General features: G+C 55.3%; 52 protein-coding genes and 4 tRNA genes (2 of these 56 running past the window's edge). 42 read left to right on the top strand and 14 right to left on the bottom strand.

Going from position 1 to position 56,587, the window contains the following annotated elements; translation table 11 throughout:
• Window positions 1–788, bottom strand: partial view of a ShlB/FhaC/HecB family hemolysin secretion/activation protein gene (locus MID00_RS13710; RefSeq protein ID WP_254498951.1) — the 5' end (the start) only. Its footprint begins 964 nt before the window's first position; the window shows 788 of its 1,752 coding nt (coding positions 1–788); the start codon lies at window positions 786–788; the stop codon falls past the left edge of the window.
• 683 nt (window positions 789–1,471) lie between these two features.
• On the opposite strand from MID00_RS13710, the gene MID00_RS13715 reads away from it, so the two are divergent.
• The 15 genes from MID00_RS13715 (at window position 1,472) to MID00_RS13785 (ending at window position 16,000) form a co-directional block, all read left to right on the top strand.
• Window positions 1,472–1,657 carry a Flp family type IVb pilin gene (locus MID00_RS13715; RefSeq protein WP_254498952.1) on the top strand — a complete coding sequence of 62 codons (186 nt, stop codon included), beginning with the start codon at window positions 1,472–1,474 and terminating at the stop codon, window positions 1,655–1,657.
• Window positions 1,658–1,723: 66 nt separating this feature from the next.
• The gene (locus MID00_RS13720) at window positions 1,724–2,227 is read left to right on the top strand and encodes a prepilin peptidase (protein ID WP_250755939.1); all 504 of its coding nucleotides are present in this window, start codon (window positions 1,724–1,726) and stop codon (window positions 2,225–2,227) included.
• Window positions 2,228–2,310: 83 nt separating this feature from the next.
• Window positions 2,311–2,748: a TadE family protein gene (locus MID00_RS13725; RefSeq protein ID WP_009459521.1), complete on the top strand. Its 438-nt coding sequence runs from the start codon at window positions 2,311–2,313 to the stop codon at window positions 2,746–2,748.
• Window positions 2,745–3,233: a TadE/TadG family type IV pilus assembly protein gene (locus MID00_RS13730; RefSeq protein WP_009459519.1), complete on the top strand. Its 489-nt coding sequence runs from the start codon at window positions 2,745–2,747 to the stop codon at window positions 3,231–3,233. The genes MID00_RS13725 and MID00_RS13730 overlap by 4 nt, the downstream gene beginning before the upstream one ends.
• Complete coding sequence (gene cpaB, locus MID00_RS13735) at window positions 3,233–4,186, top strand: Flp pilus assembly protein CpaB (RefSeq protein ID WP_239054522.1); 954 nt, start codon at window positions 3,233–3,235, stop codon at window positions 4,184–4,186. The genes MID00_RS13730 and cpaB overlap by 1 nt, the downstream gene beginning before the upstream one ends.
• A gap of 84 nt (window positions 4,187–4,270) precedes the next feature.
• On the top strand, window positions 4,271–5,605 hold the full coding sequence (locus MID00_RS13740; RefSeq protein ID WP_009459514.1) for a type II and III secretion system protein family protein: 1,335 nt from the start codon (window positions 4,271–4,273) through the stop codon (window positions 5,603–5,605).
• Window positions 5,606–5,622: 17 nt separating this feature from the next.
• Window positions 5,623–6,900: a pilus assembly protein CpaF gene (locus MID00_RS13745; RefSeq protein ID WP_254498953.1), complete on the top strand. Its 1,278-nt coding sequence runs from the start codon at window positions 5,623–5,625 to the stop codon at window positions 6,898–6,900.
• Between the two features lie 27 nt (window positions 6,901–6,927).
• Window positions 6,928–8,262: a CpaF family protein gene (locus MID00_RS13750; RefSeq protein WP_051316243.1), complete on the top strand. Its 1,335-nt coding sequence runs from the start codon at window positions 6,928–6,930 to the stop codon at window positions 8,260–8,262.
• Window positions 8,263–9,186: a type II secretion system F family protein gene (locus MID00_RS13755; protein WP_026483228.1), complete on the top strand. Its 924-nt coding sequence runs from the start codon at window positions 8,263–8,265 to the stop codon at window positions 9,184–9,186.
• A 9-nt stretch (window positions 9,187–9,195) separates the two neighbouring features.
• Window positions 9,196–10,176, top strand: a complete 981-nt coding sequence (locus tag MID00_RS13760) for a type II secretion system F family protein (protein ID WP_026483227.1) — start codon at window positions 9,196–9,198, stop codon at window positions 10,174–10,176.
• A gap of 5 nt (window positions 10,177–10,181) precedes the next feature.
• On the top strand, window positions 10,182–11,180 hold the full coding sequence (locus MID00_RS13765) for a tetratricopeptide repeat protein (protein WP_250755937.1): 999 nt from the start codon (window positions 10,182–10,184) through the stop codon (window positions 11,178–11,180).
• A 25-nt stretch (window positions 11,181–11,205) separates the two neighbouring features.
• Window positions 11,206–11,694, top strand: coding sequence for a DUF3613 domain-containing protein (locus tag MID00_RS13770; RefSeq protein ID WP_254498954.1), 489 nt, complete (start codon window positions 11,206–11,208; stop codon window positions 11,692–11,694).
• Window positions 11,695–11,728: 34 nt separating this feature from the next.
• On the top strand, window positions 11,729–13,801 hold the full coding sequence (locus tag MID00_RS13775) for a pilus assembly protein TadG-related protein (protein ID WP_254498955.1): 2,073 nt from the start codon (window positions 11,729–11,731) through the stop codon (window positions 13,799–13,801).
• A 20-nt stretch (window positions 13,802–13,821) separates the two neighbouring features.
• The gene (locus tag MID00_RS13780) at window positions 13,822–15,225 is read left to right on the top strand and encodes a sigma 54-interacting transcriptional regulator (RefSeq protein WP_009456771.1); all 1,404 of its coding nucleotides are present in this window, start codon (window positions 13,822–13,824) and stop codon (window positions 15,223–15,225) included.
• Between the two features lie 61 nt (window positions 15,226–15,286).
• On the top strand, window positions 15,287–16,000 hold the full coding sequence (locus MID00_RS13785) for a DUF2968 domain-containing protein (protein ID WP_031232639.1): 714 nt from the start codon (window positions 15,287–15,289) through the stop codon (window positions 15,998–16,000).
• 125 nt (window positions 16,001–16,125) lie between these two features.
• Here MID00_RS13785 and MID00_RS13790 read toward each other — a convergent pair whose 3' ends face one another.
• From MID00_RS13790 to MID00_RS13800, 3 genes are read right to left on the bottom strand one after another with little or no spacing between them, the layout of a single operon-like run.
• Window positions 16,126–17,298 (bottom strand): VWA domain-containing protein, encoded by a 1,173-nt coding sequence (locus MID00_RS13790; protein WP_009456769.1) that lies wholly within the window; start codon window positions 17,296–17,298, stop codon window positions 16,126–16,128.
• Window positions 17,288–17,908, bottom strand: coding sequence for a GNAT family N-acetyltransferase (locus tag MID00_RS13795; protein WP_009456768.1), 621 nt, complete (start codon window positions 17,906–17,908; stop codon window positions 17,288–17,290). Before MID00_RS13795 ends, MID00_RS13790 begins: the two co-directional genes overlap by 11 nt.
• A 1-nt stretch (window position 17,909) precedes the next feature.
• Window positions 17,910–18,767, bottom strand: a complete 858-nt coding sequence (locus MID00_RS13800) for a MoxR family ATPase (protein ID WP_009456767.1) — start codon at window positions 18,765–18,767, stop codon at window positions 17,910–17,912.
• Between the two features lie 231 nt (window positions 18,768–18,998).
• Between MID00_RS13800 and MID00_RS13805 the strand changes: the two genes are divergently transcribed.
• Window positions 18,999–19,340, top strand: coding sequence for a c-type cytochrome (locus MID00_RS13805; RefSeq protein WP_031232637.1), 342 nt, complete (start codon window positions 18,999–19,001; stop codon window positions 19,338–19,340).
• 16 nt (window positions 19,341–19,356) lie between these two features.
• Window positions 19,357–19,725, top strand: coding sequence for a c-type cytochrome (locus MID00_RS13810; RefSeq protein ID WP_254498956.1), 369 nt, complete (start codon window positions 19,357–19,359; stop codon window positions 19,723–19,725).
• Window positions 19,726–19,739: 14 nt separating this feature from the next.
• Here the strand turns inward: MID00_RS13810 and MID00_RS13815 are convergent, their stop codons facing one another.
• Entirely contained in the window at window positions 19,740–20,168 is a 429-nt protein-coding gene (locus MID00_RS13815; RefSeq protein WP_009456762.1) for a DUF1841 family protein, read from the bottom strand.
• A 267-nt stretch (window positions 20,169–20,435) separates the two neighbouring features.
• Here MID00_RS13815 and icd point away from each other — a divergent pair, with 267 nt between their 5' ends.
• From icd to MID00_RS13830, 3 genes are all read left to right on the top strand, one after another.
• Window positions 20,436–21,692 (top strand): NADP-dependent isocitrate dehydrogenase, encoded by a 1,257-nt coding sequence (gene icd / locus MID00_RS13820; protein ID WP_026483219.1) that lies wholly within the window; start codon window positions 20,436–20,438, stop codon window positions 21,690–21,692.
• Window positions 21,693–22,000: 308 nt separating this feature from the next.
• Window positions 22,001–23,236, top strand: a complete 1,236-nt coding sequence (locus tag MID00_RS13825) for an acyl-CoA dehydrogenase (RefSeq protein WP_035274528.1) — start codon at window positions 22,001–22,003, stop codon at window positions 23,234–23,236.
• A 3-nt stretch (window positions 23,237–23,239) separates the two neighbouring features.
• Window positions 23,240–24,574, top strand: coding sequence for a carboxylesterase family protein (locus MID00_RS13830; protein WP_254498957.1), 1,335 nt, complete (start codon window positions 23,240–23,242; stop codon window positions 24,572–24,574).
• Window positions 24,575–24,588: 14 nt separating this feature from the next.
• On the opposite strand, the gene MID00_RS13835 is transcribed toward MID00_RS13830, so the two are convergent.
• Entirely contained in the window at window positions 24,589–25,485 is an 897-nt protein-coding gene (locus tag MID00_RS13835) for a PaaX family transcriptional regulator C-terminal domain-containing protein (protein WP_250755934.1), read from the bottom strand.
• A gap of 147 nt (window positions 25,486–25,632) precedes the next feature.
• Window positions 25,633–25,938, bottom strand: coding sequence for a Dabb family protein (locus MID00_RS13840; protein ID WP_250755933.1), 306 nt, complete (start codon window positions 25,936–25,938; stop codon window positions 25,633–25,635).
• Window positions 25,939–26,229: 291 nt separating this feature from the next.
• On the opposite strand from MID00_RS13840, the gene MID00_RS13845 reads away from it, so the two are divergent.
• From MID00_RS13845 to MID00_RS13860, 4 genes are all read left to right on the top strand, one after another.
• Window positions 26,230–26,727: a flavin reductase family protein gene (locus MID00_RS13845; protein ID WP_009456753.1), complete on the top strand. Its 498-nt coding sequence runs from the start codon at window positions 26,230–26,232 to the stop codon at window positions 26,725–26,727.
• 59 nt (window positions 26,728–26,786) lie between these two features.
• Entirely contained in the window at window positions 26,787–28,118 is a 1,332-nt protein-coding gene (locus tag MID00_RS13850; RefSeq protein ID WP_235484276.1) for an MFS transporter, read from the top strand.
• Between the two features lie 68 nt (window positions 28,119–28,186).
• The gene (locus MID00_RS13855) at window positions 28,187–29,233 is read left to right on the top strand and encodes a hypothetical protein (protein WP_009456751.1); all 1,047 of its coding nucleotides are present in this window, start codon (window positions 28,187–28,189) and stop codon (window positions 29,231–29,233) included.
• A 215-nt stretch (window positions 29,234–29,448) separates the two neighbouring features.
• Entirely contained in the window at window positions 29,449–29,775 is a 327-nt protein-coding gene (locus MID00_RS13860) for a tetratricopeptide repeat protein (RefSeq protein WP_009456744.1), read from the top strand.
• Between the two features lie 249 nt (window positions 29,776–30,024).
• On the opposite strand, the gene MID00_RS13865 is transcribed toward MID00_RS13860, so the two are convergent.
• Together MID00_RS13865 and trxB are read right to left on the bottom strand one after the other, a co-directional pair.
• Window positions 30,025–30,792, bottom strand: a complete 768-nt coding sequence (locus MID00_RS13865; RefSeq protein ID WP_009456743.1) for a Smr/MutS family protein — start codon at window positions 30,790–30,792, stop codon at window positions 30,025–30,027.
• Entirely contained in the window at window positions 30,779–31,735 is a 957-nt protein-coding gene (gene trxB, locus MID00_RS13870) for a thioredoxin-disulfide reductase (RefSeq protein ID WP_009456742.1), read from the bottom strand. Before trxB ends, MID00_RS13865 begins: the two co-directional genes overlap by 14 nt.
• Before the next feature lie 43 nt (window positions 31,736–31,778).
• Between trxB and MID00_RS13875 the strand changes: the two genes are divergently transcribed.
• The 4 genes from MID00_RS13875 (at window position 31,779) to serS (ending at window position 37,697) form a co-directional block, all read left to right on the top strand.
• Window positions 31,779–34,154 (top strand): DNA translocase FtsK, encoded by a 2,376-nt coding sequence (locus MID00_RS13875; RefSeq protein ID WP_031232634.1) that lies wholly within the window; start codon window positions 31,779–31,781, stop codon window positions 34,152–34,154.
• Entirely contained in the window at window positions 34,144–34,770 is a 627-nt protein-coding gene (gene lolA, locus MID00_RS13880; RefSeq protein WP_009456740.1) for an outer membrane lipoprotein chaperone LolA, read from the top strand. The genes MID00_RS13875 and lolA overlap by 11 nt, the downstream gene beginning before the upstream one ends.
• A 124-nt stretch (window positions 34,771–34,894) precedes the next feature.
• A complete protein-coding gene (locus tag MID00_RS13885; RefSeq protein ID WP_254498958.1) occupies window positions 34,895–36,208 on the top strand; it encodes a replication-associated recombination protein A in 1,314 nt (437 codons plus the stop codon).
• Window positions 36,209–36,350: 142 nt separating this feature from the next.
• Entirely contained in the window at window positions 36,351–37,697 is a 1,347-nt protein-coding gene (gene serS, locus MID00_RS13890) for a serine--tRNA ligase (protein WP_021446897.1), read from the top strand.
• Window positions 37,698–37,777: 80 nt separating this feature from the next.
• Here serS and MID00_RS13895 read toward each other — a convergent pair whose 3' ends face one another.
• Window positions 37,778–38,086 (bottom strand): hypothetical protein, encoded by a 309-nt coding sequence (locus MID00_RS13895; protein WP_026483206.1) that lies wholly within the window; start codon window positions 38,084–38,086, stop codon window positions 37,778–37,780.
• A 176-nt stretch (window positions 38,087–38,262) separates the two neighbouring features.
• Window positions 38,263–38,673 (bottom strand): hypothetical protein, encoded by a 411-nt coding sequence (locus tag MID00_RS13900; RefSeq protein ID WP_009456725.1) that lies wholly within the window; start codon window positions 38,671–38,673, stop codon window positions 38,263–38,265.
• 299 nt (window positions 38,674–38,972) lie between these two features.
• Here MID00_RS13900 and MID00_RS13905 point away from each other — a divergent pair.
• The 3 genes from MID00_RS13905 to yaaA all read left to right on the top strand — a co-directional run bounded on the left by MID00_RS13905 (window position 38,973) and on the right by yaaA (window position 41,070).
• Window positions 38,973–39,062, top strand: a tRNA-Ser gene (locus tag MID00_RS13905).
• A 360-nt stretch (window positions 39,063–39,422) separates the two neighbouring features.
• A complete protein-coding gene (locus MID00_RS13910; RefSeq protein WP_254498959.1) occupies window positions 39,423–40,205 on the top strand; it encodes a 3-hydroxybutyrate dehydrogenase in 783 nt (260 codons plus the stop codon).
• 79 nt (window positions 40,206–40,284) lie between these two features.
• Window positions 40,285–41,070 (top strand): peroxide stress protein YaaA, encoded by a 786-nt coding sequence (gene yaaA / locus MID00_RS13915; RefSeq protein WP_254498960.1) that lies wholly within the window; start codon window positions 40,285–40,287, stop codon window positions 41,068–41,070.
• 242 nt (window positions 41,071–41,312) lie between these two features.
• On the opposite strand, the gene MID00_RS13920 is transcribed toward yaaA, so the two are convergent.
• Window positions 41,313–43,598: an FUSC family membrane protein gene (locus MID00_RS13920; RefSeq protein WP_254498961.1), complete on the bottom strand. Its 2,286-nt coding sequence runs from the start codon at window positions 43,596–43,598 to the stop codon at window positions 41,313–41,315.
• Window positions 43,599–44,038: 440 nt separating this feature from the next.
• Between MID00_RS13920 and ilvB the strand changes: the two genes are divergently transcribed.
• The 6 genes from ilvB to pnp all read left to right on the top strand — a co-directional run bounded on the left by ilvB (window position 44,039) and on the right by pnp (window position 51,334).
• Window positions 44,039–45,760 (top strand): biosynthetic-type acetolactate synthase large subunit, encoded by a 1,722-nt coding sequence (gene ilvB, locus MID00_RS13925; protein WP_021446893.1) that lies wholly within the window; start codon window positions 44,039–44,041, stop codon window positions 45,758–45,760.
• Between the two features lie 10 nt (window positions 45,761–45,770).
• Window positions 45,771–46,262, top strand: coding sequence for an acetolactate synthase small subunit (ilvN, locus tag MID00_RS13930; RefSeq protein WP_003801075.1), 492 nt, complete (start codon window positions 45,771–45,773; stop codon window positions 46,260–46,262).
• A gap of 215 nt (window positions 46,263–46,477) precedes the next feature.
• Window positions 46,478–47,494: a ketol-acid reductoisomerase gene (ilvC, locus tag MID00_RS13935; protein ID WP_009456705.1), complete on the top strand. Its 1,017-nt coding sequence runs from the start codon at window positions 46,478–46,480 to the stop codon at window positions 47,492–47,494.
• A gap of 408 nt (window positions 47,495–47,902) precedes the next feature.
• Window positions 47,903–48,670, top strand: a complete 768-nt coding sequence (gene pssA / locus MID00_RS13940; RefSeq protein ID WP_021446892.1) for a CDP-diacylglycerol--serine O-phosphatidyltransferase — start codon at window positions 47,903–47,905, stop codon at window positions 48,668–48,670.
• Window positions 48,671–48,836: 166 nt separating this feature from the next.
• A complete protein-coding gene (rpsO, locus tag MID00_RS13945; RefSeq protein ID WP_003801068.1) occupies window positions 48,837–49,106 on the top strand; it encodes a 30S ribosomal protein S15 in 270 nt (89 codons plus the stop codon).
• 89 nt (window positions 49,107–49,195) lie between these two features.
• Entirely contained in the window at window positions 49,196–51,334 is a 2,139-nt protein-coding gene (gene pnp, locus MID00_RS13950; protein WP_009456700.1) for a polyribonucleotide nucleotidyltransferase, read from the top strand.
• 525 nt (window positions 51,335–51,859) lie between these two features.
• On the opposite strand, the gene MID00_RS13955 is transcribed toward pnp, so the two are convergent.
• Both MID00_RS13955 and MID00_RS13960 read right to left on the bottom strand, forming a co-directional pair.
• Window positions 51,860–51,945: transfer RNA gene (locus MID00_RS13955), tRNA-Leu, on the bottom strand.
• Between the two features lie 12 nt (window positions 51,946–51,957).
• Window positions 51,958–52,047 (bottom strand) — tRNA-Ser (locus tag MID00_RS13960).
• Window positions 52,048–52,280: 233 nt separating this feature from the next.
• On the opposite strand from MID00_RS13960, the gene MID00_RS13965 reads away from it, so the two are divergent.
• The 5 genes from MID00_RS13965 to MID00_RS13985 form a co-directional block, all read left to right on the top strand.
• Window positions 52,281–53,255, top strand: coding sequence for an NAD(P)H-quinone oxidoreductase (locus MID00_RS13965; protein WP_250755927.1), 975 nt, complete (start codon window positions 52,281–52,283; stop codon window positions 53,253–53,255).
• Window positions 53,256–53,413: 158 nt separating this feature from the next.
• On the top strand, window positions 53,414–54,154 hold the full coding sequence (tpiA, locus tag MID00_RS13970; protein ID WP_254498962.1) for a triose-phosphate isomerase: 741 nt from the start codon (window positions 53,414–53,416) through the stop codon (window positions 54,152–54,154).
• A gap of 18 nt (window positions 54,155–54,172) precedes the next feature.
• Window positions 54,173–54,580 carry a preprotein translocase subunit SecG gene (gene secG / locus MID00_RS13975; RefSeq protein ID WP_121739292.1) on the top strand — a complete coding sequence of 136 codons (408 nt, stop codon included), beginning with the start codon at window positions 54,173–54,175 and terminating at the stop codon, window positions 54,578–54,580.
• A 220-nt stretch (window positions 54,581–54,800) separates the two neighbouring features.
• Window positions 54,801–54,885: transfer RNA gene (locus MID00_RS13980), tRNA-Leu, on the top strand.
• A 620-nt stretch (window positions 54,886–55,505) separates the two neighbouring features.
• Window positions 55,506–56,587, top strand: partial view of a porin gene (locus MID00_RS13985; protein ID WP_003801062.1) — the 5' portion only. 112 nt of this gene lie beyond the right edge of the window; only the first 1,082 of its 1,194 coding nucleotides appear in the window; the start codon lies at window positions 55,506–55,508; the stop codon falls past the right edge of the window.

The following is a 56,587-nucleotide window of genomic DNA, read 5'->3' on the forward strand; positions in this document are numbered from 1 at the left end:
CCCAGAGGCGTCAGGCTATTGGCGCTTAACTGCACCAGAGCCTGTTTGCTGGAGCCCATTTCCGCCACGCTGGCATTTGCGCTGAAAGATTTGTGCTGTGCATTGATGACCAGCTCGGAGGCGCCATCAGTACGTACGGGCATGTCCAGCTTGGGATCTATTTTCAGGCCCGGAATGGTGCGCAGCAGATTCATGGTGCGCTCCAGCGTGCGCTGGGTAAGCGGCTTTTCATCCACCATGGCTTTGGCGATACGCTCGATGCGAGCCTGGCTGCGACCTGGATCGCCTTCAATACGAACACTGCCTACATGGCCTTCCACCACCGTGACCTTGATGTGTCCTTGCGCAAAGTCCTGTTGCTGCAAGATGGCAAAAGACAGGGGGTAGCCCTGCTGTTGATACAGGGCGGTGATCTTGTTCACCTCGTTGATCAACTGGGCAATGCTAAGCGTTTTACCGGCCAGTGGTTCCAGAATGGCGGTGATCTGTTCAAAAGGAATGCTGCGACTGCCGCTGACATCAAAGCTGCGCACCACCACTTGCTGTTGTAGTTGCTGCTGCAATTGAGTTTGGGCGGCAGCGGGCGGAATGCTTAGAGAAGGCGCGCGTGTGTTGGGGGCCGGTGCATTGATGGGCGGCAAAGAGTCGACCGGGTTCCCCCGCAAGGGGGCGTCCGCCCAACTTTCTGAACCAGTAGTGGCCAGCCCCATAAATAATCCCAAGCTCACAATCAGGCTGGGATTTTTTTTTCTAAGGAAGGCCAGTGACAAGTGATGCTTGGGATTCATATTCATTAATCATTATTCGCTGTAAATCGGGCGCTTTTTTCTACTGTGCCGTAGTTTAACTTCGCTGTCACTTTTTGCTGTTTGAAAGCAGGGTATTTCCTCTTAGTGCTTTAAAACACTTTAACTATTACATTTTGAAACGTAAAAAAAATAGCCCTGATTTAGCTCGTTAGCAAACAGTCTTGTATGTCTGTATTCATGCTTAGTTGGGGCTGCGCGGGTTTTCCCTTGCTAACAGCAATAAATTGAAAAAAACCTACTTTCTTTCAAGTAATTAAAGCTGTCTTGCAGGTGCTCTGTAGCAGTGGCTAGTCAGGTTTTTTGTTGCATTCTGAAATGATAAAAACGGTAACATTAACAAACTTCGACACAATAAGGGTAAGTAAAAGTTTCAAATTAGCTGTTTTTTGGCCTTTTTTTATGGGAAATTGGCTGTTGTAAATACACAATCATGCGTTTTTCGTATCTTTGGGCTAGAATTCGTTTGTGTATTTGATGTTTGTTACACGTAAACCCTAGTAAAAACAGATACATACATGGGTTTAAGATGATTTCAACTGAAAAATACAAAAATTGATAACAGTTAGCAGTGGAAGTTGCCAAAGTTGGCAAAGTGTAGTGCCCCAAGGGGCCTTGAATCCTCGCTGTTGAGGGTAATTTTTTCTTTTTGAATGGGGACAGTCATGAAGACTCAACTTCAGCAATTCTGGAACGATGAAGACGGTGCAACGGCTATTGAGTACGGCCTGATTGCAGGGTTGGTAGCAGTAGCGATCATTGGGGTTTTGGGGCTCCTAGGTGATGGCTTGAAGGAGTTGTTTACTCGTGTAACTAATGAGTTGACTACTGCTTCTAAGGTAACCGAGTAAGCACTTTGTTTGAGCATCAGCCAATTCAAGTCTGGCTGTGCCTTTTAGCTTGAATGGCTGATGCTTATGCCCGTTTTAATTAAGCTTTCCTTTATTTTTATTCTGCTTTTCTTTTCCGCTCAGATTATCTATAGCGATCTGAAGCTCCGGAAAATCCCTAATGCCTTATTAGTTTTTTATGGTTTGGCGGTTCTGTTGCACAAGGTTTTTGTCAGTGTGTCCTATGGCCTTCCCTGGGGATGGGTGGCGGGCTGGGGGGACTCCCTGATCGGTTTTGCCGCCGCCTTGATCGTGTTTTATCCAATCTGGTTATTGCGTTTGATGGGTGCGGCCGATGTAAAGCTGATGGCCGTGCTGGGCCTGGCCCTGGGGTGGAAGGAAGCAGGCATGGTGGTGTTGTTTGGCACGGTACTGGCGGGTTTGCATGCCTTGGTATTGGTGCTGATTCCATCCTTGGAACGTAAGTACGGATTTGCTTTGCCGGGAACCCGCGTCAAGGCGCGTAGTGTGCCTTTAGGGGCCTGGTTATCCCTTGCAACAATGGGGTGGGTATGGATGCAAAATCAATAAAGCCCCCACGAGAGGGCCAATTAGCAAAACGGCGTGGCGTAGAAAAAAAATACCAATACGGAGCCTACGCACTGGAATTTGCATTGGTTTTTCCATTGTTGTTTCTCTTCATGTATGGCTTGCTGACGTTCGGTCTGATCATGACCGCGCAGCAGTCTCTTAATTTCGCGGCCGAATCCGGTGCCCGCGCTGCTTTGCTGGAGCCAGGCGCTGGGCCGGGTGGCCCCATGCTCAGTCCGGATCGCCTGCAAGCACGGGTAAATCGGGCCAAGGAAGTGGCCGCCGATCAGGTTCAGTGGCTAAGCACTTGGGTAGGCAGTGAGCATGTGCGCATCACCACGGATTTGCTCAGTGATGAGCTGCGTGTGGGGATTGTGTACGACTACCTGCAAGCCCCCCTGATTCCTCGTTTTGCTCCCGATACCTTGTTTGCGCTGGTCGTGCCCGAACAGTTAAAGGGCAATGCGCAGATCAATCTGCTGGTTGCCGGTGAAGTGGGTACAGCGGGGGATACGCCATGACACGAGCCGCTTGTTTCCTTCCTGCTGCCCAACGCCAGCAAGGCGTTGCTGCCATCGAGTTTGCCTTGATGGTGGGGATTCTGTTGTTGATCTTCAGCGGCATCATCACCTTCAGTTCCTTGTTTCTGGCCAAGCAAAAAATGGATCATCTGGTCGGCGATCTTTCTCGCCAAGCGACGATGCAGGTCAAGAACGCCGATGAGATCGCGCCTTTTATAAATCAGGAACTGGCCAGGAACTATGGCAGGGGCCAAGCCAAGAGCGACGCGTTCTTGCATTGGTTTGGCGACCTGAGTGCGGATGTTCAATCCCAGGCTTGTGCCTCGGAGCCTCAGTATGACTGCGCCCAGCTTTCCCTGAAGCTGGAGCTTGAACCCGGAATTCTTTCTCAAACCCTGGATCTGTTCAGGCCTGAAGAGGGTCAGGCAGATCAATTGCGCAGCTTAAGCGCCAAGACACTACTCGTACTCAGGAGACCACATTAATGAGCGGCATTATGAAGGGGGCGGCAGTCCTTTTATTGCTGATCGCAGCCGTATTGGTTGCGTTTGCCTTGTACCTGGGCATGAAGCCCAAACCAGAGGTGGTCCAGCCTGTGCTCAGCACGCAAAGCGTAGAGCCAGCAGCCAACTTGCAGGCGGTGGTCGTGCTCAAACGGGATGTGAAAGCGGGGGAAACCTTGCAGGCTGATGCTCTGGAATTGGCGCAGTGGCCTGCGGCTCCTGCCCAGTCTTTCAACACGCTGGAAGCCTTGAGCGGGAAAACCCTGCGTTTTGACCTGGGCCAAGGGCAGCCAGTGTTAAGCAGCTTCATCGCCAAAAGTCTGGCCAGCTATCTGGAAGAGGGTGAGCGCGCCGTCAGCATTCCCATTGATGTGATCACTGGCGCCAGCCACAGGGTAGAGCCGGGCGATCTGGTCGATATCTTCATTACCTTTAACAGCGGCAACGAAGTCAATGACACCCAGGCCCGCCTGTTGATGTCGCGTGTGCGCGTGCTGGCCTATGGCGGCGCTTCGCTGTCCGGGCCAGATCCGGCAGAGGCCAATGCGACGAATCGTGCCGAGACTCAGGCGCGCCACGCCATGCTGGCCGTCCCCCTGGAGTCGGTGAACGAACTCCTGCTGGCCAGCCGTAGCGGCAGCCTGCAACTGGTCTTGCGTGCTCCCAAGGACGAGAGCTTGCCGGACGCCTCCTTGTTCCCTGAATTTGCGGGTCTGATTCCCGCGCGTGCTGGTCTGGATGCCGATCAGCGCGATGCCTTGAAACTGCCGGATAACCGCGCCATGGCCGGTTTGGGCTTGCGTGAATTTGCAATCAGCCAGACCGAAAAAGAACAGGTGCAGGCACGAGCCCGGGCCAGCGGAGAGCCGCATGCTGCGCCGCCGCGCCGCACGGAAGTTATTCGCGGGGGCCGTTTAGAGGTCATTCAGTATTAAGCAATACAGAGCTTGTTGTGGGGACGGGTCAGCCTGCCTGTGAGGGCTGACGAGACGCGACGCAAGGCAGCATGGATTAAACACATGAGACAGAAAATCAAAAAAGCAGGTCTGGGTTTGGGGTGCTGGTATGCGCTCTGCTTGTCGGGTTTGGCACCAGTGCCGGTGATGGCGCAAACGGCTCAAACCAGCGCCAGTCAGAAGGTGATACGTCTGGTGGCCAACGATCAGGATATTTTGCGCTTGTCGCAAGTTCCGCAGCGTGTGGCGATCAGCGATGAAAGCGTGGCGGATGTGCAAATTCTGTCTGCATCGGCCGGGCAGCGCGGCGAGGTGCTCCTGATCGGCAAACGCGCGGGTACGGCTGATTTGCGTGTCTGGATGCCTGGTCGCACGAATCCGGATCGCTGGACGATTGAGGTGACCAGTCAAGTGCAACAGCAACTGGCACAGGCCGGTCGCCCCATGTCGGCGCAGGTGTCCAGCGCCGGGCAGCAGTCCTTGATTACGGGTAGCAGCCCCTCTTTGCTGGATCACCAGGATGCCATGGCCGCCGCACGCTCCGGCGCTGGTCCGGATGCGCCGGTGCTGGACCTGTCCGAGGTCAGCACCAGTGGCATGGTGCAGGTGGAAGTCAAAGTGGTGGAGGTTTCCCGCGAAGTCATGAAAGACATTGGCCTGAGTGCCAATGCCATTGGTGGCAAGCCCTGGTCGGGCGGGGTGAACTTGTTGCCCAAGGCTCTAACGGGTGGATTGAGCCTGGGGTACAACTCGAGCAACTTCAGTGCGACCTTGAATCTGCTGGAGCAAAATGGCCTGGCCCGTGTGCTGGCCGAGCCGACTTTGGTGGCCATGTCTGGTCATAGCGCCAGCTTTTTGTCCGGTGGCGAAATTCCCATCCCCAGTTCGGGCGGTTTGGGAACAACGACGGTGGAGTACAAACCTTTCGGGATCGGTCTGACGGTAACGCCAACGGTGCTGTCTCCTGAACGTATTGCCCTGAAGGTTGCCCCTGAAGCCAGTGATCTGGATTACTCGAATGTGGTGCAAATGCCCGGTGGCGGTGTGATGCCTTCTTTGCGTACCCGTCGAGCCGATACGACTATTGAGCTGGGTGATGGCCAAAGCTACATCATCAGCGGGCTGGTGTCGCGCCAAACCGCTGCTGCCGTCAAAAAGATTCCCTTCCTGGGGGATTTGCCGATTCTGGGTAGTTTTTTCCGCAACGTGCAGTACAGCCAGAAAGAGCTTGAACTGGTCATTGTCGTCACTCCCCGTCTGATCAAACCTATCCAGAAAGGCGCCACGATTGCCTTGCCGGGTGGTCGTCAGGAAAAACTGGATGACGCACCCAATGCCTGGGGCTACTTCTTGCTGGGCCGCCATGGTTACGAGCAGATGCCAGGGTTTTCGCGCTAAGCGCGTGGAGTGGTGACGTGCAACGATATCGGGAATACCTCTTGTGTACAGAGCACCCCGAGCTGGCTGTGATGATCAATACGGCAGCTGCCGGGCTCCTGACGGTAAGGGCGATTGAGCCCACGACCGAGAGTTTGCGCCGGGAGCTGGCCAAGCAAGCGGAACCTTTGGTGTTTTTTGACTTTGTTCATGGACAGCATGGGGAAGAGAACGGACAGGTAGTAGGTTTGGTTCGCAGTCTGGCGCGGCTCGATGCCAGTGTGCAGCGTGTGGCGGTAGGGCGGGCATCCGTGCCCCAAGGCCCCGTCAATGCCTTGCGGGCGGGTGCCAACGAGTTCCTGAACCTGGACACGAACGAAGATCTGCATCATCAGTTGCAGGTATTGATTGAAAAGCTGGGTCAGACCCAGCACAGCCCTTTGCTGGACAAGCCTTTTCGCAGTGTGCTGTTGATGGGCGCGCGTATTGGTGTCGGTTGCAGTACCGCTGCCAGCAGTCTGGCCTGGCTCTTGCAACAAGAAATGAACCGCATGGGCAAGGAAGTACGAGGTTTGACGTCGGCCAAGCCCTTGCCGGTTGAACTGGTGCCGCTGTCCGAGCGAGTCGGTTTGCTGGATCTGGGAGCACCTACCGGGGACTGTGCCTTGTACATGGGCCTGGGTTCGGAATTTGACTTCATTCAGGCGGCATCACAGCGTCATCGAATGGACGACACCATGTTGCATTCGGCACTGGCACAACACAGCAGCGGCTTGAACCTGCTGTCTTTGCCCGCCGATGTGAATACCTTGAATCAAATCAGTCTGGAAGATTCGCTGGGTTTGTGCAGTTATTTGCGTGAACGCATGGGCTGCCTGGTGATTGATGCTGGCGGTTTTCCCAATCCGCGTTTTCTGGTGGAACTGGAATCGCTGGTGGACGAGGTGCTGGTGGTCACAGACCAAAGCATGGGGGCGCTGGTGTCTCTGGCCGAGTTCATGGCCTTGCGTGCGCAGTTCGATGCGCTGGCCAATGTGCGTCTGGTGGTGAATCAGTTTGATCCGGCTTACGGTTTTTCTGGGCAGGCCATTGCCGAGCGCTTTGATCTGGAGTTGGCCGCCGTGCTGCCGGATCGGCGTCTTGGGCATATGCGCAGCGCCGGTCTGGGCAAGATTCTGGTGCAAGTAGATGAGAAGGACCCCTATACCCGTGCCTTGCAAAGTTTGGCATCGGGTTTGATGGGGCGCAGGCAGGGGCTGTCACAAAACAAGGTCAGTACGGTTTTGGGACGGTTGAAATTCAGGTTCGGGGGCTGAACAGGCCCAAGCATGGAAAAGTAAGGCATGAACAATACTTCATTGCTCGGTGGGCGTCCCGACCTGATTCAGGTCCGGGAACAGGCCCATGAACATTTGCTGGCTCGCATCGAAGAGTTGGGAGCCGAGTTTGGTCGCTGGACACGGCAGGCCATACAGGATTTTGTTGGCATCGAATTGGCCAGCTTTGTTCGGTTGAAACGGGTGCCCGTCAACGAACAGGAAGTGCGCGAGATCGTGCAGGCGCTGACCCGCGAACTGGCGGGCCTGGGGCCTTTGGAAGACCTGCTGGAGGACCCGGCGGTTGAAGATATTCTGATCAACGGTTACGACAAGCTGTTTGTGTCGCGCGGTGGCGTGTTGGGCCAGGAGCCCAGTGGGTTTACGGATGATCAGCACGTGCTGCGTATCGTGCGCCGTATTCTGGCTCCGTTGGGACGCAGACTGGACGAGTCGGTTCCGATGGTGGATGCCCGCTTGCCCGATGGTGGCCGCCTGAATGTGGTCATTCATCCCCTGGCGGTGGATGGCCCCATGGTCTCTATCCGTAAGTTCCGCAAGGACCCGCTAAAGCCTGAAGACTTGATGCGTTTGGGCGCGTTTGACGAGCCGGTGGACCGGCTGCTGCAAGCCGCAGTGAAATCGCGTTGCAATATTCTGATTTCTGGCGGGACCAGCTCCGGCAAGACGTCCTTGCTCAATGCCCTGGCTTTTTACATCCCCAAAACCGAGCGTGTCGTAACGGTGGAAGATACCGCCGAACTGGCCTTGAATCACCCGCATGTGGTGCGCCTGGAAGCACGTCAGGCCGGGTATGACGGCAGCGGCGAAATCTCGATTCGCGAACTCTTGCGCAACAGCTTGCGTATGCGTCCGGACCGGGTGGTCGTAGGGGAAGTGCGGGGTGCCGAGGTCATCGACATGCTGCAAGCCATGAATACTGGTCACGAAGGCTCCATGGCCACGATCCACGCCAACTCGCCGCGCGAATGTGTGTATCGCGTAGAAATGCTGGCCGGTTTCGCAGGCTTTCAGGGCAGCGAGGACAGCTTGCGCAGGCAGATCGCCAGCGCGCTGGACTTCATTATTCAGATTGGCCGCCTGCCCAATGGCAAGCGCCGGGTACTGTCCATTACTGAAATTACCGGCATGGGTGATGGCGTGATTGCCATGCAAGAGCTGTATCGCCACGAATCCTATGTGCTGGATGATGGCACCGAGCAGGATCGCTGGGTCAGCCTGGGCATTCATCCGCATACCCGCAAGCTGATGCAGTACCGCGATCAACTGGCTAATGAGCAGGTTCAGGCTCAGGACAACACGCCTAAAGAAGGCGGTGGTTTCTGGGATTGGAGACGCTAAATGATGGCTTTGTATATCGCTTTGGCGGCTGTGATTCTGATGCTGGGCGCGGTACTGCTCTGGGCCAAGGGTGCCCAGCGTCAGCAGGCCCAGCGTTCGGCACAGGTGCTCGAGCAGCAGCTGGCTTTGCGCCCGGCGGTACAGAGTAGCGTACGAGCCCAGCCCAGTGCGCAGGATGCCTGGTTGGGAGCACCGAAGGGCTGGCGGGAGTTCATGCTGCGCACCGGCATTCAGCCTTCACGCCGTTTTTATCTGATTCTTTTGCTGGGCACGCTGGTGCCGCCTGCCTTGTTGCTGGCTTTTGTCGGGCCGGTTGCAGGTGGGGCCATGCTGCTTGCCACCGTACTGGGCGCCTATACCTTTCTGTGGTTTCGCAGTGATAAGCGTCACCGCAAAATCGTCTCTCAAATTCCGGACTTTCTGGATCTGATGGTGCGCTTGATCACCATTGGCAACAGCATGGGAGCGGCCTTTTTGAATGCGGCTGACAACACGCCACAACCCCTGGGCCAGGTATTGCAGGATGCAAATTCCCTGCACCGCTCCGGGCAGGATCTGGATGTGGCCTTGCGTGCTGTTTCGCGTCAGCACGGCTTGCACGAGCTCTTTCTGGTTGCCGCTGTAATCAGTGTGGCAATGCGTTTTGGCGGTCGCAGTGATCAGACCATGGAACGTATGGCCGGCTTCATGCGAGACCGGGAAAACGCCCGCAGCGAGTTGGTGGCCTTGTCTGCCGAGGTGCGCCTGTCCGCCTGGATTCTGGCGTTATTGCCGATCCTGATCGGTGTCTACATTCTGATTTTCAATAACGAGCTGTTCCTGACCATGTGGAACGACCCCGTGGGGTTTCGCATGCTGCTGTTCGCAGCAGTCTTGCAGTGTGTGGGCTGTTATTGGCTGTATTGGATGGCACGCAATGTCTAGGAGCAAGACATGATGGCCTTGGAAGCACAAACCGTTCTGGTCTGGGGAGCTGTGGCTTGCGCTCTGGCTGGCCTGATTCTGTTTGCCTTGTGGTTTCACAACCATTGGCAGCAGCGTCAGCAAGCCATGCGTTTGAGCCAGGCGGTGGATGAACGCCTGAAAGGCGCGCCGCACATGACGCAGGCGCCCAGCCAGTCTCGCCAGACGGTGGAACAGATCAAGATGCAGGCAGGCAGTCTGGGCGAGCGCTGGCTGAAAGGGCGTTTCGGGTCCAGTCTGCTTAGCGAGGAAGATCGCGTACTCATCATGAATGCGGGCTTCAAGCACATTGATGTGGCGCGGCAGTATTTCGTCCTGAGTCGAGTCGGCCTGAGCATTGTTCTGATTGTCCTGTTCAGCTTGCTGCCCATGACTCGCAGGCTGAATGAGTATGTGCCGTTTGTGTCTGTGTTCATTGGCTTTGCCCTGGGCTGGATGCTGCCCAAATGGTGGCTGGCGCGTCGTGTTTCGCAACGTCGTATGCGTATTGCTGCCGAGCTGCCCCTGTTTGTGGATTTGCTGCGTTTGCTGCAAGGCGTGGGCCTGTCCATGGACCAGACCTTGCACACTATCGAACGCGAGTTCCATGACGTGATTCCCGTCATGGGCTCAGAGCTGACCATTGCGGTCGAGCAATATGCCCGTGGTCGTACTCGTGAGCAGTCGTTGGAGCGGATTGCCAGCGGCTTTACCAACGAGGATCTGGCCGTGATTTGTCGCCTGATTGTGCAGGTGGACCAGCACGGTGGTGCGATGCAGGAACCCTTGCACCGCTTCGGTGTGCGCTTGCGCGAGCAGCGTCGCCTGGAGCTGAAAGCCAAGGTGGGCAAATTGACCGTAAAGATGACGGGCGTCATGGTGCTGACTTTGCTGCCTGCCTTGTTGATTATTACTGCGGGGTCAGGTTTTCTGGCCTTGTTCCGTGGCTTGAGCCAAGTGGCCGGAGGGTGACTTTGATGAAAATGTCGACATGGACTCGTCCCTTGATGCGCTGGGCTGCGCTGGGTTTGGGGAGTACTTTGCTGGTGGCGTGTTCCACCACGGACTCCGCCTACGAGCTGGTGCGTCAGCAACAGGAACAGGAAGCCTTCTTGCAGAGCAAGGAAATTGAGCATTGGGAAAAGCGCAGACCGACTGACAAGCAGATGGCGGTACGCATGCTGGAAGAGACGCAAAAACAGGGCCGCTACTTTGCGTCCCTGGCCTATGCCGAAGCCATGGAAAAGGAATATGGCGCAGACCCGGAGGTCATGGTGTTGCGGGCTGAAGCACAGCGTCAAACCGGACAGCTGGAGCAGGCAGCGCACACCTTCAAGTCCCTGTTGAATACGCCCGTGGCCGGACGGGCTTATCAAGGTTTGGGTTTGATTGCTGGCTCGCAAGAACACTTTGATCAGGCTGCTCATTTCCTCAAGCAAGCGGCTGGGCAAGACCCCACGAATGCGATTGTGCAAAGCGATCTGGCTTATGCCTACTTGCGTTCCGGTCGCCCTCAGGAAGCACGTCTGGCCTTGGGTAAGGCGGCCGAACTGGCCCCGGATAACCCCAAGATACTGAGCAATATGGCCTTGTATTTGCTGGTCAGCCAGGAAACGCAACGGGCTGGTTTTGTGATGCAGCAAGCAGGTATGGACGCCGCAACCCAGCAAGCCATTGTGCAGATGGCCGAACAGATTGGACAGGATCTGGAGCAATTGCACGCCCGTCAGCAAATGCAGAAACAACACGAGCTGCGCATGGCAGCGGCTGCAAAGGATGAGCAGGCCAGAGCCCAGGCGGTGGCATTGAGTCCGGCTACTCCGACGGCGATGGGCCAGGTCGTCTTGAACCGATCCGCCCAGGCACAAAACCCGGCCGTGGCTCGTCCTGCTGCGGTTGTGGTTTCTTCTACGCAAGCGGGCTTGAACCGTCCCTTGCTGGAAAGCCTGGGCCCTGTGTCTTCGTCAATGAATTGATTGCCGTTTTTTCAAGGATATCGCAATGAACCGATCCCGCATTTTGGCCTGCTGCACCTTGTTGATGGCCAGTAGTGCCTGGGCGCAGACACAAGCTCCGCTGACTGGAAGCATGGTTTCAGGCACCAGCACCTACCCGGTCAGCACCAGCCCGGCAGCGGCCAGCAATCAGGGTGTGCACACACCGGCCGCTCCGGCGGCAGAAACAGCGCCTGCTGAGCGTCAGCCTTACGAGAAGTACCGCTTGAGTGATGAGGAAGTACACCCTTGGCCTGAAGTGGAAGGCCTGCCTGTACATGTACAGAACGAGCGTCGCCATATTCCGCCGCGTATCGAGGTGGGGCCTGATACCCGCAGCCTGCTCAGCATGCAGGCGGATCCGGACCGGGAAGGCAAGGTCTTGCCGGTGCATGGTGCGGCAGCCAATCTGGCCTGGGAGCGCTATTTGGAGAGCTTCAAGCATCCCATTCCTGAGTACATGAAAGAACGCATCAAAACAAACGGTAGTGATTAAAGCCCACAGGGCTTGAGCGGGTCAGGAGAGCGAGATGAAATGGGGAAGAACTCGAACCCAGAACGAGCAGGCACATAAGCAGCAAGGTTCCATTATTGTGCCTGCAGCCGCCGCGTTGCTGGTGGGGCTGGTGTTGCTGGGGGCCGCGCATCTGGGGCATAACTTCCATGTGAAGCGGGGGCTGCAAAACGCGGCTGACCTGGCTGCACTGGCGGGGGCGCAGGCCTTGGGTTCCGGGGATGCGCTGGGCTGCCAGCAAGGTGAAAGCATGGCCAGGTTCAGCCTGAATAGCCAGCCCGATTCGCCTGCTGCGGGTTTGACGGGCGATGGTGCCAAAGTCTTTTGCGGTAAATGGAATAGCAGCCACAGTGATCCGGCCCAGCGTTTTGTTTCTGCCTTGCCCGCTGATTCCGTGCGCGTGCATTTGAGCTATCAGCCACCTTCCCTGTTCCCTTTTTTTACTTCCTCGGTGATTGAGGCGGTTGCCACCGCCAAGAACAGTGAGCCGGTTGCGACCTTCTCCGTGGGCAGTCGCCTTTTGTCCTTGAAGCGCAATGGTCTGGTCTATAACCTGCTGCGCGGCGTGGGCCTGCGCCCGGACCAGTTGACGGTGCTGGACTCGGCCGGTTTGGTCAATGCCAAGATTACGCCTTCCGGTTTGTTGAAAGCCTTGGGATTGCCCGCCACGGTTATCGCAGGAGTGGGTACACCTGAAGAATTGGCCCGGCTGGAGCAACTGACTTTGGCCGATTTGCTAAGTGCCAGTCTGGCCTTGCTGGACCAGCAAAAAACACTGGGTCTGGACGTTGGGGCCTTGCAGGAATACATCCGCTTGTTGCTGGGCGTCGGGCCTCTGGATTTGCCCGTCAAACTGCTGGGTGAGGGCGGTATTCTGGCCTTGATCGATGGTGTGGATCCCTTGTCGGCCTTGAATGTGAACCTGGACGTGCTGCAACTGGTCAACACGGGACTGGTGGTGGCCAATGGCAAGAATCTGATTGATTTGAACCTGACTGCGCTGCCTTCCGGTTTGACCAATATGTTCAATAACGCCCTGGATTTGCGAGTGCGGGTTGTGGAGCCGCCCAGCATCGCCATGGGCGGGATAGGCACTAAAGCGAACTCGGCAGGTGTGCGAGTCTATCTGAATCTGGATACTTCCAAGATTCCGCTGGTGGGTCTTGTTCTGAATGCGCTGGGAACGCGGGTTAGTCTGCCTGTCATTATTGAGCTATCCCAAGCCTCCGGCGAGTTGGTTAATGTCTGCCGCGCACCGATTGCCGAGAATCAGGCCACGATTGCGGTCAAATCCTCGCTGGTGAACGTGTGTCTGGGCAAGTTCCCACATTCGGATTTTTTCTCGACTAGCAATAGTTGCAAGGATGAATCGTTTGGGGGAATTCAGCGTCATCAGGTGATTAATGTGTTGGGTATCCTGCCTTTGACCGCTAAAGTCACCTTACCCTTAATTGATACAAAAAATCCGGTTCATGTAACGTTGACCGCGCCTCCGGGCGAGCCTTCAGAAGCAACTGTCAACGCCACTCAGCTGGATTTGTCTCGCAGTGTGAGTCTGCTCTCCGATGCTGTTCTGTCGGGTATCCTGGGTGATTTGCTGAACACCCCCTGGAGTGGCGCGTCCGGCAAGCGTCAGATGGCGGAAAGTCTGGTGGGCGGTGGGGCCGGCCGCTCAGTTTCTGAGGTCGTGAACGAGATGAACTGGTCCAAGGAGCGTATGGATCAACTGGCCCGCACCATGAGCCAGAATGGCTTGATCGGTGTGCTGGGCGGAACCCTGGGCTTTGTCGATAATTTGCTGACAACCCTGCTGGGTGCGCCCTTGAGTGATCTGGCCTGCGTGATTGGTGGGATTGGTGGTCAGCAAGCGATGCGCGAATGCCGGACAGGGGCGGTAGAGGTGCTGGTCTTTAAAGACTCCAACCTGGTCGGTGCCGTATTAAGTCTGGTTGTCGCGTTGTTGGATCCGGTATTGCAAGGCTTGAGTGCTCTGCTGGAGGGGCTGCTGAAGCTGCTGGGCCTGAGTCTGGTCGAGGCCGACGTGAAACTTCATGATGTGCAGTGCGGTACTGCCTATCTGGTGCAATAGCGCGGGAGGCGAATACAGCAATGAGCGTCAGCTTTATGGGTAATGAACCCGTTTTATACGTCTGGGAGGGTAGTTCCGATCTGGTGACGCGTGCCGAGCGCGCCATGGAGCCCAGTTCGGTAGCGGTCATGCGCGTAGAGCCTTCCCTGGTGCTGGACGCCGAGCGTCATCCCACGCGCCATGCGGTTGCATTGGTGTCCGTCAGTGTGATGGCCCAGGGACGTTTTGAACAGCACCAGTGGCTGGTCGAGCACGCCATTCCAGTGATCTGGGTGGCCTCGGAGGACCGAGGCTACGACCCGCGTTTTTACCCCTCGGCCTACTCCTATACCTTGCCGCTGTCTTTCAGTCAGGCCGAGCTGCGTACCCTGGTGGCCAAGCTGGCCGGGCTGACCGCACAGGTCGAGCGAGAAGGGCAAGGTGGTCCTCAACCATTAGTAGCCGTATCGCCTGTGATGCGGGCCTTGATTGCTGAAGCGGATATGTACGCCGATAGCGGGGCCAGTGTTCTGATTCATGGTGAAACAGGTGTGGGCAAAGAACGCATCGCTCAATTGCTGCACGAGCGTTCTTCACGAGCGCAAGGGCCCTTTGTTCCGGTGAATTGCGGGGCGGTGCCTGAGGGCCTGTTTGAAGCCCACTTCTTCGGCCACGCGAAAGGGGCTTTTACAGGCGCGATCGGTGCTCATAAAGGTTATTTCGAGCAGGCGGATCAAGGCACCTTGTTCCTGGATGAAATTGGGGATTTGCCCCTGCATCAACAGGTCAAATTGCTGCGAGTACTGGAACAGCGCTCCGTGACGCGTCTGGGGTCAACGCAACAGATTCCGGTTGATTTTCGTATGGTGGCCGCTACGAATAAAAACCTCTTGGGACTGGTGCAACAAGGCCAGTTCCGTGCGGACTTGTATTACCGTTTGGCCGTGGTTGAGCTGCTGATTCCGAATCTGGAACAGCGAGGCTCCCAGGAAAAAATCGCCATTTTCTGCGCCTTGCTGGAACAGGCCCTGGAGTGCGACGTCGAGGACATCCCTCAATGGGTTCTGGATGCGGTGGGCAGCATGCGCTTTAACGGCAATGTGCGCGAGCTGGCTAATCTGGTGGAGCGCGTTGCTGTCATGAGCAAGCAGTTTGGGGCCTGGGAGTCGGTGCAGTTGCGGCAAGTGCTGGAACGTTTCAACGCCCCCGTTATGGCCCCGGCTCTGGCTTTGCCTGAAGGTGCGCCCATTCTGGAGCGGCCCGAGCCCGTCATCAGCCTGAGCGCACAGGAGCAGGAAGAGCGTGCACGTATTATTTCGGTTCTGGATACCCAGAACTGGCGACGGCAGGATACTGCTGCCGTATTAGGGATTTCTCGTAAAGTTTTGTGGGAAAAGATGCGCAAATTCAACATAAAGGCACAAGATGCGACAAGCCGCGTTTAGAATACGGGCTGATTCTGTGTATCAAGCTAAACACAAAAAAATTGTTTATCAAGGGATGGGTATGGTGAACCTTAGTCAGAAGACGGCGGTGTTGCTGTCCTTGGGGGGACTTCTTTTATTGTCAGCGTGCAGCTCGGTGTCTTTGGTGCAGGAGCCAGAGCGGCCCGTGGTCGCACAAACCCAGGAACAAGAGGTTGAAGAGGTAGCTCCGGTTGCGGCTCCAGCCGCTGCTCCAGCGCCCGCAGCGGCCCCGGCTTATCAAAACACCACTGTGGCTCAGTTGCAGCAGCTGATTCAGGCCCGTGCCGTGCAAGAGCTGCGTACCGCCTATAACGGCCGCTTCGGTGCCAGTCTGTTGTTCTCTGCCGAAAGCATGACCTACTACGTGGCCTTGTTCCAGCAGCGTGAGTTCTGGCGCGTCTTCAAGACCACTGACGAATCCCTGGCCGAGCGCATGTACACCCAGTACCGTCAGGACACGGTGGACTACGCTGCCGCCGATCTGGAGCGCATCAAGCTGCAGGCTGAAGTTGCCAAGGCTGAAAAGCAATTGAATGAAAGCGCCGATCAACTGACCGTGCTGCAGAACGACTTGGCGTTGCAGCGTCAGCAAGAAGCTTTGGCCATTGCTCAGCGCGAGGAGTCCCGTCGTGAAGCCCAGGCGCTGGCCGAACAAGAGCGTGAAGCCCGAGAGCAGTTGCGTGAGTTGCAGAGTCAGATCAAGGATCTGGAGCGACAGCGTGCCGGGATGTTGCAGCGTCAAAGAGGTCGTTGATCGCTGCAGTAGCAAAGCCTGATTGAAAACCCGCACAGTCGCAAGACTCTGCGGGTTTTTTAATCGTAAATAAAAAAGACCCGAAATTCGAGTCTTTTAACTTGCTGCTTGATAGAGGTCTGATGCTACCGCGACAAGTACCGCATTGCCTCCTCCAGCCCTGCGCTGGTGACGGGGTACATATGGTCGGACATCAGATTCTGAATGATGGCAATGGACTGGCGGTACGGCCAGTAAGCCTGCGGCTCGGGGTTGAGCCAGGCAATACGTGGCCAGTGGTCGTTCAGTCTTTGCAGCCAGGCTGCGCCGGTTTCCTTGTTGTAGTGCTCGACAGAACCACCTGGGGCCATGATCTCGTAAGGACTCATGGTGGCATCGCCCACGATAATGACGCGCCAGTCCTCGTTGTACTTGCGCAGCAAATCCCAGGTTTCCAGTCGTTCGCTTTGGCGGCGTGAATTGTTCCGCCATACCGATTCATACACGCAGTTATGGAAGTAGTAGGCTTCCAGGTGTTTGAATTCGGAGCGTGCGGCCGAGAACAGGGATTCAACCTGGGCGATGTGGTCATCCATGCTGCCGCCTATATCCAGCAACATCAGCACATTGACGCGGTTTTGTCGCTCGGCCTGCATTTGCAAATCCAGCATGCCCGCATTGCGAGCCGTCTCGCGTATGGTGCTGTCCAGATCCAGCTCGGTAGGGGCGCCCTGACGTGCAAAGCGTCGCAGGCGACGTAGCGCCATCTTGAAGTTGCGTGTGCCCAGCTCTTGCTGGTCGTCGTAGTCCACGAACTCGCGCTTTTCCCAGACCTTGATGGCGGTACGGTTCCCTGCCGAAGGGCCACCAATGCGGATACCTTCGGGATGATAGCCACCATGTCCAAACGGCGAGGAGCCGCCGGTTCCAATCCACTTGTTGCCGCCTGCATGACGCCCTTGCTGCTCTTTCAGACGTTCCTTGAACATCTCCAGCAGCTTTTCCAAGCCATGCTTTTCCAGTGCGGCTTTCTGTTCCGGAGTCAGGTTACGCGTCAGGGTTTTGCGCAGCCAGTCCTCGGGCAGGGTTTTATCTTTGGCGAGCGCTTCCAGCTGCGGCTGATAGAACTCCCCAAAGGCCAGATCAAAGCGGTCGTAAAGCGTTTCGTCTTTGATAAGAACCAGTCTGGATAGATGATAGAAATCGTCCAGCGTGGGCGGCATGATGCCTTTGCACAAGGCGTCCAGCAGCGTCAGGTGTTCCTGAATGGAGACCGGCAGGCCGCGTTCGCGCAGGTGGTAGAAGAAATCAAGCAACATGGCTGTGCTGCCTTAGTTTGTCTAGCAAGTGGGCGCGGGTATCGGGCCACTCGCCTGCCATCAAGCTGTAGAACATGGTGTCGCGTATCGTGCCATCGCGGCGGATGGCATGGTGGCGGACACGACCATCGAAACGCGCTCCCAGCCGGGTGATGGCTTGCTGGGATTTGAAATTCAGGTGGTCGGTACGCCAGCCCACGACTCCGGCTCCCAAGGTCTCGAACGCATATTGCAGCAGGAGCAGTTTGGCCGCGGTATTGACGTGGCTGCGCTGGGCGCTGCGGGCGTACCAGGTGTAGCCGATTTCCAGGCGGGCCACTGGCGCAATAATGTCGTGATAGCGCGTAGTGCCGACAGCCCGGTCTGTTCTCAGGTCACGCACCAGAAAGGGCAGCATATGGCCTTGCTCCAGGCCGTCCAGCGCCTTTTTTACATAGTCCTGGGCCTGGCCGGGGGCGGGCACGCTGGTTACACGTACATTCCAAAGTTCGCCATCGGCAGCCGCGGCATCCAGTAACTCCACGTGCGCCAGTTGCAAAGGCTCCAGACGCACGTCCCATCCTTCCAGTGTCACGGGGGCCAATGGCTGGGAAAAAGCGCTTGTTTGCATATCAGCTCCGGCGCTGGCTGCGTTGGCTCATAGCGGCCAGACGCTGCATCAAGGACAAGTCCTGTTCGTTTTTCAGCAAGGCACCGGCCATAGGGGGCAAGCCTTCATCCAGCTCGTGCAGGGCATCGGCAGGAATGTCGTTGGCCAGCAGCAGACGCAGCCAGTCCAGGAATTCCGAGGTAGACGGCTTTTTCTTCAGGCCGGGAACATCTCGCAGGGCAAAGAAGGTATCCAGGGCGCTGGATAGAATGTCACTGCGCAGATTGGGGTAATGCACCGCCACAATCTGCTCCATGGTTTCGCGCTCGGGGAAGCGAATGTAATGGAAGAAACAGCGGCGCAGGAAGGCGTCGGGCAGATCTTTTTCATTATTGGAGGTAATGATGATCAAGGGACGATGGCGCGCCTTGACGGTCTGGCGAGTCTCATAAACATGAAACTCCATGCGGTCCAGTTCCTGCAGCAAGTCGTTGGGGAACTCGATGTCGGCCTTGTCGATTTCGTCGATCAGAACAACCGTGGGTTCCTCGGACTCAAACGCTTGCCACAATGTGCCCTGCACAATGTAGTTGCCAATGTCGCGGACTTTTTCATCGCCCAACTGGGAGTCACGCAGACGCGACACCGCATCGTATTCATACAGGCCCTGGTGGGCCTTGGTGGTGGACTTGATGTGCCATTGCAGCAGGGGGCGTCCCAGGGCACGGGCCACTTCCAGGGCCAGCAGTGTTTTGCCGGTACCGGGTTCACCTTTGATCAACAAAGGGCGTTGTAGCGTCAAAGCGGCGTTGACGGCCAGCTTCAAATCATCAGTGGCAACGTACTGATCGGTGCCTTCAAAACGGGTCGTAGTAGTCATAAATCGGCTCAAACTTGTACTTAAAATGTTGATCTGTCAAGAATAGAAACTCGGGTATAAATACTAGTATCAGTCATCCTTGGCAATTATCATACAATCGACTCAGTACTCGTCGGTCAGCATCACAGAGCCAGGTGTCGCGTTGATTCCTTTTTGCTGCAATAGACGCAGAGCCTGACCCGGACCGTTTTCAACTCCACGACAAAGCGAATAGCGATGATGAAGTTGCAAATGAAGCGGTATGTCTCTTTCTTTCTTCTGGCCTCAAGCTCCTGTCTGCCCTGGGCAGCCCAGGCGCAGGATTCCGAGCCGATCAAGGCCAATCCCGAGGCGGCGCGCGACAAGATCTCCATGTGTATAGGCTGTCATGGCTTGCCCGGTTACAAGGCCAGTTTTCCCGAGGTCTATCACGTCCCCATGATTGCCGGGCAGGGGGCTGCTTATATAGAAGCAGCGCTCAAGGAGTATGCCAGCGGCGCTCGAACCTTCCCCACCATGCAAGCCATTGCGCTGAGCTTGTCCGAACAGGACATGGCGGATATTGCCGCGTACTACGCGGGCAACAAACCTTGAGGACGGGGAGGCACCTATGAGAAAAACAGTCTTGCTGGTGGCAATGGGGCTGATGGCCGGGGTGGCCGGTCAGGCAATGGCCGCTGAGGATCTGGCCAAGGCAGGCGGGGAAGCCTGGAAGAATCTGAATTGCGCATCCTGTCATGGTGACGATGCGAAAACGCCCTTGAACCCGGAATATCCCATTCTGGCCGGTCAGCATGCCGATTATTTGCGGCAGGCCTTGATGGCTTACAAGCGTGGGCAGGCCGGGGCACCGGCAACGTCCAATATCCGCAAGAATGCCGTCATGGGGGCTATGGCCAATACCATGAGCCAGGCGGATATCGACAGTATCTCCGTGTGGCTGTCGCGTCAGCCCGGCCCCTTGAGCAATAGAAAGTAAGGCAGCCTGCGGCTTTAGTCGCGCGTGCTGTGGCGCAAAATCAATTCGATATAGCGCTCGTTGTTCAGCGGTGTGCCCAGACGTTGTGCTTCCCAGATCACCTCGCCCAGCGCTTCCATAATGATGTGCGCTGCGGCGTGCTGATCGTGCCGGGTCAATAAGCGCTGATACGCCGCCTTGATGCCTGGAGGCTGGTCAATGGACAGTTGTTCATTGATAGCCAGGTGCATGGACAGATGCAGGAAGGGATTGCTGCGTCCTTGCTCCACGGAATAGTCCTGGTTGACGGCGTCGGCGTTGCGCAAGTCGTCGTGGTATTCAGGGTGCTGTTGCACCAGGTCCACCGCCATGGTTTCCAGAGCGGTCAGCAGATGACCACTTTGGTGCTTGTCCCAAGCTTCAATGAAAAATTGGCGAACCTGCTCGCGAGAGGGGTTGAACATGGTGGAATCGAGATAAAAATAGTCAGAAAATGCGAATCTTCGGCGCGTGTTTTGCGTGAAATGGTGGGGGCGCAAGGCCGGCACAAGCTGCAATCGGGGCCGTGTAGAATGGATAAGTTGCCAAGAATGCAAGCATTTTTGGCAAGCTTTGAGTTTACAGGTGCCTGAATACGCGCGAATTAAGTTAAACTCTTATATAAGACTTCGGAAACGCGAAAGCGTTCCGTGTTTAGCTATCCCTAATATTGGAGCACAACTGGAGCATCCATGTCCTATCAGCATATCAAGATCCCCGCGTCGGGGCAGAAAATTACAGTTAACGCGGATTTTTCCCTGAATGTTCCCGATCAACCCATTATTCCTTACATCGAGGGTGATGGTACGGGCGTGGATATTTCGCCAGTCATGATCAAAGTGGTCGACGCTGCTGTTGCCAAGGCTTATGGCGGCAAGCGCAAGATCGAGTGGATGGAAGTGTTCGCCGGTGAAAAATCCACCAAGGTGTACGGTTCCGACGTCTGGCTGCCAGAAGAAACTCTGGATGCCGTTAAAGACTACGTCGTGTCCATCAAAGGCCCTCTTACCACTCCCGTTGGCGGCGGCATCCGTTCCCTGAACGTGGCCCTGCGTCAGCAACTGGACCTGTACGTCTGCCTGCGCCCAGTGCGCTACTTCAAGGGTGTTCCTTCGCCTGTGCGTGAGCCAGAAAAGACCGAAATGGTCATTTTCCGCGAGAACTCCGAAGACATTTACGCTGGTATCGAATTTGCTGCCGAGTCCGAAAGCGCCAAGAAGCTGATCGACTTCCTGCAAAACACCCTGGGCGTGAACAAGATCCGCTTCCCCAATACCTCCGGTATCGGTGTCAAGCCTGTGTCCCGCGAAGGTACCGAGCGCCTGGTGCGCAAGGCCATCCAGTACGCCATCGACAACGATCGCTCTTCCGTGACCATCGTTCACAAGGGCAACATCATGAAGTTCACCGAAGGTGGCTTCCGTGATTGGGCTTACGAACTGGCTCAAAAAGAATTTGGCGCTGAATTGATCGACGGCGGCCCATGGTGCAAATTCAAGAATCCCAAGACTGGTCGCGAGATCATCGTCAAGGATTCGATTGCTGACGCCTTCCTGCAACAGATTCTGCTGCGTCCTGCCGAGTACGACGTTATTGCCACACTGAACCTGAACGGCGACTACATCTCCGACGCTCTGGCTGCTCAAGTGGGTGGTATCGGTATCGCTCCCGGTGCCAACCTGTCCGACTCCGTGGCCATGTTTGAAGCCACCCACGGTACTGCTCCCAAGTACGCTGGCAAAGACTACGTGAACCCCGGTTCGCTGATCCTGTCTGCCGAAATGATGCTGCGTCACATGGGCTGGACCGAAGCTGCTGACCTGATCATCTCCAGCATGGAAAAATCCATCACCTCGCGTAAAGTGACTTATGACTTTGCCCGTCTGATGGAAGGCGCGACTCAAGTGTCCTGCTCCGGCTTTGGCGATGTCATGATCGAAAACATGTAATGAATACAGGCTGTTAAAGCCGGTTTTCTGCATGAGAAACCGCCGACCTTCGGGTCGGCGGTTTTTTTTCGTCTCATGCTGGCGCAGGCCATTTTCTCTCTCTTTTTTCTGCTTTGCTTATGCTTAAAATATTTTTTATCGTTACTTTTATGCAATTAAAAATAAGCTTGGTTGATGATATTTACTAGGTGAAAACCCGAATAAACTCAATAAAACAAGCGGGTTTAGCGTTTTCCATGATTATTAATATTGCGATTAACTGACGATAGCTATAAATTTGCCATATTAAATAATTCTAAGGAGCTGTTATGACTATCACAGGAGCTACATTGGTCGCCGAGCGCGAGCGGATCACCGTTACCCAGGCGCCATCCCGTCAGGAGACAGAGGAGATTCTGGAGCGTATCCACGAGATCGGCCCGCTGCTACGTGAGTTGGCCCCGCAGGCTGACCGTAATCGCATGTTGTCAGACGAGGCGGTTCAGGCTTTGGAGTCCACCGGGGCCTGGCGCATTTCGGCCTTGAAGCGCTACGGCGGTTATGAGGGTGGGGCGGAGATGCTCTTGCAATGTGCCAGCGCCGTGGGCTATTACGATCCGGCAGCAGCCTGGTGTGTGGTGATCTCTAATGGTTCGGTCATGCTGGCCAACCGCTTTAGCGATGCCATGCTCGATGAGGTGTTTGCAGACGGTCCAATCCGTGCAGCGTCCATTTTTGCCCAACCCCAAGGCACGGCAACGCCGGATGGCGATGGCTGGCGCATTACGGGCAAGTGGCCTTTTGCCTCGAACAGCAATCACTCGGACTGGGCACTGGGGATTTTGTTCATCAAGGAAAACGAGCAGGTCGAGCCCACCGTGGGCTTTGTGCTGATGCGTCGTGATGAGTTTGAAATTCAGGATACCTGGTACACCATCGGTATGCGCGGTTCGGGCTCCAACACCATGGTGGCAGAAAACCTGTGGGTGCCCAAAGAGCGCCTGATTACGTTTCAACAACTGATGGGCGATGTGCAGGAGCAAGATCCCTTGGCCACGTTTGGTCGTCGTTTGACGCCGCACCTGACCATGTCCACCTGCATTCAAGCGCCATCTTTAGGGGCCGCGCAAGCTGCCGTGGATTTCACTACTGGTGTCAGTGGCAAGCGCGGCATTACCTATACCCATTACAAGAAGCAGTCGGATTCGGGGGCATTTGTGCAGAACCTGGGAACGGCCAGTATTCAGATTGATGGTGCCCGCTTATTGCTGGAACGCGCTGCGGCTCAAATTGATGCTGCTGCCTCTGGCACCGTGCCCATGCCTTTGGAGCTACGTGCTCGTCACCGCGCCGGAATCGGCCATGCCGGACACGAGCTGGTGGATGCGGTGAACAATCTGTGCTGGTTGCATGGCACCGCCTCCTTCGCGGAAAACAGTCTGCTGGGCCGCATGTGGCGCGATATTAATACAGGTACTCGCCATGCCTCCATTACCGCGCCAATGGGATACGAGCTGCACGGTAACGGCATGACCGGTACGCCTTATATTTCCAACAAGCTCTAAACCATGACGGCGACCTTGCGGATCAATGCTCCTTCACGCCGTTGTCATGCCGACGGCGTAGAGGTGCAGGCCTGGTATGGCCTGCGTTATGCCCAAGGCACGCGCCGTTTTGAAGCGGCGCAGGCGGCGACGGGGCGAGTGGCAGCGACCTCTCTGGATCAGGTGCCCGTATTCCCGCAGCGCCCCAGCCGTCTTGCGGCGGTCATGGGAGCAGGCAGTGCCAATCCTCAATCTGAAGATGCTTATTTTCTGAATGTGTGGGCTCCCGCCCAAGCGCAAGGTCTGCCTGTGCTGTTCTTTATCCACGGTGGAGCCTGGATGAGTGGCGGCGCTTCTTTGGATTGGTATGACGGCACCCGCCTGGCAGCGCAGGGCATGGTGGTGGTCAATGTGAATTACCGTCTGGGTGCCTTGGGGCACCTGGGCGATGCACAAGCTGACGATTTGCCTTTGCCGGCAGCCGACCTGCTCTTGGCACTGCAATGGGTGAAAGATCGTATCCATGCCTTTGGCGGAGACCCGGACAAGATTACCTTGATAGGGCAATCGGCGGGTGGCTGGTATGCGCATTTGCTCAGCGTGCTGGAGTCCACACGAGGTTGGATTGATCGTGTGGCTTTGCTCAGCATGGGAACGCGCATGCCTTGGTCACCCGAGCAACAAAAAAAAACCACAGAGCGCCTGCGACAAAGCCTGGGTGATCAGTGGCTGACGGTGAACGTGGATATCTTGATGCAGCACGGCATGATGGCCTTGGACAAAGAGCCGCCACGTTTGGCTCATGCTCCTTCGGCATTCTTGCCTGTGGCCAGCGCCGGGATGCCGCCCGACTTCTTGAATCCTGACTGGGCGGCACAAGCCTGCCATGCGCAGGCGGTGTATCTGCGTTGTACTGCCCAAGAGTCCTCGGTGTTCTTTTTTGACGTGCCTTTTCATCGGCAGGCGACGCAAGAGCAGGTCGATCAGGCTTTGGGTGTATGGCCTGTGGGAGACTTGCCAGACAGCCTGCTGCGAAATGGGGTGTATCAGGGAGCAGGATCGGGTCTGACGCCGTATCAGCAAGTGGTGGCCGCGTCGTCCTGGTTGCAGTTTCAGCGTTTTCCCACGCAGTATGCGGCTAGTCTGAAGGCAGCGGGGCGCTCGGTGGTTTGGTGTCACTTCATGGAACAAAGCCCGCTTGAAGCGGTGTTCAGCGGGCATTGTTTTGATTTGCCTTTCCAGTTTGGCAACTTCCGGGCCTGGCAGGATGCACCCATGATGCAGGGGGTGACGCCAGAGCGGTTTGAGCGCATCGCCCAGGATTTGATGGGCGACATCGCACGCTTTGCAGGGGCCTGACTAAAGGAGCAGGTTTACTCCGTGCCGCGGGCCTTCCAGTTTGGAATGGCCTGCTGCACGTGTTGCGAGCTCAAGGGACTAAGCAGTCGATGCAAGTCACCGAACAATTTGCGGGCCGTATTGCCTACCCAGTTGTCTGGCAATAGCTCGGGTGCAAGGCCTGGGTCCAGAAAGGGCAGTCTGCGCCAGCGTGTCACCATAGGCATATAGAGTCGGAAGGCTTCCAAAGGGTCGGCCGTGCCTTGGCGTAAAGCGGTTTGCCACGCTTCAACTTCGTGTTGATACGAGTTCAAGAAGGCCTGGTACTCATTGGCCAGCTTGTCCCAATTCCACCAGCGGGAGATCTTTTCCTGAATATCGCTCAGGCCACTGGGTTCGCAGGTGAACAGCTCAATATAGGGCCAGAGTTGGTGCTCGCGTATGTACTCGACAGCCTCTGCCTGCAAGCGCGCCGGACCTATATACAGCCCCGCATTTACCGTGCCAAACCCCATGCGAGCCAAGCCTGTACGAATCTTGTGACGGTTCTGGCGTTCGCTTTCAGGAACGGAGAAGGAGACCAGCAGCCAGGGGTCCCGAATATTCATGGAGGGGGAGGAAAAAATCCGCTCGTCACCGGCCTGCATATGCGGCTCCAGTTCGGCCGCCAAGGCATAGCCTTTGCCCGAGGCGGCTTGTCGGCTAACTAGTACGCCTTTTTTCTTGAGCCGGGAAATGGCGGAGCGCACGCTGGATGGTTCAGCGCCCAGGTCGGCCAGAAGTTGAACCACGCTGGCCACGGGAATGATGACGCCGGTGGGGCGGGCGAACAGACCGTAGAGCGTCAGAATGTAGTGGTGCGGGGCAAGTTGCTCGTGCTCGCCATGGTCTCGGCTAGCGATGAACTCATCAATCGCGACGCTTGCTTTCATTCTGTCTTCCGGTGGTGGGGCTGATTGCTACCCATTTTTGATAGTAGGTTTGTAGCGGGCCATTTTACCGTGCGTGCCCCGGCGGCGCTAGCGTAGCCGCACTGGGGCTGCTTGCGTCCTGTTTGCCAGGGCGCCAGCTTGAGCTTCTTAGGGCAGGCTTTTCTCCAGCACGCTGTCCAGCACGACGATGTCCTGAATGTGCGGGGCGATGGCATCCAGCATGGCCTGGTGAGCATCACTCTGTCTGTAGGCGTCCAGTGCCTCTTGAGTGCGGAATACAGACAGCAGGGCATGGCTGTAGCGCGCCGAACTGCGTGACAGGTTCGGCACCCATTCAAAGCGTTCTATGTCTGAACATTCCTGATGTATGCGGATAAAGGCCTGGTCCAGCTTGGGTTCCAATTCCGGGCTGACAGGGGTGTGGGGTGCCATCAAAACGATATGTAGATACATGCTGTCCTTGTGGATTCCGAGAGGTTTTAAGCTTATAGATTATTGCAAATAAATAATGACGAAACATAATACGCAATAATATTCAGATGGATTGTATAGGCCTATAGCTTTTAAAACGACGAATTTTCATAGGGTTAATACCTAAATTCAACAAAAACCATCCTCGTTTACCTATTTTGTTATTGCAAATAAATGACGATCGAAACAGAATTGAGGCCAAGCGAGTGTGTTGTCGCAGAGCTCGCCTCATTTTGGGTTTTGGGTCTTTAACGCCTGAGCAGAGTCATCGTCATGAAAGAAAACATAAGTGGGTTGGGAGCCAGGGTGGTGCGCGAAGCCTTCGGACATTTTCCATCCGGGGTAGCGGCCATTGCCGCCGTACTCGATGGCAAGCCGCAAGTCATTGTTGCGTCCAGTTTTTCCGTAGGGGTTTCGCTGGATCCGCCTTTGGCCGCCTTTTTTGTGCAGAAAAGTTCCTCGACCTGGGCGCTGCTGTCTCGCGCCTCGCGTCTGGGGGTGTCAATTTTGAGTGCTGAACATGCGGCTATTTGCCGTCAGCTGGCCGGACCGGACAAGGACAGCCGCTTCAGCGATATCGAGGTCGAGCTGACCGAGGAGGGGGCCGTCCATATACAAGGGGCATCAGTCTGGTTTGACTGCAGTGTTTTTCAAGTGCATCCCGCCGGGGACCACGATGCCGTGCAATTGCTTATCCACGATGTGCAGATCGAGCGCGAAATTTCGCCACTGATCTTTCATCGTTCTCGTTTCACGCAGTTGGTGGCCTGAGCCACCGGATCAAAAACAATAAACAAGAAGCATAACTATCACAGTGAAGGGGACATCTCTTGGACGCACATACACCATCTTTGCGCGAGCAGCCCATGACTGCCGCGCAGCGTCGACGCGTTATTTTGGGGGTTGGGGCGGGTAACGCCCTGGAGTGGTACGACTGGACGGCTTATTCGATTTTTGCCGCCTATTTTGCCAAGCAGTTTTTCCATAGTGAGGACCCGCTGGCGGCTTTGCTGGGCACACTGGCAGTATTTGCTGTGGGTTTTTTCATGCGCCCGCTGGGAGGCATCTTTTTTGGCTGGTTGGCCGATCGCAAGGGGCGGCGTTTCACCATGACCCTGTCCATGCTGGTGACAGCCTTGGGCAGTTTGGTGATTGGTATTGCTCCTACGTATGACATGGTGGGGCCGATTGCCGCCTTGTTTTTGTTGATGGGCCGTTTGTTGCAAGGGATTGGCCACGGTGGGGAGGTGGTTTCTTCCTTCACCTATGTCACCGAAATGGCACCTGCTCATAAACGTGGGCTGTGGTCTTCCTCCGTGTTTGTGTTTGTCACGATCGGGGTATTGGCGGCTGTGTTGCTCAGTGCCTGCCTGACCAGTCTGCTGGGTGAGGATGTTGTTCGGGCCTGGGCATGGCGTGTGCCTTTTGTCTTGGGTGGGGCCTTGGGGGTATATGCGCTGTATCTGCGTAGAAAGCTGGATGAAACTCCCATGTTCAAAGCCCGTCAGGCCGCAGCGCAAGCGGCAGGCAAAACGGCGCGCCCGGGCGCACGCGTGTTCTGGTCGGAGGTCTGGAAGTATCGCAGTGCCTGCTTGCGCGTATTTGCCTTGTCGGCCGGCGGCACCGTGCTGTATTACGTCTGGGCCATCATGGCGCCCACCTTTGCCATTACCTCCCTGGGCATGCCTGCCGCCAAAGTGATGTGGGTGGGGGTGGGGGCCAATCTTTTTCTGATTCTGTGCCTGATTTTCTGGGGCGCATTTTCGGATCGGTTTGGTCGCAAGGCGAACTGGTATTTCTTCTCCATCGGTTCAATCATCAGCATCATCCCGCTGACCATGGTGCTGACTGGCGGCCAGGGCGAGATCTGGCGTCTGGTGGTGTTCATGGCGGGCGGCATGCTGTTGATCTCGGCACCCACCGCCATCATGCCGGCCTTTTTCCCCGAGCAGTTTCCGACCCGCATTCGTGCGGTTGCCATGGGCTTGCCCTATTCGGTTGCTGGTGCCCTGACGGGCGGGACCGCTCCCTATTTGCAAGCCTGGCTGCATTCCATCAATCAAAAGCAGGTTTTTGACTGGTACCTGATCGGTCTGTGCGTTCTGGCCCTGTGGGCCACCATTGCCTCGCCCGAGACCAAGGGCAAGGATTTGCACGACTGATGTGTACAGGCGCTGCCCGGCTGAAAGAGCCGCGCAGCGCCTTTTTTGAATTTTCTAGGAGTAGTGAGATGTTGCGTGAGCATATTGAAGGCAAATGGATTGCTGATTTTGTAGAAGTGTTTGGACTGTGCAAAGTACAACCCGGCGAAATGGCAGTCGTGCTGTCCGAGACGCAATCGCGCTCCGTGCTGGCCGAGCTGGCTGAGTTGGCCCTGACGCAAATGGGGGCACGGGTTTGCCATGTGAAACTGGTCTCGCCACGTCTGAAAAGCAATATTGCCCTGCGCTCGACCGGGACGTCTTTGGCGCTGGAAGGTATGGACCCGATTGTCCAGGCTTTGGCAGGCAGCCAGTTCATTGTGGACTGCACCGTAGAAGGGCTGCTGCATTCGCCCGAGCGTGCCGCACTGCTGGCCAAAGGTGCCCGCATCATGATGATCAGCGACGAGCATCCCGAGATTCTGGAACGGGTCAAACCCAGTCCTGATTTGCAAAGCAAGTGCGATATTGGCGGCAAGCTGATTACCGATGCCAGTGTCATGCACATTAGCTCCGAAGCCGGCACGGACCTGACGGTCAGCCTGGCGGGTGTGATCGGGCGCGGCAGTGCCGGGATAGCCGACAAGCCGGGCAGCTTTGGGTATTGGCCTGCTGGCCTGTGCATTTGCTACCCCAGCAATGGCAGTGTGAATGGCACGCTGGTGCTGGATAGTGGAGATGTGAACCTGACCTTCAAGCGCTATCTGGAATCGGCGGTGACCCTGCGTATCGAAAACGATTATGTCGTGGCTATTGAGGGCAAGGGCGTGGATGCCGATTTGATCCGCTCCTATTACGCCAGTTGGAATGACAAGGATGCCTATGCGGTCAGTCATGTGGGCTGGGGCATGGCACCGGCGGCTCGCTGGGACTCCATGGCCATGTATGACAAGCGCGATACCAACGGAACCGAGTTGCGCGCCTTTGCCGGTAACTTTCTTTTCTCTACGGGCGCAAATCCAGCGGCGGGTCGTTTCTCCGATTGCCACTTCGACTACCCAATGCGCAATTGCACGGTTAGCCTGGATGGCCGTGAAGTCGTCAGCAAGGGGGTGTTGCAAGGTGATCTGGCCTAAAGCGCTAGCCAGGGCGGTACCAGCAGGAGAATGGGTCTACAGAGCCCGGCCGGCTGAGGCCGCCCTTTGATATTCCGTGGTACAAAACCAAGCTCAATGGTTTATGGCTAGATGGTTCAATAGTCATCAAGCTGTGCAGGCGTGTCGTTGCTGCTATTTTGTTTTGTGTGAAGGCAGCGCGACCCAGCCTTGCTTTGTTTTCAAGGGTACGGATTATGCGCGAAGGATTGGAGAAGCTACTGGCGGCAGGCAAGGATAATGCTTTGTTGCGCTTTGGCCTGGGCAATGCATGTATGGGCGAGGGCGATTTGGAAGCGGCTCGCGAACATTTGTCCAAAGCCGTGGAAATGAATCCGCGTTACACCGCAGCCTGGAAGCTGTTGGGCCGGGTGCTGGTGAACCTGGAGCAATTCAAACAGGCCAGGGAAATTCTGGAGCAGGGCTTGGTGATTGCCCAAGAGCAGGGCGACAAGCAGGCTGAGAAAGAAATGCAGGTGTTTTTGAAGCGGGCCGTGAAGGCTTTGGACCAGGCAGCAGAATAAAGACTGCGAATGGGCGACTGATATTTTCTTATCATGCGGGTATCAGTGCATTCCCTAAGTGTGACAGCTTTATAAATGGGGCACAATACGTTCCATGCAGGTGAGGAGACATAGCCCCGCAACGCTGGGCAACAAAGACCGAAATAAAACGGTCACTATTATAAAAGCAATAGGCAGTACAACATAACAACAATAAAAAAAAGGCCAGCGAAAGCTGGCCTTTTTTACGTCTGTACCTAATGGAAAAAATCAAACACCGGGTTCGGACATGGCTTGCAGCACCAGTTTGACGGCACCTTGCCCACCTTCGTTGGGCGCGCACTCCATATAAGCCAGAACGCTGGGCAGCTGGGTTAACCAGCGACGCACGGCATGACGCAAAACGGGTTCGCCATTGCGCGAGCCGTAGCCCGTGCCGTGGACAATTCGTACACAGCGCACGCCGTGCTCCAGACAGGAGCGCAGAAAGTTGTCCAGTCGCTCGCGGGCCTGTTCCAGATCCGAGCCATGCAAATCCAGGCTGGACTCAATCGGCCAACGGTTGCGTTCCAGATCGCGCAAGACATCGGTGCCACAGCCAGCACGCAAATGTCGTAGATCGTTGCTTTCACCTTGCACGCTGACATATTGGTCAGAGGCCTGGGGCAGGGCGGGCGTACTGGTGGGCGCACCTACCGCGTGGCGACGACGTTGCTCCAACTGTTCCGGGCTAGCCGCAGGACGGCTCATGACTACGCTTTGACCACGTTTTTTCAAGGGGGCGACGTCCCGCATGGACTGGCGTAGCCAGGCCCTGTCGCTGGGGTCCAATAAGGAAACGGGGTCTTGGGCCGCTGTAGCATTACTGGCAGGAGCCAGTTTGGCTGGCTTGCCACCGGGATCCGGTGGGCGGGGGCGCTTGCGAGCCTGGGGACGGGCGGGGGCCGGGGGCGGATTGAGATCCTGGCGGACCTGACCTTGTAACTTCTTCAGGTCTGCCAGACTACGCCCTACGGCTTTGGGCTTATTTGTTTTCATCCAACCAGCGCTGTGCGTCCAGGGCGGCCATGCAACCGCTGGCTGCACTGGTAATGGCCTGACGATAGATATTGTCTTGCACATCGCCCGCGGCAAAGACGCCAGGAACGGAAGTCATGGTTGCCATGCCTTTCAGACCGCTGCGAGTCGTGATGTAGCCGTCGTGCATCTCCAGCTTGCCTTCAAAGATCCCGGTGTTGGGCTTGTGGCCGATGGCGATAAAGGCACCAGTCACAGCCAGGTCTTCAGTGGCCTGGGTCTGGTTATTGATGATGCGCACACCTGTCACGCCCGAAGCGTCACCCAGCACTTCTTGCAGTTCGCTGTGCAGTTTCAGCTGGATATTGCCATTCTGGACGCGGTCCATCAGCTTGTCGGTCAGGATGGGTTCGGAACGGAAGGTATCGCGACGGTGAATCAAGGTCACGGTCTTGCAAATATTGGACAGGTACAGGGCTTCTTCCACGGCGGTATTGCCACCACCGACTACGACCACGTCCTGGTTCTTGTAGAAGAAACCATCACATGTTGCGCAACCGGACACGCCACGGCCCATGAATTCCTGCTCGGTTGGCAGGCCCAGGTATTGGGCAGAGGCGCCTGTCGCAATAATCAGCGAATCGCAGGTGTAGACTGTGCCACTATCACCATTCAGGGTCAGGGGACGGGTGGAAAGATCAACCGAGGACACCATGTCAAAGATTAATTCTGTTTCGAATCGTTCCGCATGAGCCTGGAAACGTGCCATAAGATCAGGTCCCTGGACGCCTTGGGCATCGGCTGGCCAGTTATCTACATCTGTGGTGGTCATCAGTTGGCCACCTTGCTCCATGCCGGTGACCAAGACGGGGTTGAGGTTGGCGCGGGCTGCGTAGATCGCTGCGGTATAGCCGGCCGGGCCTGAGCCCAGAATGAGTACTTTTGCGTGCTTAGTAGTCGACATCACAGAAAATCCGAAAAAGACGATCTCCAATTATAATGAGTCCATGGCAAGAATACCTGCAACATCCCCTCGTTCGTCCCGGTCATCCAAAAATGTGCGTAATGGGCCTTCAGCCCTGCAACAGCGCCTGACAGGACTGCTGCGCGAAGCACGGTGGATTATCTTCGCTGCTCTGGCAGCCTGGCTGGGCCTGGTACTGGCAACCTGGGATCCGGGCGATCCCGGCTGGTCGCATTCCGTGCACTCGGGTCTGACCCAAAACGGCGGGGGCATCTTTGGTGCCCACATCGCCGATTTCCTCTTGTTTCTGTTTGGTCTGACGGCCTGGCTTTGGGTGGTGCTGCTGGTGCAGCGCGTGGCCGTGGGCTTTTACCGTCTGACCGCTTTGCTTTTGCCCAGCACTAAAAACGAGGATGTTCTGCCTCGGGTGCGCTGGGAAATTGGCATAGGCTTTTTCTTTTTGTTTCTGGGCAGCATGGGCCTGGAATCGCTGTTTTTTAAAGATCTGGGCCAGCAATGGCAGCTCCCTGCGGGGGCTGGTGGGCAGTTAGGCCAATTATTATCGCAACTATTAGTAACTTCGATAGGCTTTGGTGGAGCCTCTCTGGTGCTGATGGGCCTGCTCGCTGGCGGAGCCAGTTTGTTCTTCGGTTTTTCCTGGCTGACGTTGGCAGAACGTCTGGGCGGCTTCATTGAGGGGACGATTCGCCGTTTGATGACTTTCTGGTCAGCCCGTCAGGATCGTCGCGTGGGCGAGGTCAAACGTGCCGAGCGCACGGAAAGCGTGGTCGCCAAGCAGGAGCAACTGGTCCACGAACAGCCTGTGCGTATCGAACCTGCTTTTGTGGCTGTGCCCAAATCCGAGCGCGTCGAGAAAGAGAAGCAGCAGACCTTGTTCAAGGCGCCTCGTCAGGCTGGCGAAGCGGGCGATTTGCCTCCGCTGTCCCTGCTGGACCCCGCCTCTGACAATGTAGAAACGGTGTCGCCGGAAACCATTGAGTTCACCTCGCGCCTGATTGAAAAGAAATTGTCGGACTTCGGTGTTGCTGTGACGGTGGTGACCGCCCAGGCGGGGCCGGTCATTACGCGCTACGAGATTGAGCCTGCCACCGGCGTGAAGGGTAGCCAGATCGTGAATCTGGCCAAAGACCTGGCCCGTGCCTTGAGTCTGGTCAGCATCCGGGTGGTGGAAACTATTCCCGGGAAAAACCTGATGGGCCTGGAACTGCCCAACCCCCGCCGCCAAATGGTGCGTCTGGAGGAAATCGTAGGCTCGCAGACCTATCACAGCAGTGCTTCCTTGCTGACCATGGCTTTGGGCAAGGATATTGCCGGTAAACCCGTGGTGGCGGATCTGGCCAAGATGCCTCATTTGCTGGTGGCAGGTACAACCGGCTCCGGTAAGTCCGTGGGGATTAACGCCATGATTCTGTCGCTGCTGTACAAGGCAGACCCGGCAGACGTGCGCCTGATCCTGATCGACCCCAAGATGCTGGAAATGAGTGTCTATGAAGGCATTCCTCATTTGCTGGCTCCGGTGGTCACGGATATGCGTCTGGCCTCCAACGCCTTGAACTGGTGTGTGGCCGAAATGGAAAAACGCTACCGCTTGATGAGCAAGCTGGGCGTGCGTAATTTGGCCGGTTACAACGCCAAGATACGCGAAGCGCAAAAGCGTGAAGAGCCTATCCCCAATCCTTTCTCTTTGACGCCGGACGCTCCCGAGCCGTTGTCTGTTCTGCCCATGATTGTCGTCATTATTGACGAGTTGGCAGACTTGATGATGGTGCAGGGCAAGAAGATCGAAGAGTTGATTGCTCGTTTGGCCCAGAAAGCCCGTGCGGCTGGTATCCACCTGATTCTGGCTACTCAGCGCCCTAGCGTGGACGTGATTACAGGTCTGATCAAGGCGAACATTCCTACCCGTATTGCTTTTCAGGTGTCTTCCAAAATCGACTCGCGCACCATTCTGGATCAGATGGGTGCGGAAACCTTGCTGGGCATGGGCGATATGCTCTATCTGCCGCCCGGTACAGGTTTGCCTAAACGAGTGCACGGCGCTTTTGTCAGCGACGAGGAAGTTCACCGCGTGGTTGAACACTTGAAAGAACACGGCGAACCCGATTACATCGAAGGCCTGCTGGAAGGTGCTGTCGAAGGCGAATCGGGTGAGGGGGTCAACCCCGCTACTGGCATGGTCGATGCTGAAGCGGACCCGCTGTACGACCAGGCTGTTCAAGTCATTATCAAGAATCGTCGCGCTTCGATTTCGTCGGTGCAGCGTCATTTGCGTATTGGTTACAACCGGGCAGCCCGACTGCTGGAACAAATGGAACAAGCCGGTCTGGTATCGGCTATGCAGCCTAACGGTAACCGTGAAATTCTGGTCCCCGCAGGAGGTGCCAAAGATGAAGATTAAGACACTGCTGGTCAGCATGTTGCTGGCCACTACACCTGCCTTGACCATGGCCGCTTCGGCCAGCGAGCAATTGCGCTCTTTTGTGCAAGATGTGCGTGCTGCGAAAGGCGAGTTTTCCCAGCGTACGGTCGATAGCAACGGCCAGTCCAAAGGTGCGCCGCAATCCGGGCAATTCGTGTTTCAGCGCCCTGGCCAGTTCAAATGGCATGTGCAACGCCCTTATGAACAATTGATCGTGTCTGACGGCAAGCTGCTTTATCAATACGACCCGGATCTGGCCCAGGTCACCGAGCGTGGTGTGGACCAGTCCATCGGCGCTTCGCCTGCTGCGATCTTGTTTGGTACTGGCAATCTGGAAGACTCCTTCCGTCTGGTTGAGCAAGATGCACGGGATGGATTGGAGTGGATCCGAGCCACACCGTTGCAAAGCGATGCCGGCTTTTCCTACGTAGACATCGGCTTCAAGGATCGTGAGCCACGTCGTCTGGAATTGCAGGACTCGTTCGGCCAAACCACGTATATCGACTTCACCGGCTTGGAACCGAACCCTCGGATTACCTTGGGTACCTTCACGTTCAAGGCTCCTGCCGGAGTGGATGTCGTCTCCATGCCTTGATGCACATTCTGTTTTTGTGCCGCTATCGTCAGGGTCAGTGTTTGGCTGGCTTTGACAAAACAAGTTTTCAATACAGACCTGGTCCGCTTGGCCAGGTCTTGCCATTTTAGGAAGGGCGATCGCCATGCGTGATTTGTTCGCTCAGGAACCCGCCGCACCTTTAGCCGAAGCACTGCGCCCCAAAACCCTGGATCAGGTGGTGGGGCAGTCTCATTTGCTGGGCGAGGGCAAGCCTCTGCGCCTGGCTTTTCAGTCCGGCAAACCACACTCCATGATTTTCTGGGGGCCTCCCGGCGTGGGTAAAACCACGCTGGCACGTTTGACGGCCAGTGCATTCGAATGCGAGTTCATCGCCTTGTCCGCCGTCTTTTCAGGCGTGAAAGATATCCGAGCCGCCATGGAGCAGGCCCAACAGAATCTGGCGATGGGCAAGCACACCATCCTGTTTGTGGACGAGATACACCGCTTCAACAAGTCTCAGCAAGACGCGCTTCTACCCTATGCTGAAAGCGGCTTGGTGACCTTTATTGGTGCCACCACGGAAAACCCGTCCTTCGAGGTTAATTCGGCCTTGCTGTCGCGGGCGCAAGTCTATGTGCTCAAATCCCTGACGGATGATGAGCTCAAACTCCTGCTACGCCGTGTACAGGAACAAAATACCCTGGATGGCCTGGAGTTTGAGGATCAAGCCGTCGACACCTTGATCGGTTATGCCGACGGCGATGCCCGACGCTTTTTGAACCTGCTGGAGCAGACCAATACGGCCGCCAAGACTTCCGGCACCGAGCTGGTCACGACAGACTTCCTGCAAAATGCGCTGACCCTGAACTCCCGGCGTTTTGACAAGGGGGGCGACAATTTCTACGACCAGATTTCTGCTTTGCATAAATCGGTGCGCGGCTCCAACCCGGATGCCGCCTTGTATTGGCTGACCCGGATGCTGGACGGCGGGGCTGATGCCCGCTATTTGTCGCGCCGCATCATACGCATGGCTTGGGAGGATATCGGTCTGGCCGATCCGCGCGCCATGCAAATTGCCAACGATGCAGCCTTGACCTTCGAGCGCCTGGGCAGCCCCGAGGGGGAGCTGGCGTTAGGGCAGGCCGTGATTTATCTGGCTATCGCAGCCAAGAGCAATGCCGGTTATATGGCATACAACCAGGCCCGCGCCTTTGTGAAGCAGGATAAAAGCCGCGAAGTGCCAGTGCATTTGCGCAACGCGCCCACCAAGCTGATGAAAGAGCTGGGCCACGGTCATGCGTATCGCTATGCGCATGACGAGCCCAATGCCTACGCGGCGGGTGAGACCTACTTGCCAGATGGTATTCCCGATCCGCATTGGTATCAGCCCGTGCCTCGTGGTCTGGAAATCAAGATTGCTGAAAAAATGGAGCGCCTGCGTCAGCTGGATGAGCAGGCCGGTAAAAAAGACACCTAAGACAGGACAGGCGCTTGCCTGACCTGTCACCCCCGTATTTCCCGATATCTCCGTACTGCTTGCGCTGTGCTGCGCTTGTGGTGGCTTGTGGTTAAAATCACCAGATCAATCGGGATTGAACCATCACCTATATGGCTATTAAATGTTAGATCTGAACCAATTACGCAAAGACTTGGAGCCGCTGGTACAGGGCCTGGCGAAACGTGGCGTGCAATTTGACACCGAGCGTTTCCAGCAGCTGGAAGCCCGCCGCAAAGCGGTACAGGTGGAAACCGAAACCTTGCAGGCCGAGCGCAATGCACTGGCCAAACGCATCGGCCAGCTCAAGTCCAAGGGCGAAGACGCCAGCGAAGCATTGGCTCAATCCCAGCAAATTCCGGTGCGCCTGAAGCAGCTGGAGCAGGACTTGTCCCAAGTGCAGGCCGAGCTGTCCTCCTGGTTCGCCACGATTCCTAACCTGCCGCACGAAAGCGTGCCGGTAGGCGAGTCCGAAGAAGACAACGTTGAAGTACGTCGCTGGATCCCCGGTCCTAAAGATGATCAGGGCAATCCTGCGCACATCACCTTTGAGCCGCGTGATCACGTGGATCTGGGTGAGCAGTTTGGTCTGGATTTTGAAGCCGCTCGCAAGCTGGCTGGCGCCCGTTTCATGGTTCTGCGTGGTCCTCTGGCTCGCTTGCACCGTGCTCTGGCCCAGTTCATGCTGGATACCCAAGTGGAAGAGCACGGCTATACCGAGTGCTACACCCCATACATCGTGAACGCGTCCACGCTGTATGGTACCGGCCAATTGCCCAAGTTCAAGGACGATATGTTCTGGGTCACCAAAGGTGGTCAGGACAACGAGCCAGCCGATCCGACCGAATCCAAGCCTGAAGACCTGTACCTGATCTCGACCTCCGAAATCAGCCTGACCGGTACGGTGCGTGACGAGATTCTGGCCGGTGACGATCTGCCTATCCGCCTGACTGCTCACTCGCCTTGTTTCCGTTCGGAAGCCGGTAGCGGTGGCCGAGACACCCGTGGCGTGATCCGTCAGCACCAGTTCGACAAAGTTGAAATGGTGCAGATCGTTCATCCTGAAAAATCCTATGAGGCGCTGGAGTCCATGGTCGGTCATGCCGAGCACGTTCTGCAGGCTCTTGAACTGCCATACCGTGTAGTGCAACTGTGCACTGGCGATATGGGCTTTTCTGCCGCCAAAACCTACGATCTGGAAGTGTGGTTGCCTGCCCAGGACACGTTCCGCGAGATCTCGTCGGTGTCGAACTGCGAGGCTTTCCAGGCTCGTCGTCTGCAGGCGCGTTTCCGCGCCGACAGCAAGGCACGTCCGGAGTTTGTGCATACGCTGAACGGCTCTGGCCTGGCCGTAGGCCGCGCCTTGGTGGCTGTGTTGGAAAACCACCAGCAAGAAGATGGCAGCGTGATTGTGCCCAAGGTTCTGCGTCCTTATATGGGCGGACTGGAACGTCTGGTGCCGGCTAAATAAAGTCACTGTCCGAATGGAAAAAGGGCTGATGACCTTTGTGGTCCTCAGCCCTTTTTCATTCATGGTTCCGTAGTGATGGATTAGTCATCATCCCAGTAACGCTCCTGCTGTTTGCGCCAGCGCTTGTGAGCGCGTCGCTGCTCCTTGCGCCATTCCTTGTTGGAGCGACCATATTCCACGTAGCCGGGACGATAGACGTAACGTGGCGGGTGGTAAACCACTGGGGGTGGGGCGACATAAACCGGGCGTTCCACAACATGAGCGGGTGGGTAGTAGATCGGCCCGTAACCGATACCCGGAATACCGACATTGATATCGACATTTACACCGCCCGCAGAGGCGGCGCTGGTGCTCAAGGCCATTAAACCGGCTAATAGTAGTTTTTTCATAAGCTGCACCTCTAATGACACTAGCTGCAGCGATTGTTGCCTAAAACCTGTAGTCCAAACGTTAGGTAATCCTGGCAAAGCACTTCCAAACGCAACACGGTTCGTATGCGCTATGCCAGGGGTTTACCTTTCTTAACACATGTTTCTCCTTTTGCGGCAGGAGGGCATGAGTGCATCTAGAAGGTATGGCGTTCAACCTGACGATGGCGGACAGGGCGCCGGTTGTAGTTCGCGTGCAGCTGCCGACCGTGCACAGAATCCAGTTGCTTGCTCAAGTGTGGCGCATGGCGTACGTTGCGTTGCGCAGGCTCTGCACGTGGCTTGGAGTTGACTTCCAGAAACCAGAGACAGAGTGCGGCCCAGAAGAATAACGACAGGATATTGACCAGTCCGCCTCGCAAAGAAGCGTAGCCTGTCGCTTCTGAAGCCTGGATACGCAGTAGATCAGACAGAACCGGGATGGAACCCAAGGTTTCAACTACCAGGCTGCCTGGTATCCGAAAAGCCCAGCGCAGAGTCTGGAGAACCTCATTCAGGCTGTATATGCCGTCGCCGTTGGCGTCGATAATCCATTGGAAGGTTTGCATGACAATTCCTTTTATCAAGTCCAGCAAGTTGTGCCGGAATTACAAGGACTGCCTTGGAAAGGCAGGGCTGCGATGCATCAATGTGTGTTTCCAATATAGGCCTGCGGCTCAGGGTGAACAAGTGAATTAGGCCAAAATAGAGGGTAAACCCTTGATTGAAAAGAGCTCTTTGGTTTGAGTGGCTGGTCTTATCAAGAAACTCCGCTCTTTGACGCAAGTGCTATGTCTCTTTAGTGCTTGTCAAAGAGTGTTCTTTGATCTATATTTATGGGCTTGCTTGTAACCATATAAGCAATCGCGGACAGGTGGCAGAGTGGTCGAATGTACCTGACTCGAAATCAGGCGTACGTGCAAGCGTACCGTGGGTTCGAATCCCACCCTGTCCGCCACCTGGAATTTTGAAAGCCCTTGATTATTCAAGGGCTTTTTTATTTTCTGCTGGTTTGATCGTCCTGGTCTCTCAGCATGGTTTATTGGCTGTTTTGTCACATAAGAACGTTAAGGTAAAAGTGTCAGTCGCGGCCGATGTTCGGAAAACTCATCCGCAACATTGTGTATGGCCGACTTTTCCCCGCGCAGGCCGAAGTTCTAGGGGGTAATGCGCTAGTACTTGGTCCGATGGCGTTTGGCCTTGTTTTGCAAGCCTTGATGATTCCGGACAAAACGAGCCCATTGCATTTCCCGGCAGTGCAGGCCGGCGAGTACACTTGGGGTTTCAGTTCCCTGTTGTCAATACTCACGAGGTATCTATGCTGAAAGGTAAAAAAGCGGTCGTAACAGGATCGACCAGTGGTATCGGTCTGGCCATGGCCACCGAGTTGGCAAAAGCCGGTGCAGATGTGGTGATCAATGGTTTTGGTCAGCCTGAAGATATCGAGCGCGAGCGCAGCACGCTGGAGTCCAAATTTGGTGTCAAAGCCTATTATCTGAATGCAGACCTGAGTGATGCACAGGCCACGCGCGATTTTGTTTCCAAGGCGGCAGAAGTCTTGGGCGGGCTGGATATTCTGGTCAATAACGCTGGTATTCAGTACACCGCGCCTATCGAAGAGTTCCCTCTCGACAAATGGAACGCCATCATTGCCTTGAACCTGTCAGCCGTCTTTCACGGCACAGCGGCTGCCTTGCCTATCATGCAAAAGCAGGGTTGGGGGCGCATTATCAATATCGCCTCGGCTCATGGTCTGGTGGCATCGGTAAGTAAATCGGCTTATGTGGCTGCCAAGCATGGTGTCGTGGGTCTGACCAAAGTGACCGCACTGGAAAATGCTGGCAAGGGTATTACGTGCAACGCAATCTGCCCGGGCTGGGTACGCACTCCCTTGGTGGAAAAGCAGATCGAAGCTATCAGCCAGCAAAAAGGGATTGATATTGAAGCTGCCGCACGCGAGCTGCTGGCTGAGAAACAACCTTCCCTGCAGTTTGTGACTCCTGAACAATTGGGCGGTGCTGCTGTGTTCCTGTCGTCTGCCGCCGCAGACCAAATGACGGGTACGACGCTAAGTCTGGATGGTGGCTGGACGGCTCGCTAATTGCTGTCAAAGCGTGTTTTGTAGATGGCAGATAAAGGGCATGGCCCTTTATCTGTTTGGATAGAAAGGATATAGGCGCATGTTGTTATTGCTCTCGCCAGCGAAAAAGCTGGATTACGATTCCCCTGTACGCACGCAGCTGGAAACCCAGCCTCTGTTTGTGGAGCAGGCGCAAGGCTTGATTGATATTTTGCGCACTCAGTCCGAAGAGGATATTGCCGGCTTGATGAAGCTGAGCGACGACCTGGTGCGCTTGAATGTCCAGCGTTACCAGGAGTGGGAGCCCAAGTTTGACCGCTCCAATGCCCGTCAGGCCATTCTGGCTTTTAATGGTGATGTATATGAGGGCATGGCTGCAACGGATTTGTCGGACAAGGAGCTGAAGTGGGCCCAGGACCACATTGTGATTCTTAGCGGTTTGTACGGTGCTTTACGTCCTTTGGATTTGATGCGTCCTTACCGTCTGGAAATGGGCACTCGCTTGAAGAATCCCGAAGGTGCCAATTTGTACGCTTACTGGGGCAGCCGGATTGCCAATTATTTGAACGAGCGTCAGGAAGGCGACGCCAAGCCCATCGTCTTGAACTTGGCCTCCGAAGAGTATTTCAAGGCGGTCGATCAAAAAGCCTTGCGTGCCCGTGTAGTTCAGTGCGTTTTCCAGGACGAGAAAAACGGTGTCTGGAAGATTATCAGTTTCTACGCCAAGAAAGCCCGTGGTTTGATGGCCCGCTTTGTCATCGACAAGCGTGTGCAAACAGTGGAAGGCTTGAAGGCGTTTGATCGCGAGGGGTATGTATTCCAGCCTGAGCTCTCCAGCGAGGACAAGCTGGTGTTCCGTCGCTCCGAGCAGGATGCCAAGGCTTGATAAGTATGTAGCTTTATTGCTTGCGCCGTAGGAGTAGCTCTTTATCTGCGGTCTTGCAGGTAAAAAAAAAGAAAGGCAAGGCCATGTATTTGCGCCTTGCCTTTTTATTCTTGGTCCTGCGAATTGAAGAGGGCTGGACACCCTATGCTCTTTTGCCTTTTGCCTTTTGCCTTTTGCCTTGAGTTCTTTTTTATTTGGTCCCGACAGCGAGCTCCACATGTATACGGGACATGGCATGGCCATCAGGCCCCTTGCTGTTTCAGTTCCTGCTTGCGCTCAGGCGGCAGTTGCGGGCCAGCGCTGTATTCCAGGCCTCTCATATCCTGACGTATCAGTTGGGCGGCCTTGACCATCTGACGGATAGGGTAGGCCAGCATGGCCAGCTCACCTTCGGTTTCGATGGAAGCAGGCGGGTCAGCATCCTGGTCGTTAATCAGCGCGCCAATGGCATCCAGGGAGTTCTGGATGCCTGGCGGAATCTGACTCAAATTAGCCAGAAGCGGGGTAGCGGCGCTGATTTGCGAGGCCAGCACGTGGTTCTGAATCAGCAGGTTGTTCAGCAGGGATACATTGGCTTGTCGGCTGACAGGCTCATCCATCATGCGATAAAAGGCCGAGGCAAAGTTGCTGAAGGCAATGTGTACGTTCTTGTTTGCCACTTGCCAGGCGGTGTCGGCTTCCATCAAGTCCAGATCCACCTGGTTTTTTTGGGCCTCTGTCATGGTGGGTTCACCTTCCTGACCGTTTTTAAGGATCTGGTTATGCAGGCGGCTCAAGCGAGCGAATTCCAGCCCTGCACGCCAGAACTCTTTGTTGGCGGCCAAGGCTGCTCGGGCCAGGCCTGTCATGGCGCTGGACTCCCAGTTGGGCAGCAGGTAACTGGCGGCCATGGCGATGCCGCAACCAATCAGCGTATCCACCAGACGTTCTCCAATGATGAAGGAGCCGCCCGTGGACAGGAATTGGAAGGACAAAATCACAAAGATTGTGTTGAACAGGGCCGATAGCAGGAAGTTCAGCTGAACCAGGCTGTTACCCAGGAGGTAGGCCAGCAACATGGCGATCAGATACAGCTCGCGGTTGTCCGTTAGCTTTAGAAGCAGGAAGGCCGCCCCGCAGCCCAGTACCGTGCCAAAAAGGCGCCAGCCATTGCGTTGGCGCGTGATGGCAAAGCCCGGTTTCATAATGACCAGAATGGTCAGGATGATCCAGTAACTGTGTGCTGTCAGTGCACTGACCAGGCCCAGTTCGCTTTGGAAATGAGCGCTGAGTGCACCCACTCCCAGGGCCGCCATGGACGCAATGCTGACACGTGCCGCGTAGCGGAAGTGCGAAGACTTCAGCTTCATATTGCTGCTGAGCATGCCCAAACGCAGTTCTTCACGCGAGAGCATGCGGCTTAGCGATTTATTCAGGTATTGATCGACTGGCATATTCTGGCTGGCACGATGCGACAGGCTTGCCATGCTGTCCACAATGCGGTTCAGGTTACGCAGTCGGCGCAAGACCTGGACTAGCAGGGCGTAGGTCTCAGGGTCGGATTGAGACATGCCCTGACGTTTGTACTTCTCCAGCTCGTATTCCATGGCGCGGATTTCCGCTTTGACGCTGGAGCGACGGGTGGTGCGAGCGCTGCGCGAAACATTCATGGCAATGCGGCCGATATCCAACGAAAGCTTGTGCAAGCCATCACGCGCAAAAACCATGAAATCGCTGTCAGAAAGCTGACGGCGCAGGACGGTGTAGTCGGTATAGGTCGCGACCAGCGAGTCCAGAATGCTGACCATATTCAAGAAGATGGTCAGCAGTGCCTTGCGATGGTGATCGCCTCGTCCATAACCGCGCGGCAATTCACGCAGTACCACGTCGCGAGCGGCCTGGTGCTTTTCGGTCATATTGGATTGAAGATTGATCAGCCGTCTATAGCAGGCGTCCAGATCCGAGGTGGAGTCATAGAATTGCGAGCGCGCTTCCATGTATTCAGCCGTGGCAAACAGGGCTACCGCCAGTGTCTGGCGCTCTTCCCGATACCAGAACAAGCGTCGGAACAGGGTGCTGAACAAGTAATAGGACAGACCGCCGGCAAAGGAATACAGCGTGTGCGCCAGTACCTCGTGAGGCTGCATGGGAAAGCGCATCGTCAAGGTCATCAGCAGCAGGGCGGCAAATCCGATCAGCCCGCCGCGACGACCAAACACGGAGAACATGCTGTACAGAAAGCACAGAAACGGTACGCACAGCACCAGCAGCAGGGGAGAGCTGGAGGCCAGACCTGTCAGGCCAACGGTGACCGTGCCCAGCGCAATACCGCCCAGCATTTCATTGTTGCGATAGCGGCGTGGGCCGCCGGGCTGGTCAATGATGGCAACGCAGGTGGCACCCATGGACGCAATGACGCCAATGTCATAGTGACCAAAGAAGCGGCCCAAAATAATGACCGGCAACAGCACACCGATGGACTGGCGCAGTCCGCCGAAAAAATAGTGGCTATACAGGAATTGTTTTAATTGTGGGATGGGCGATGCCATAAAATACCCGGACAGCTCGTCATAGGTAGACAGTATATCGTTTTACGTATGCAAGCTTTAAGCCTGTTTTTTTGCACTTTACCAACAATCACAGTTGCTCGCTTTGTGCAGTCAAGGTAAAGTAATCGGGTGTTTTTGCTCCTTATCCGAGCAAATTGTAGCGAGGCACTGTTAACCGGGCCATCCGCCCGGTTTTTTGCGCCTAAAAACTTTGTTGCTGGCCGCGTCACAAGCGTGGGATGCCAGGACTTCCGTTTCAAGCTAACGCATACGTTTGTGTATGCACGCACTGGGTGTCGAAGAGTGCAGGCCGGACGGTAATGTGTCTGGGTGGTGTGGTCCTGTGGGCCATGAAGCGCCAGATCATGTTGCTGACATCGGTTCAAGCTCGGACCGTCGTGGTCAGTCGATATTGCAGAGCAAGACTGAAAGGAAAACTCATGTCTGAATTAAATGGCGCAGATATTGTTGTGCGCACGCTCGCGGACGAAGGCGTGGAACACGTTTTCGGTTATCCGGGTGGTGCCGTTCTCTATATCTACGACGCAATCTTCAAGCAGGACCGCTTCCAGCACATTCTTGTGCGTCATGAACAGGCTGCTGTTCATGCTGCGGATGCCTATTCCCGTTCGTCCCAAAAAGTTGGCGTGGCACTGGTAACCAGTGGCCCGGGCGTCACCAATGCCGTCACCGGTATTGCGACCGCTTACCTCGACTCCATTCCGATGGTCATCATCAGTGGGCAGGTCAGCACCCAGGCAATTGGTGAAGATGCTTTCCAGGAATGTGATGCCATCGGTATCACCCGTCCTTGCGTCAAGCACAACTTCCTGGTGCGCGATGTTCGTGATTTGGCCGATACCATTCGCAAGGCATTTTTTATTGCCACGACAGGCCGTCCTGGTCCTGTGCTGATTGATATCCCCAAAGATATTACGACTGCAACGTGCAAATACACGCCCAAGCGTGGCGAGGTCAAGATGCGTTCCTACGCACCTGTGATCAAAGGCCATCAGGGGCAGATCAAGAAAGCTGTCCAGATTCTCAATAGCGCCGAGCGCCCGCTGATTTACGTTGGTGGTGGTGTGGTGCTGGGTAATGCTGACAGCGAACTCAATGAGCTGGTCAAGTTAAGCGGTGCCCCTTGCACGACTACCTTGATGGGTCTGGGTGCCTATCCAGGTACGGCGGATCAGTACATCGGCATGCCCGGCATGCACGGTACTTACGAAGCCAATATGACCATGCAGCATTGCGACGTTCTGATCGCAGTGGGTGCACGGTTTGATGATCGAGTGATTGGTAATACCCGCCACTTCGGTCAGAACCCACGCAAGATCATTCATATTGATATTGATCCTTCGGTAATTTCCAAGCGCGTGAAAGTTGATGTGCCTATCGTGGGCTGTGTCAAAGACGTGCTGACCGAGTTCAATGAGCTGTATGCGCAAAGCCGTCAGGAATCGCAGAACCAGCCCTCCCTGAATGATTGGTGGAAACAGATCAATGTCTGGCGTGGCAAGAACTCCTTGGCCTACGCCAAGTCGGACGAGCTGATCAAGCCGCAATACGTGGTGGAATCCCTGTGGGAAGTGACGGGCGGCAACGCTTTCGTGACTTCTGATGTGGGTCAGCACCAGATGTGGGCGGCTCAGTACTACAAATTCAATAAGCCTCGTCGCTGGATCAATTCCGGTGGCCTGGGCACGATGGGCGTGGGCTTGCCTTACGCAATGGGTGTGCAAATGGCCAACCCTGGCCAGGATGTTGCCGTCATCACTGGTGAGGGCTCCATTCAGATGAACATCCAGGAACTGTCTACGTGTAAACAGTACCGCTTGAGCCCCAAGGTTCTTTGCCTGAACAATCGTTATTTGGGCATGGTGCGCCAGTGGCAGCAAATCGACTACGGCTCGCGCTATTCCGAGTCTTACGTGGATGCACTGCCTGACTTTGTCAAACTGGTGGAAAGCTATGGTCACGTGGGTCTGGAGATCGACAAGCCAGCCGATGTGGTCCCCGCTATTCGCGAAGCCTTCACCACGCACAAAGACCGCCTGGTATTTCTGAACTTCATCACGGACCAAACCGAAAACGTGTTCCCGATGGTGAAAGCAGGCCGCGGCCTGACAGAAATGCTCTTGGGCCCGGACGATCTGTAAGGAGAGAATCATGAAACACGTCATTTCTATCCTTCTGGAAAACGAGCCCGGCGCACTGTCCCGTGTGGTCGGCCTGTTTTCGGCCCGTGGCTATAACATCGAGACCTTGACGGTTGCTCCAACCGAGGACGACACCCTGTCTCGCATGACTATCGTTACCCGAGGGGCGGACGACGTCATCGAGCAGATCACCAAGCACTTGAACCGTCTGGTTGACGTGGTCAAGGTGGTGGATCTGTCCGAAGGCCCACACATCGAGCGTGAACTCATGCTGATCAAAGTGCGGGCGGTGGGCAAGGAACGTGAAGAGATGAAGCGCATGGCGGATATTTTCCGCGGTCGCATCATTGATGTTACGGACAAGACATACACCATCGAATTGACCGGTGTTCAAGACAAAATTGCTGCTTTCATCAATGCGCTGGATCGTACGGCCATTCTTGAAACAGTGCGCACCGGGGTCTCTGGTGTCAGCCGTGGCGAACGAGTCTTAAAGCTGTAAGCCAAGGCTTTTTCAGGACATAATTACCGCTTTTATTCAAGGAGCTGCTTTTCAAGGCAGCTCCTTATAAAGGGTAAACACGGCCTGACGCTGTGTAGACCGCGGTGGCCCTGTTCTGAAAGTAATGAGTCAAGGTCCTTTTTGTGCCGCTGCTGCATGAGCGGCCATTCTCGAATTGCTGTTTAAGCGAAATTATTAAATTTGGAGCACCTGAAATGAAAGTTTTCTACGACAAGGATTGTGATCTTTCCCTGATCAAAGGCAAGACCGTTGCCATCATCGGTTACGGCTCGCAAGGCCACGCTCACGCCCTGAATCTGCACGAGTCCGGCGTTAACGTGGTTGTTGGTCTGCGCAAAGGCGGCGCTTCCTGGAGCAAAGCCGAGAACGCTGGCCTGAAAGTTCAGGAAGTGGCTGAAGCCGTCAAGAGCGCTGATGTCGTCATGATCTTGTTGCCTGACGAAAACATTGCTGAGGTTTACCGCAACCAGGTTGCTGAAAACATCAAGCCCGGCGCCGCTCTGGCATTTGCTCACGGCTTTAACGTTCACTACGGCCAAGTTGTGCCACGTGACGATATCGACGTCATCATGATTGCTCCCAAGGCTCCTGGTCACACTGTGCGTGGCACCTACAGCCAAGGCGGCGGCGTTCCTCACCTGATCGCTGTTTACCAGGACAAGACCGGCGCTGCTCGCGACGTGGCTCTGTCTTACGCATCGGCTAACGGCGGTGGCCGTGCCGGTATCATCGAAACTAACTTCCGCGAAGAAACCGAAACCGACTTGTTCGGTGAACAGGCTGTTCTGTGCGGTGGTGCGGTTGAGCTGATCAAGGCTGGTTTCGACACGCTGGTTGAGGCTGGTTACGCTCCTGAAATGGCTTACTTCGAGTGCTTGCACGAACTGAAGTTGATCGTGGACCTGATCTACGAAGGCGGTATCGCCAACATGAACTACTCGATCTCCAACAACGCCGAATACGGCGAATACGAGACCGGTCCGAAGATTGTTACCGACGAAACCCGCAAAGCCATGCGCCAGTGCCTGGAAGACATCCAGACCGGCGTGTACGCCAAGAACTTCATCCTGGAAAACGCCGCAGGCGCTCCTACCCTGATCTCGCGTCGTCGTATCAACGCCGAATCGCAGATCGAGCAAGTGGGTAGCAAGCTGCGCTCCATGATGCCTTGGATCGCCGCTAACAAGCTGGTCGACAAGTCCAAGAACTAAGTTTGATATCGGGGCAACCTCATAAGCTGCCCTGGTCTTGAGCCTGAACCGGCTGACGTCTTGCGGCGTCAGCCGGTTTTTTTATTGCTGCAAGAATTTGGCTTTCAGCGCCGCCTCTGCTGGGGCTAAAAAAAAGGATGGAAGCGCCTTGTTCTCGTCTTATAGCCGTATCGGTGAGGGCGCGATAAAATGCAGTGCTTGGTTTGACCATCGTGCCCCTGTTGGGGTGGTGCGCAAGCGAGTTCGATAAAATCTACTGTTTATCCATGAACTCCCTGGCCGCAGGCCTCTTGGTCATTTCTGTTCGCTCTGGCTTATATATGCTGGAATTATTTGCACTCTGTAGCCTTGGGGACAATGCTACATTCGAGTGTTCAGTCCTTAGCAACAACTCTTAAAGCATAAATTATGCCCAATTTGCTCAATGATGAAACCCGTCGTCGGCGTAGCATCTATCTTCTGCCCAACGCATTTACGACCGCCAATCTGTTCGCGGGTTTTTATGCCGTTGTGCAGGCCATGAATGGCCGCTTTGAGGCGGCAGCCATCGCCATTTTCCTGGCGCTGGTGTTTGATGGTATGGACGGGCGGGTTGCTCGTTTGACCAATACTCAGTCCGCCTTTGGCGAGCAGTACGACTCCATGGCCGACATGATCTCCTTTGGTGCAGCGCCCGCGCTGGTCATGTACGTCTGGGCCATGCAGGGATTGGGCCGCTGGGGCTGGTTGGCTTCCTTTATTTACGTAGCTGGTGGTGCGCTGCGCCTGGCCCGCTTCAATACCAATATTGAAGTGGTCGACAAGCGCTTTTTCCAAGGCTTGCCCAGCCCGGCAGCCGCTGCGCTGGTCGCTGGCTTTGTCTGGCTGGCGGTGGACAACAAGCTGTCTCTGCAAGTGAATGTGATTCCCTGGGTTGCCTTTGGTTTGACCATTTATGCCGGCCTGGCCATGGTCTCCAACGCGCCGTTCTACAGCGGCAAGTCCTTTGCGATCAGACGTAGCGTGCCATTTTGGGTCATGCTGCTTTTTGTGCTGGTCTTCGTGTTTGTCTCTACGGATCCGCCGGTCTTCCTGTTTGGCCTGTTCTGCCTGTATGGCTTGTCGGGCTGGTTTGTGATGGCCTGGCGCTGGCGTCGAGCCCGTGCTTTGGCACGACTTCGGCGTGGAAACAACTAAAATCCCCGGCTTTGGCAGGCCAGCAGGCCGAAATGCTTAACGCCTTGTCCGGTTTTTCGTTATAATCGTTTGCTTGCACTTGGCCTGATGGGCCCGGTGCACTCAATCTCATTTTCAACACGTTAGGGCACCTCGGTCCTAACGCAAGTCTTAGAGGCTAAATAAAATGGCAGTTGCAGATATCAAAAAAGTCGATATCGTTTCCGAGTTTCAGCGTAAACAAGGCGATACAGGCTCCCCAGAAGTGCAAGTGGCTTTGCTGACCGCTCGCATCAACGAATTGACCGGCCACTTCAAGGCTCACAACAAAGATCACCACTCCCGTCGTGGTCTGTTGCGCATGGTTAGCCGTCGTCGCAAATTGCTGGATTACCTGAAAGGTCGTAATCCAGACGCTTACCGTGCTTTGATCGAAAAACTCGGTCTGCGTAAGTGATACCGGGGCTGGCTCCCCGCTAAACAACCGTGCATTCGGCGAACTGGTTTCGCTGTGTGCACGGTTTTTTTATTGTAAGGATTCTCCTAATGTTCAATAAAGTCACCAAGTCTTTCCAGTACGGCGAACATACCGTCGTTCTGGAAACCGGCGAAATCGCACGTCAGGCGTCAGGTGCCGTGCTGGTTTCGATTGAAGACACTGTTGTGTTGGCCACTGTTGTTGGCAAAAGCGAAGCGAAAGCAGGTCAGGACTTCTTCCCGCTGACCGTTGATTACGTCGAAAAAACCTACTCCGCTGGCAAGATCCCTGGTGGTTTCTTCAAGCGTGAAGGCCGCCAATCCGAGCGCGAGATCCTGATCTCCCGCCTGATCGACCGTCCACTGCGTCCTCTGTTTCCTGAAGGCTTCTACAACGAAGTTCAGGTCATCATTCACACGGTATCGGTCAACCCTGAAATTGATCCTGATATCGCTGCCATGATCGGCGCCTCGGCTGCCCTGGCTATTTCCGGCATTCCTTTCAACGGTCCTGTGGGCGCTGCCCGTGTGGGTTACATTGATGGTCAGTACGTGCTGAACCCATCCGCTACTCAGCTGAAATCTTCGGCTCTGGATCTGGTTGTGGCTGGTACCGAGCAGGCTGTGCTGATGGTTGAGTCTGAAGCCAAGCAATTGTCCGAAGAAGTCATGCTGGGTGGTGTGGTGTTTGCTCACGAGCAAATGCAAGCAGCCATCAACTGCATTCATGAACTGGTTGAAGAAGCTGGCAAGCCGGAGTGGGATTGGCAGCCTGCTGCTGTTAATGAAAGCCTGTTGGCTGCGGTAACCGCTGCTGCCGAAGAAGGTCTGACACAGGCCTACCAGACTCGCGAAAAACAAGCTCGTACCGAGCAAGTGCGCGCTGTTTACGCTCAGGTTAAAGAAACGGTCAAGGCTCAAGCTGAAGCCGCCGGTCAGGATCAGCCTGATATGGTTGCCGTCGAAAACATGATGTTCGACTTGGAAAGCAAGATCGTGCGTTCGCGTATCTTGAGCGGCGAGTCCCGTATTGATGGTCGTGACACCCGTACCGTTCGTCCTATCAGCATCCGTCTGGGCGTTCTGCCCCGTGCTCACGGTAGCGCCTTGTTCACGCGTGGCGAAACTCAGGCATTGGTGGTCACCACTCTGGGTACCAAGCAAGACGAGCAGATCATTGATTCGATTATGGGCGAGTACCGCGATCGCTTCATGATGCACTACAACATGCCTCCATTCGCCACTGGCGAAGCTGGCCGTTTCGGCGCTCCCAAGCGTCGTGAAATCGGTCACGGTCGTCTGGCCAAGCGTGCTTTGACTCCCTTGCTGCCAGCCGCTGAAGATTTCCAGTACTCCATCCGCGTGGTGTCCGAGATCACTGAATCCAACGGTTCCTCCTCCATGGCATCTGTGTGTGGTGGCTCCCTGTCCATGATGGACGCTGGTGTGCCTGTGCAGGATCACGTAGCTGGTGTGGCCATGGGTCTGATCAAGGAAGGCAACAAGTTTGCTGTGCTGACCGACATTCTGGGTGACGAAGATCACCTGGGCGATATGGATTTCAAGGTTGCCGGTACCGAGAAAGGTATTACTGCTTTGCAGATGGACATCAAGATCCAGGGCATCACCAAGGAAATCATGCAGGTTGCATTGGCTCAGGCTCACGAAGGCCGTATGCACATCCTGGGCAAGATGAAAGAGTCCATCGACGGTTCCCGTACCGAGATGTCCGAATTCGCGCCTCGCATGCTGACCGTGAAGATCAATCCCGAGAAGATTCGTGACGTGATTGGTAAGGGTGGTGCAACCATCCGTGCCCTGACCGAAGAAACCGGTACACAGATCGATATTTCGGATGACGGCACCATCACGATCGCCAGCGCCGATCTGGACAAGGCCCGCGAAGCCGAGCGCCGTATTAAAGAGCTGACCGCTGAAGTGGAAGTGGGTCAGGAATACGAAGGTCCTGTGATGCGTTTGCTGGACTTTGGCGCGATTGTGCAAGTGCTGCCAGGCCGTGACGGCTTGCTGCATATCTCCGAGATTGCCAACTACCGTATCGCCAACATCAATGACGTGCTGAAAGTGGGTCAGGTTGTTAAGGTCAAGGTCATCGAGGCTGACGAGAAAGGTCGTCTGCGTCTGTCGATCAAGGCTATTGGCGGTATCGAGGCTCAAGGCGGTCCAGCTGCTCCTGCTGCTTCCTGATAGCGTTTGCAGTCTGCTTGAAGAAAAACCCGCCGAAAGGCGGGTTTTTTGCGTTCGGCTGCTTTTTGGGAACGTGGCTGCGTATCGGCTTGTGCCAAGAGCTGGAGGGTAATCTGTTGGTGCTGTACCTGTACCTGTACCTGTACCTGTGCTTGTTATGCCTGTGGTTTCAGCCGTAGCCTTAGTTGTAGTTGTAGTTGTAGTTGTAGTTGTAGTTATGGCTGTGACTGTGAATGTAACTGTGACTTTGCTTGTTGTTGGTTCGCTATTTTTGATCTGTTTGCTTCTTGGGAGCAGTTTCGGTCCTGGAGGAGCTGGAGAGGCTTTACTTACGGAGCGGGGGGTAAACAGTCGGTCAGGTTCAGGTGGTGCTTGCGGGGTGATGGCTTGGATTGGGTTTTCAGGCAGGACGCAAAAAAGCCCGCTTTGAAGCGAGCTTTCTTGATTGGTACTTATTTGTCACGAGCGAATAAAAACCGAGGTTTTTATGGTGGGCAAAGAGATCTGCCTGCTATCGTGAATATTTGGTGCATCCAGCCGGAATCGAACCGGCACGATCAAAGATCGAGGGATTTTAAGTCCCTTGCGTCTACCAATTCCGCCATGGATGCAGCGGGAGATGATGGCGGAAGCGGTGAGATTCGAACTCACGGATGGGTTACCCCATCGCCGGTTTTCAAGACCGGTCCATTCAACCGCTCTGGCACGCTTCCTGTCTGTTGGGCTTTTCTTCCTGATAAGTCACATGCACAAAAAAGCACGGAGGCCAGGAAAGCCCTAAAGTGTAACGTATAAATTTGCTAGCGTCATCGAAATAATCTGTTTTCATGGCTGGAATAGGGCGTTGATGCCAGTGCCTGTGATAGATTGCAGCAGGTAAGGCGGCTGCTTATGGTTTGTGCTTGCAGCCGCGCTGGAAAAATAGTCTAGATATCAGGGAGTAGGTATGCGAGCTGTTGAAATTACCGAGTTTGGAAAGCCGGAAGTGTTGCGAGTGGGCGAGCGCCCCATGCCACAAACAGGTCCTGGTGAAGTGCTGGTCAAGGTGCTGGCGGCGGGCGTGAACCGTCCGGATGTCTTGCAACGAGCAGGCGCTTACCCGCCACCGGCTGGTGCCTCTGATATTCCCGGCCTGGAACTGGCTGGTGAAATCGTATCGGGCGATGTGCAGGGCAGTGGGTTCAAGATTGGGGATCAGGTCTGTGCGTTGGTCACTGGTGGTGGCTATGCCGAATATTGTGTGGTGCCAGTACAGCAGTGCTTGCCTATTCCTGCGGGTTTCAGCTTGCTGGAGGCGGCGGGGCTGCCAGAAACTTTCTTCACTGTCTGGAGCAATGTGTTCGACCGTGGTCAGTTGAGCAAGGGTGAAACCCTGCTGGTTCATGGTGGTGCAAGCGGAATTGGAACAACAGCTATCCAGTTGGCAGTGGCTCTGGGGCATACGGTATATGCCACGGCAGGCAGTGATGAACGCGTGGAGGCCATTAATCGCTTGGGCGGAATCGGCATCAACTATAAAACCGAAGTTTACGAAGACGTCATCAAAAGCAAAACAGGCGGCCGTGGTGTTGATGTGATTCTGGATATGGTCTCTGGCGACTACATCAACCGGGATTTGACGTGTCTGGCCGATGACGGCCGTATCGTCATTATTGCTTTGCTAGGTGGGGTGAAGGCCACGATTAATTGTGGGGAGATTCTGCGTCGTCGCCTGACTATTACCGGCTCAACCTTGCGGTCCCGCTCTGTCGAGTTCAAGGCGCAACTGGCGCAGGCTCTGAAAGAGCGTGTCTGGCCTTTGCTGGAAGCAGGGCAGGTACGTCCCTTGATTCATGCCACTTTCCCCTTGGAAAAGGCGAGCGAAGCGCATGCCATGATGGAGGCGGGTGAGCAGGTGGGCAAGATCATTCTTGTTCCATAAAAGCAGCAAGGGTGGCATAGCCACCCTTTTTCTTGCCGTTCTGAAACGAATTTTCTGTCAAATATGCGCGAAATGGATTAGCACGCGCTACAATAGCCGGTTAGCTGCGCCTTGATTGTGGGCGTTGGTGTAACTTTTTGACTGGCATCAAGGGAGCAATGAGCGTACATTCTTCGCGTAAACGACTGGTTGCGGGTAATTGGAAATTAAATGGCTCGCTTGATGGCAACAGCCGTCTGCTGCAAGAACTGCTCGTTCAGCCTGGTGTGCAGGCAGATTGTGATGTGCTTGTATGCGTTCCTTATGTGTATTTGCCTCAGGTGGCAGGTGTCTTGAAAGATTCGACCATAGCGGTCGGTGCTCAAGATGTCAGTGTCCACGCCAAGGGTGCATACACTGGGGAAATCTCGGCGGCAATGCTGGCTGATATCGGCTGTCGCTGGGTGATTGTCGGGCATTCCGAACGCCGTCAGTATCACCAGGAAAGTAGCGCTCAGGTTGCCGCCAAAGTTGTTGCGGCACTGGATGCGGGCTTGACGCCTATTGTCTGTATTGGCGAGCAATTGGCTGATCGCGAGGCGGGGCAGGAAACCTGTGTGGTGCAAGATCAACTCGAACCTATCAAGGCTCTTGGGGCCGAGGTGGTCTCCAAGCTGGTGCTGGCCTATGAGCCGGTCTGGGCGATTGGTACGGGTCTGACTGCAACGCCGGAGCAAGCGCAGCAAATGCATCAGCAGATTCGCGCCTATATGGAATCGGATCAGTTGCGTATTTTGTACGGGGGCAGCGTGAAAGCGGATAATGCCGCAGAGCTGTTTGCCATGCCGGATATTGATGGTGCCTTGGTGGGTGGTGCATCTTTGGATGCGCAGGAATTTTTACGTATTGTGGCCGCTTAAAGGGTCTGGAGTCTTTAAATGCAAGATTGGATGTCTTCCGTTCTGATGGCGGTGCAGGTTATCTCCTCGCTGTTGATTATTGGTCTGGTGCTGCTGCAGCAAGGCAAGGGCGCTGATATGGGCTCGGCCTTTGGTGGCGGCTCGGCAGGTAGTGTGTTCGGCGCAGCAGGTGCGGCCAACTTTTTGTCGCGCATGACTAAATGGGCGGCAATTGTCTTTTTTGTGTCTACTGGCGGTTTGGCTTGGGTGGCTCACCACCCAGCGCAAAAGGCTGATGCGGGTGTGATGCAGGGGTATGAATCCTCTGTGCCTGGTGCGGCTTCATCGGGTGCTGCTTCGGTTCCTGCGCCAGCGGCTTCAGTGCCTGCGGCCGTGCCTTCGGCAACTCCTGAGCAGAGCGCTCCAGCAGTTCCTGCTGCGGAGTAAGTCTGGGTCTGTTTGTGGGTTTCTCGTCGCTTTCTATGTAAGCGATCGCAAAGAGCAGGGTCGGAAGCTGCGATATCAAAGCCCGCTGTAACGGCGGGCTTTGTTCATTTTGCGATGTTTGTGTGGAATATGCCTGAGAACGGGTTTTTTTGAGTGTTTTGGCTTGTTTTGTACTGACAGTCTTACTTTTGTCATGCTAATATCGCTGTCTTGATTGCTTGCCGACGTGGTGGAATTGGTAGACACGCTATCTTGAGGGGGTAGTGGCGAAAGCTGTACGAGTTCGAGTCTCGTCGTCGGCACCAAAAAAATGCAGTGATGCTCTGTCATTGCAGGGCTTGAAAATAAAACCTGATCCTGAGAAGGACGGGTTTTTTTTTGCCATTTTTTTGGTGCTTGGGAGTTTGCTTAGATTGCGGGATTTTTGGGCGGTACTGGGGTGTTTGTTCTGGTTTGAAAAAGGCTTCGGCTGAGTCAGCGCGTTCTGAGTTTTGTTAAGTCTTTGTTTCTCGCAATATGAGAAATTGTCATTATCACCGCTTTGGGTGTCCCGAGTTTGGGATGGGCTTTTGGGTGCTTGCTTCCAGTTAGACGGCAGGGTTTGGTTTTTTGTCGTATTTCCACAAGACCAGTGTTGGCGACAGATTGCCAGCGGGAGTTAAAGCAAGTTCTTAAGAGGGGGCTGGTTTTAGCTCGCTAATTATCGCCCTTGGTTGAGGTGGCTTGGAAAGCCGCTATAAGTGGGTTTTTGTTGTGTATAGCCAACAAGCTGTGCACAAAGATTCACGTTTCCGAAGGGTTTCGTAGTCAAGCGACGGGAATTTTGATGCAATAGCGTTAACTTCCCATCGCGGAGTTAGAAAGAGCAGCAGCACTGTTGTAGTTGGGCTGCTCTGATTTACTCAAATCTACGGAGATTTCTTACATGAAAAAGACTCTGCTCGCTGCTGCTCTGATGGCCGGCTTCGCTGGCGTCGCACACGCAGAAACGTCTGTCACCCTGTACGGTATTCTGGACGGTGGTATCGGTTACCAAAAATTCAAAGCTACTGAGGACTACACCTCCAACGGTAACGGTGGTTCTTACGAACAGAAGAAAACCGGTATGATCAACGGCATCCAGTCGGGCAACCGCTGGGGTCTGAAAGGTTCCGAAGATCTGGGCGATGGCCTGCGCGCTGTATTCCAACTGGAAAGCGGCTTTGACCTGTCCACCGGTAAATCCGCTCAAGGTGGCCGTCTGTTCGGTCGTCACGCCACTCTGGGTCTGGCTGGTGACAGCTGGGGTCAATTGGACTTCGGTCGTCAAACTAATATCGCCTCCAAGTACTTGCCAGGCGTAGCCGATCCTTTCGGCGGTGGTTTCGACCAAGCTAACATTGGTGGTGCTTTCACAGCCGCTAACACCACTCGTTACGACAACATGGTCATGTACCAAACCCCTAACTTCTCCGGCTTCCAGTTCGGCGTTGGTTACTCTTTCAACACTGATGGCTCTCAAGTCGCTAAGATTAACGAAGTTAACAACATTAATGATGGTCTGGAGCGCAACCAGCGCGCCGTGACCACCGGTCTGCGTTACGTTAACGGCCCTATCGGTGTTGCTCTGACATACGATCAGTACAAAACTGCTGAAAGCCGTGCTGTTGTGAATGGTCCAGTGAGCGGTGGTGACACTGTTAAGTCCTGGAACATCGGTGGTAGCTACGACTTTGAAGTTGTGAAGGCTTACTTGGCTTTCGGTCAAACCCGTGACGGTTTGTTCGCTGCTCAGTCCTACAGCGGTTTTGGCTTGGGTGATGTGCTGGATGCTTACAACAATCCTAGCCTGGACGGCTTGAAAGTTAACTCCTACTTGGTCGGTTTGTCCGCTCCAGTGGGTGCCGGTACTGTGATGGGTTCCTGGACAATGGCTGATCCTCGTTCGGCTCCAGATGTTTTGGCTAATTCCAACCTGTCGTGGGAAATGAAGAAACAGCACACGTTCAGCCTGGGTTACAGCCACCC

The sequence above is a fragment of the Alcaligenes sp. NLF5-7 genome (assembly GCF_024266725.1).
GTDB classification, from domain to species: domain Bacteria; phylum Pseudomonadota; class Gammaproteobacteria; order Burkholderiales; family Burkholderiaceae_B; genus Alcaligenes; species Alcaligenes phenolicus.

Coding starts and splice junctions, on each gene's coding strand:
- MID00_RS13715 (WP_254498952.1), top strand. CDS start 1,472: ATGAAGACTCAACTTCAGCAATTCTGGAACGATGAAGACGGTGCAACG.
- MID00_RS13720 (WP_250755939.1), top strand. CDS start 1,724: ATGCCCGTTTTAATTAAGCTTTCCTTTATTTTTATTCTGCTTTTCTTT.
- MID00_RS13730 (WP_009459519.1), top strand. CDS start 2,745: ATGACACGAGCCGCTTGTTTCCTTCCTGCTGCCCAACGCCAGCAAGGC.
- cpaB (WP_239054522.1), top strand. CDS start 3,233: ATGAGCGGCATTATGAAGGGGGCGGCAGTCCTTTTATTGCTGATCGCA.
- MID00_RS13740 (WP_009459514.1), top strand. CDS start 4,271: ATGAGACAGAAAATCAAAAAAGCAGGTCTGGGTTTGGGGTGCTGGTAT.
- MID00_RS13750 (WP_051316243.1), top strand. CDS start 6,928: ATGAACAATACTTCATTGCTCGGTGGGCGTCCCGACCTGATTCAGGTC.
- MID00_RS13755 (WP_026483228.1), top strand. CDS start 8,263: ATGATGGCTTTGTATATCGCTTTGGCGGCTGTGATTCTGATGCTGGGC.
- MID00_RS13760 (WP_026483227.1), top strand. CDS start 9,196: ATGATGGCCTTGGAAGCACAAACCGTTCTGGTCTGGGGAGCTGTGGCT.
- MID00_RS13765 (WP_250755937.1), top strand. CDS start 10,182: ATGAAAATGTCGACATGGACTCGTCCCTTGATGCGCTGGGCTGCGCTG.
- MID00_RS13770 (WP_254498954.1), top strand. CDS start 11,206: ATGAACCGATCCCGCATTTTGGCCTGCTGCACCTTGTTGATGGCCAGT.
- MID00_RS13775 (WP_254498955.1), top strand. CDS start 11,729: ATGAAATGGGGAAGAACTCGAACCCAGAACGAGCAGGCACATAAGCAG.
- MID00_RS13780 (WP_009456771.1), top strand. CDS start 13,822: ATGAGCGTCAGCTTTATGGGTAATGAACCCGTTTTATACGTCTGGGAG.
- MID00_RS13785 (WP_031232639.1), top strand. CDS start 15,287: ATGGTGAACCTTAGTCAGAAGACGGCGGTGTTGCTGTCCTTGGGGGGA.
- MID00_RS13790 (WP_009456769.1), bottom strand. CDS start 17,298: ATGTTGCTTGATTTCTTCTACCACCTGCGCGAACGCGGCCTGCCGGTC.
- MID00_RS13795 (WP_009456768.1), bottom strand. CDS start 17,908: ATGCAAACAAGCGCTTTTTCCCAGCCATTGGCCCCCGTGACACTGGAA.
- MID00_RS13800 (WP_009456767.1), bottom strand. CDS start 18,767: ATGACTACTACGACCCGTTTTGAAGGCACCGATCAGTACGTTGCCACT.
- MID00_RS13805 (WP_031232637.1), top strand. CDS start 18,999: ATGAAGCGGTATGTCTCTTTCTTTCTTCTGGCCTCAAGCTCCTGTCTG.
- MID00_RS13810 (WP_254498956.1), top strand. CDS start 19,357: ATGAGAAAAACAGTCTTGCTGGTGGCAATGGGGCTGATGGCCGGGGTG.
- MID00_RS13815 (WP_009456762.1), bottom strand. CDS start 20,168: ATGTTCAACCCCTCTCGCGAGCAGGTTCGCCAATTTTTCATTGAAGCT.
- icd (WP_026483219.1), top strand. CDS start 20,436: ATGTCCTATCAGCATATCAAGATCCCCGCGTCGGGGCAGAAAATTACA.
- MID00_RS13825 (WP_035274528.1), top strand. CDS start 22,001: ATGACTATCACAGGAGCTACATTGGTCGCCGAGCGCGAGCGGATCACC.
- MID00_RS13830 (WP_254498957.1), top strand. CDS start 23,240: ATGACGGCGACCTTGCGGATCAATGCTCCTTCACGCCGTTGTCATGCC.
- MID00_RS13835 (WP_250755934.1), bottom strand. CDS start 25,485: ATGAAAGCAAGCGTCGCGATTGATGAGTTCATCGCTAGCCGAGACCAT.
- MID00_RS13840 (WP_250755933.1), bottom strand. CDS start 25,938: ATGTATCTACATATCGTTTTGATGGCACCCCACACCCCTGTCAGCCCG.
- MID00_RS13845 (WP_009456753.1), top strand. CDS start 26,230: ATGAAAGAAAACATAAGTGGGTTGGGAGCCAGGGTGGTGCGCGAAGCC.
- MID00_RS13855 (WP_009456751.1), top strand. CDS start 28,187: ATGTTGCGTGAGCATATTGAAGGCAAATGGATTGCTGATTTTGTAGAA.
- MID00_RS13860 (WP_009456744.1), top strand. CDS start 29,449: ATGCGCGAAGGATTGGAGAAGCTACTGGCGGCAGGCAAGGATAATGCT.
- MID00_RS13865 (WP_009456743.1), bottom strand. CDS start 30,792: ATGAAAACAAATAAGCCCAAAGCCGTAGGGCGTAGTCTGGCAGACCTG.
- trxB (WP_009456742.1), bottom strand. CDS start 31,735: ATGTCGACTACTAAGCACGCAAAAGTACTCATTCTGGGCTCAGGCCCG.
- MID00_RS13875 (WP_031232634.1), top strand. CDS start 31,779: ATGGCAAGAATACCTGCAACATCCCCTCGTTCGTCCCGGTCATCCAAA.
- lolA (WP_009456740.1), top strand. CDS start 34,144: ATGAAGATTAAGACACTGCTGGTCAGCATGTTGCTGGCCACTACACCT.
- MID00_RS13885 (WP_254498958.1), top strand. CDS start 34,895: ATGCGTGATTTGTTCGCTCAGGAACCCGCCGCACCTTTAGCCGAAGCA.
- serS (WP_021446897.1), top strand. CDS start 36,351: ATGTTAGATCTGAACCAATTACGCAAAGACTTGGAGCCGCTGGTACAG.
- MID00_RS13895 (WP_026483206.1), bottom strand. CDS start 38,086: ATGAAAAAACTACTATTAGCCGGTTTAATGGCCTTGAGCACCAGCGCC.
- MID00_RS13900 (WP_009456725.1), bottom strand. CDS start 38,673: ATGCAAACCTTCCAATGGATTATCGACGCCAACGGCGACGGCATATAC.
- MID00_RS13910 (WP_254498959.1), top strand. CDS start 39,423: ATGCTGAAAGGTAAAAAAGCGGTCGTAACAGGATCGACCAGTGGTATC.
- yaaA (WP_254498960.1), top strand. CDS start 40,285: ATGTTGTTATTGCTCTCGCCAGCGAAAAAGCTGGATTACGATTCCCCT.
- MID00_RS13920 (WP_254498961.1), bottom strand. CDS start 43,598: ATGGCATCGCCCATCCCACAATTAAAACAATTCCTGTATAGCCACTAT.
- ilvB (WP_021446893.1), top strand. CDS start 44,039: ATGTCTGAATTAAATGGCGCAGATATTGTTGTGCGCACGCTCGCGGAC.
- ilvN (WP_003801075.1), top strand. CDS start 45,771: ATGAAACACGTCATTTCTATCCTTCTGGAAAACGAGCCCGGCGCACTG.
- ilvC (WP_009456705.1), top strand. CDS start 46,478: ATGAAAGTTTTCTACGACAAGGATTGTGATCTTTCCCTGATCAAAGGC.
- pssA (WP_021446892.1), top strand. CDS start 47,903: ATGCCCAATTTGCTCAATGATGAAACCCGTCGTCGGCGTAGCATCTAT.
- rpsO (WP_003801068.1), top strand. CDS start 48,837: ATGGCAGTTGCAGATATCAAAAAAGTCGATATCGTTTCCGAGTTTCAG.
- pnp (WP_009456700.1), top strand. CDS start 49,196: ATGTTCAATAAAGTCACCAAGTCTTTCCAGTACGGCGAACATACCGTC.
- MID00_RS13965 (WP_250755927.1), top strand. CDS start 52,281: ATGCGAGCTGTTGAAATTACCGAGTTTGGAAAGCCGGAAGTGTTGCGA.
- tpiA (WP_254498962.1), top strand. CDS start 53,414: ATGAGCGTACATTCTTCGCGTAAACGACTGGTTGCGGGTAATTGGAAA.
- secG (WP_121739292.1), top strand. CDS start 54,173: ATGCAAGATTGGATGTCTTCCGTTCTGATGGCGGTGCAGGTTATCTCC.